General features: G+C 57.0%; 47 protein-coding genes, 1 tRNA gene and 1 pseudogene (2 of these 49 only partly in view). 11 read left to right on the forward strand and 38 right to left on the reverse strand.

Annotated features, from left to right (window positions below; translation table 11 throughout):
* The 5 genes in view from BBOH_RS03500 to mraZ are tightly spaced (at most 20 nt apart) and all read right to left on the reverse strand, a layout consistent with a single transcriptional unit that may run on beyond the window.
* Nucleotides 1-618: the 5' portion of a hypothetical protein gene (locus BBOH_RS03500; RefSeq protein ID WP_033521319.1), read on the reverse strand. The gene continues 270 nt to the left of window position 1, outside the view; 618 of the gene's 888 nt are visible here — the first part of the coding sequence; it begins with the start codon at nt 616-618; the stop codon falls past the left edge of the window.
* A gap of 20 nt (nt 619-638) precedes the next feature.
* Complete coding sequence (locus BBOH_RS03505) at nt 639-2432, reverse strand: peptidoglycan D,D-transpeptidase FtsI family protein (protein WP_033521320.1); 1794 nt, start codon at nt 2430-2432, stop codon at nt 639-641.
* A 1-nt stretch (nt 2433) separates the two neighbouring features.
* Complete coding sequence (gene ftsL / locus BBOH_RS03510; RefSeq protein ID WP_033521382.1) at nt 2434-2883, reverse strand: cell division protein FtsL; 450 nt, start codon at nt 2881-2883, stop codon at nt 2434-2436.
* Nucleotides 2883-4028 carry a 16S rRNA (cytosine(1402)-N(4))-methyltransferase RsmH gene (rsmH, locus tag BBOH_RS03515; protein WP_074428524.1) on the reverse strand — a complete coding sequence of 382 codons (1146 nt, stop codon included), beginning with the start codon at nt 4026-4028 and terminating at the stop codon, nt 2883-2885. Before rsmH ends, ftsL begins: the two co-directional genes overlap by 1 nt.
* A gap of 2 nt (nt 4029-4030) precedes the next feature.
* Nucleotides 4031-4663 (reverse strand): division/cell wall cluster transcriptional repressor MraZ, encoded by a 633-nt coding sequence (gene mraZ, locus BBOH_RS03520; protein ID WP_237743117.1) that lies wholly within the window; start codon nt 4661-4663, stop codon nt 4031-4033.
* A 411-nt stretch (nt 4664-5074) separates the two neighbouring features.
* On the opposite strand from mraZ, the gene BBOH_RS03525 reads away from it, so the two are divergent.
* Nucleotides 5075-7411: a HelD family protein gene (locus tag BBOH_RS03525; protein ID WP_033521321.1), complete on the forward strand. Its 2337-nt coding sequence runs from the start codon at nt 5075-5077 to the stop codon at nt 7409-7411.
* A 332-nt stretch (nt 7412-7743) separates the two neighbouring features.
* Here BBOH_RS03525 and nrdR read toward each other — a convergent pair whose 3' ends face one another.
* Both nrdR and BBOH_RS03535 read right to left on the reverse strand, forming a co-directional pair.
* Nucleotides 7744-8193, reverse strand: coding sequence for a transcriptional regulator NrdR (gene nrdR, locus BBOH_RS03530; RefSeq protein WP_033521322.1), 450 nt, complete (start codon nt 8191-8193; stop codon nt 7744-7746).
* Nucleotides 8194-8323: 130 nt separating this feature from the next.
* The gene (locus BBOH_RS03535) at nt 8324-8689 is read right to left on the reverse strand and encodes a LysM peptidoglycan-binding domain-containing protein (protein ID WP_074428523.1); all 366 of its coding nucleotides are present in this window, start codon (nt 8687-8689) and stop codon (nt 8324-8326) included.
* A gap of 161 nt (nt 8690-8850) precedes the next feature.
* On the opposite strand from BBOH_RS03535, the gene lexA reads away from it, so the two are divergent.
* Nucleotides 8851-9561, forward strand: a complete 711-nt coding sequence (gene lexA / locus BBOH_RS03540; protein ID WP_033521323.1) for a transcriptional repressor LexA — start codon at nt 8851-8853, stop codon at nt 9559-9561.
* Between the two features lie 96 nt (nt 9562-9657).
* Here lexA and BBOH_RS03545 read toward each other — a convergent pair whose 3' ends face one another.
* From BBOH_RS03545 to hflX, 8 genes are all read right to left on the reverse strand, one after another.
* A complete protein-coding gene (locus BBOH_RS03545) occupies nt 9658-11424 on the reverse strand; it encodes a HAMP domain-containing sensor histidine kinase (RefSeq protein WP_033521324.1) in 1767 nt (588 codons plus the stop codon).
* 81 nt (nt 11425-11505) lie between these two features.
* Complete coding sequence (locus BBOH_RS03550) at nt 11506-12243, reverse strand: response regulator transcription factor (protein ID WP_237743118.1); 738 nt, start codon at nt 12241-12243, stop codon at nt 11506-11508.
* Between the two features lie 145 nt (nt 12244-12388).
* Nucleotides 12389-13303, reverse strand: a complete 915-nt coding sequence (locus BBOH_RS03555; protein ID WP_052118167.1) for an ABC-2 family transporter permease — start codon at nt 13301-13303, stop codon at nt 12389-12391.
* On the reverse strand, nt 13303-14115 hold the full coding sequence (locus BBOH_RS03560; protein ID WP_033521326.1) for a lantibiotic immunity ABC transporter MutE/EpiE family permease subunit: 813 nt from the start codon (nt 14113-14115) through the stop codon (nt 13303-13305). The genes BBOH_RS03555 and BBOH_RS03560 overlap by 1 nt, the downstream gene beginning before the upstream one ends.
* Nucleotides 14112-14963: a lantibiotic protection ABC transporter ATP-binding protein gene (locus BBOH_RS03565; protein ID WP_272945334.1), complete on the reverse strand. Its 852-nt coding sequence runs from the start codon at nt 14961-14963 to the stop codon at nt 14112-14114. Before BBOH_RS03565 ends, BBOH_RS03560 begins: the two co-directional genes overlap by 4 nt.
* A gap of 247 nt (nt 14964-15210) precedes the next feature.
* Entirely contained in the window at nt 15211-16083 is an 873-nt protein-coding gene (locus BBOH_RS03570; protein ID WP_237743155.1) for a cation diffusion facilitator family transporter, read from the reverse strand.
* A 404-nt stretch (nt 16084-16487) separates the two neighbouring features.
* Nucleotides 16488-17450 carry an L-lactate dehydrogenase gene (locus BBOH_RS03575; protein WP_033521327.1) on the reverse strand — a complete coding sequence of 321 codons (963 nt, stop codon included), beginning with the start codon at nt 17448-17450 and terminating at the stop codon, nt 16488-16490.
* Nucleotides 17451-18021: 571 nt separating this feature from the next.
* Complete coding sequence (gene hflX, locus BBOH_RS03580; protein WP_033521328.1) at nt 18022-19512, reverse strand: GTPase HflX; 1491 nt, start codon at nt 19510-19512, stop codon at nt 18022-18024.
* A 454-nt stretch (nt 19513-19966) separates the two neighbouring features.
* Between hflX and BBOH_RS03585 the strand changes: the two genes are divergently transcribed.
* From BBOH_RS03585 to BBOH_RS03595, 3 genes are all read left to right on the forward strand, one after another.
* Nucleotides 19967-20608, forward strand: coding sequence for a class I SAM-dependent methyltransferase (locus BBOH_RS03585; protein WP_033521329.1), 642 nt, complete (start codon nt 19967-19969; stop codon nt 20606-20608).
* Between the two features lie 197 nt (nt 20609-20805).
* On the forward strand, nt 20806-24933 hold the full coding sequence (locus BBOH_RS03590; RefSeq protein WP_033521330.1) for a DUF3418 domain-containing protein: 4128 nt from the start codon (nt 20806-20808) through the stop codon (nt 24931-24933).
* Between the two features lie 156 nt (nt 24934-25089).
* Nucleotides 25090-26028: a hemagglutinin gene (locus BBOH_RS03595; protein WP_237743119.1), complete on the forward strand. Its 939-nt coding sequence runs from the start codon at nt 25090-25092 to the stop codon at nt 26026-26028.
* Nucleotides 26029-26344: 316 nt separating this feature from the next.
* On the opposite strand, the gene glnA is transcribed toward BBOH_RS03595, so the two are convergent.
* The 15 genes and pseudogenes from glnA to BBOH_RS03655 form a co-directional block, all read right to left on the reverse strand.
* Nucleotides 26345-27682 (reverse strand): type I glutamate--ammonia ligase, encoded by a 1338-nt coding sequence (gene glnA / locus BBOH_RS03600; RefSeq protein WP_033521331.1) that lies wholly within the window; start codon nt 27680-27682, stop codon nt 26345-26347.
* A 194-nt stretch (nt 27683-27876) separates the two neighbouring features.
* Nucleotides 27877-28008, reverse strand: coding sequence for an HAD family hydrolase (locus tag BBOH_RS09390; protein WP_272945335.1), 132 nt, complete (start codon nt 28006-28008; stop codon nt 27877-27879).
* Between the two features lie 3 nt (nt 28009-28011).
* Entirely contained in the window at nt 28012-28758 is a 747-nt protein-coding gene (locus BBOH_RS03605) for a hypothetical protein (protein ID WP_033521332.1), read from the reverse strand.
* 196 nt (nt 28759-28954) lie between these two features.
* A pseudogene (locus BBOH_RS09535) lies at nt 28955-29282 on the reverse strand (histidinol dehydrogenase); the annotation flags it as partial.
* A gap of 224 nt (nt 29283-29506) precedes the next feature.
* Nucleotides 29507-33070, reverse strand: a complete 3564-nt coding sequence (dnaE, locus tag BBOH_RS03610) for a DNA polymerase III subunit alpha (protein ID WP_033521390.1) — start codon at nt 33068-33070, stop codon at nt 29507-29509.
* A 119-nt stretch (nt 33071-33189) separates the two neighbouring features.
* Nucleotides 33190-33876, reverse strand: a complete 687-nt coding sequence (locus BBOH_RS03615; protein WP_033521333.1) for a YesL family protein — start codon at nt 33874-33876, stop codon at nt 33190-33192.
* A complete protein-coding gene (locus BBOH_RS03620) occupies nt 33873-34817 on the reverse strand; it encodes an RluA family pseudouridine synthase (protein WP_033521334.1) in 945 nt (314 codons plus the stop codon). Before BBOH_RS03620 ends, BBOH_RS03615 begins: the two co-directional genes overlap by 4 nt.
* 84 nt (nt 34818-34901) lie before the next feature.
* On the reverse strand, nt 34902-35462 hold the full coding sequence (locus BBOH_RS03625) for a signal peptidase II (protein ID WP_033521335.1): 561 nt from the start codon (nt 35460-35462) through the stop codon (nt 34902-34904).
* A 10-nt stretch (nt 35463-35472) separates the two neighbouring features.
* Nucleotides 35473-36714 (reverse strand): DivIVA domain-containing protein, encoded by a 1242-nt coding sequence (locus BBOH_RS03630; RefSeq protein ID WP_033521336.1) that lies wholly within the window; start codon nt 36712-36714, stop codon nt 35473-35475.
* Between the two features lie 113 nt (nt 36715-36827).
* Nucleotides 36828-37052 carry a hypothetical protein gene (locus BBOH_RS08755; RefSeq protein ID WP_143242397.1) on the reverse strand — a complete coding sequence of 75 codons (225 nt, stop codon included), beginning with the start codon at nt 37050-37052 and terminating at the stop codon, nt 36828-36830.
* Nucleotides 37053-37296: 244 nt separating this feature from the next.
* Complete coding sequence (locus BBOH_RS03635) at nt 37297-37593, reverse strand: YggT family protein (protein WP_033521337.1); 297 nt, start codon at nt 37591-37593, stop codon at nt 37297-37299.
* Nucleotides 37594-37604: 11 nt separating this feature from the next.
* Nucleotides 37605-38075, reverse strand: a complete 471-nt coding sequence (locus BBOH_RS03640; RefSeq protein ID WP_033521338.1) for a cell division protein SepF — start codon at nt 38073-38075, stop codon at nt 37605-37607.
* 36 nt (nt 38076-38111) lie between these two features.
* Nucleotides 38112-39299 (reverse strand): cell division protein FtsZ, encoded by a 1188-nt coding sequence (ftsZ, locus tag BBOH_RS03645; protein WP_033521391.1) that lies wholly within the window; start codon nt 39297-39299, stop codon nt 38112-38114.
* 266 nt (nt 39300-39565) lie between these two features.
* Complete coding sequence (dusB, locus tag BBOH_RS03650) at nt 39566-40939, reverse strand: tRNA dihydrouridine synthase DusB (RefSeq protein ID WP_237743120.1); 1374 nt, start codon at nt 40937-40939, stop codon at nt 39566-39568.
* A gap of 35 nt (nt 40940-40974) precedes the next feature.
* Nucleotides 40975-42495, reverse strand: a complete 1521-nt coding sequence (locus tag BBOH_RS03655) for a glycine--tRNA ligase (protein WP_033521339.1) — start codon at nt 42493-42495, stop codon at nt 40975-40977.
* A 484-nt stretch (nt 42496-42979) separates the two neighbouring features.
* Between BBOH_RS03655 and BBOH_RS03660 the strand changes: the two genes are divergently transcribed.
* Nucleotides 42980-44026, forward strand: a complete 1047-nt coding sequence (locus BBOH_RS03660; RefSeq protein WP_033521340.1) for a LacI family DNA-binding transcriptional regulator — start codon at nt 42980-42982, stop codon at nt 44024-44026.
* 242 nt (nt 44027-44268) lie between these two features.
* Here the strand turns inward: BBOH_RS03660 and BBOH_RS03665 are convergent, their stop codons facing one another.
* The 4 genes from BBOH_RS03665 to BBOH_RS03675 form a co-directional block, all read right to left on the reverse strand.
* Nucleotides 44269-45057: an isoprenyl transferase gene (locus tag BBOH_RS03665; RefSeq protein ID WP_033521341.1), complete on the reverse strand. Its 789-nt coding sequence runs from the start codon at nt 45055-45057 to the stop codon at nt 44269-44271.
* A 2-nt stretch (nt 45058-45059) separates the two neighbouring features.
* Entirely contained in the window at nt 45060-45782 is a 723-nt protein-coding gene (gene recO, locus BBOH_RS03670; RefSeq protein ID WP_033521342.1) for a DNA repair protein RecO, read from the reverse strand.
* Nucleotides 45783-45806: 24 nt separating this feature from the next.
* Nucleotides 45807-46157: a hypothetical protein gene (locus BBOH_RS08760; RefSeq protein WP_162177111.1), complete on the reverse strand. Its 351-nt coding sequence runs from the start codon at nt 46155-46157 to the stop codon at nt 45807-45809.
* A 68-nt stretch (nt 46158-46225) separates the two neighbouring features.
* Nucleotides 46226-46978 (reverse strand): DivIVA domain-containing protein, encoded by a 753-nt coding sequence (locus BBOH_RS03675; protein WP_052362748.1) that lies wholly within the window; start codon nt 46976-46978, stop codon nt 46226-46228.
* Nucleotides 46979-47704: 726 nt separating this feature from the next.
* On the opposite strand from BBOH_RS03675, the gene BBOH_RS03680 reads away from it, so the two are divergent.
* Both BBOH_RS03680 and BBOH_RS03685 read left to right on the forward strand, forming a co-directional pair.
* Nucleotides 47705-47778 (forward strand) — tRNA-Val (locus BBOH_RS03680).
* A gap of 238 nt (nt 47779-48016) precedes the next feature.
* Nucleotides 48017-49336 carry a serine hydroxymethyltransferase gene (locus BBOH_RS03685; RefSeq protein ID WP_044098117.1) on the forward strand — a complete coding sequence of 440 codons (1320 nt, stop codon included), beginning with the start codon at nt 48017-48019 and terminating at the stop codon, nt 49334-49336.
* A 437-nt stretch (nt 49337-49773) separates the two neighbouring features.
* On the opposite strand, the gene BBOH_RS03690 is transcribed toward BBOH_RS03685, so the two are convergent.
* Both BBOH_RS03690 and BBOH_RS03700 read right to left on the reverse strand, forming a co-directional pair.
* Complete coding sequence (locus tag BBOH_RS03690) at nt 49774-50199, reverse strand: DUF3052 domain-containing protein (protein ID WP_161786419.1); 426 nt, start codon at nt 50197-50199, stop codon at nt 49774-49776.
* Nucleotides 50200-50494: 295 nt separating this feature from the next.
* On the reverse strand, nt 50495-51259 hold the full coding sequence (locus BBOH_RS03700) for a S16 family serine protease (RefSeq protein ID WP_420304918.1): 765 nt from the start codon (nt 51257-51259) through the stop codon (nt 50495-50497).
* 391 nt (nt 51260-51650) lie between these two features.
* On the opposite strand from BBOH_RS03700, the gene BBOH_RS03705 reads away from it, so the two are divergent.
* The gene (locus BBOH_RS03705; protein ID WP_074428522.1) at nt 51651-53375 is read left to right on the forward strand and encodes a zinc-dependent metalloprotease; all 1725 of its coding nucleotides are present in this window, start codon (nt 51651-51653) and stop codon (nt 53373-53375) included.
* A 95-nt stretch (nt 53376-53470) separates the two neighbouring features.
* Here BBOH_RS03705 and BBOH_RS03710 read toward each other — a convergent pair whose 3' ends face one another.
* On the reverse strand, nt 53471-54979 hold the full coding sequence (locus BBOH_RS03710; protein WP_033521345.1) for an ATP-dependent helicase: 1509 nt from the start codon (nt 54977-54979) through the stop codon (nt 53471-53473).
* A gap of 98 nt (nt 54980-55077) precedes the next feature.
* On the opposite strand from BBOH_RS03710, the gene BBOH_RS03715 reads away from it, so the two are divergent.
* Both BBOH_RS03715 and BBOH_RS03720 read left to right on the forward strand, forming a co-directional pair.
* Entirely contained in the window at nt 55078-56874 is a 1797-nt protein-coding gene (locus tag BBOH_RS03715; protein ID WP_052118169.1) for a phosphotransferase, read from the forward strand.
* Nucleotides 56875-57055: 181 nt separating this feature from the next.
* Entirely contained in the window at nt 57056-57280 is a 225-nt protein-coding gene (locus BBOH_RS03720) for a DUF3107 domain-containing protein (protein WP_033521346.1), read from the forward strand.
* 14 nt (nt 57281-57294) lie between these two features.
* On the opposite strand, the gene BBOH_RS03725 is transcribed toward BBOH_RS03720, so the two are convergent.
* Nucleotides 57295-57671, reverse strand: the 3' end of a protein-coding gene (locus tag BBOH_RS03725) for a PHP domain-containing protein (RefSeq protein ID WP_033521347.1). It continues 508 nt past the right edge of the window; 377 of the gene's 885 nt are visible here — the last part of the coding sequence; its start codon lies beyond the right edge, outside the window — the gene reads right to left on this strand; the stop codon is at nt 57295-57297.

Raw genomic sequence — 57671 nt, forward strand, 5'->3', positions numbered from 1 at the left:
CGCATCCACCGACTGTAAGGCATCCGACCGTAACGTGAGCGATTCAGCGGAAACGACCATCGCAGCGGCCCCGTCCTCGGAACACACCGACAATGCATGTTGCACGTCAAGTATGCCCAAAGGATATTCGAGCTCCAGATCGCGTTCAAGCGACATCGACCCCGCTTTCGAAAGCAGGCCGACAGGATTGCCGAGCATATGGAGAAAGTCGGCCAGACGCACCGCACTAGCCTCGGTCCGGTCGTCATCATTGCCGCAGACCACGAACACGGCAAGGGCTCCACCGGGATTATCAGTGATATCCGCGGCCAAAGCGCCAAGCGCACGAGGCGATGGCGACCACACCAAGTGAGGAATGCCAGCGGCACGCGCGGCATCGGCCTGACCCGACGAAACTAGAGCCGCATAAGCGCCTCGACCGGCGGCCCGCGACACCGCCGTGCAATCCTCATCCTGTTGCGCCACGAAAAGCGCACCCGGTTCCACGGACTCCGGCCGATCCGCTATCGAAGTGACCGTAACGTCCTTGGCAAACTCCGGGTCGAGCTCGAACCCGTAGTGCGTTGCGATATAATCCAAGGTCACCCGCCGCGAAAATGACTCTCCCACAGCGCTCATGTTCCGACCTCCCGATCAGGTTACCAATCTACAGGAATAGCATTCGTGCGCGGACCCGATGTGGGCACCTCGTACTTCTGCATAAGGAATTCACCAATCTGGTTGAACAACGGCCCCGCAGTGATACCACCAAGGCTGCCTTCCGGGTTGCTCATCACCACAGTGATGACGAAACGTGGATTGTCCGCCGGAAGGAATCCGGACCAATCGCTCACGATTGAGTCGAGCCGGCCATCACCGTCGTTGACCTCGGCGGTTCCGCTCTTGCCGGCAGTCCGATATCCCGGAATGCCGGTGACGGCTTGATAATGGCCTTGGGCCGATTCCATGGCATCGGAGAGCTGCGCATTGACCGCCTGATCGATCACCCTGGTTCCATCCTGAGGACTCATAAGCGTGGCATGGCCTTCTGGATCGGTGATGGACTCGATAATGCCGGGTTTCTTGTAGACCCCGCCGTCGGCCACAACTCCTACAGCGTTGTTCAGTTGCATAAGGTTGACCGCATACCCCTGCCCGAACAGGATCGTGTCACGCGTACGGCCGTCCCACGCCTTCGGAGTGGTAAGCGTGCCGCTCGATTCTCCCGGCAGATCAAGCCCCGTGGGCTCACCGATGCCGAACTTGGTCAGGAAGTCGTAGCGTTGCTGATCACTATAGTTCTCAGCGGCCATAACGGTGCCGACGTTCGAGGAATTCTGCAACACCCCAGCCAGAGTCCAGTTGGACACCGGATGCCACACGGCGTCATGGAAAGACTGACCCTTCTTGACAAAATGATCGGGGACTTGGAACCTGTCCGTCATCTGATGAACACCGGACTGGACCATGCCCGCCACGGAAATGACCTTACCTACCGAACCGGGCTCGAAGGTCTGCCTGACCGCGCGTGAGACGTTGAGTTTCGCCGCGTCCGAACCGGCGGCGATGTCGTCGTTATCCTCAAGCGCTATAATCTGGTGGGTACGCGCATCTTGAACCACGGCTATCGCCCAGTCCGCCTTGAATCTCTGACATCCATCGATGAGCGTTTTCTTGACATACCAATCCACGTCGGAATCAATGGTCAGACGAACATCCGATCCGTTTTTTGCATCCTTTGACGCCGTAAGGGTGCCGGGTATCTCGACTCCCCCGTTACCCTGCTGATAAACCTTGTATCCGTCGGCACCCGAAAGCTCCTTGTCCATCTTGGCCTCGATGCCGCTGACACCATGCCCCTTGTCGTTGACGCCCCCGAGCAGTGCGCCAATCATGTTCCCGCCAGAGTAGACACGCTGCTCGCTGAGCTCACCGTAAATGATGCCGCCCAAATTGAGCTTGTCGAGTTTACGCTTAACCGAAGGCTCCACATCCTTTTTGATAACCGCGTACCGCCCAGGCACGGAAAGCTTGGCACCCACCTCCATCGCGTTCATCCCCAGCACAGGCGCGATAATCCTCGCCACGGCCGCAGCACCTTTGACTTCAAGCGGCTTGCCGCCAACCTCGTGACAACGGCCCACAGTCTGCTTGACACAATCCGTGGGCACAAACCCCTGCGCCATCTGAGGGTCAGCGACGATGGTGTAACGCTCCACGCTTTGGGCGAGCACGGCGCCGTTCGCGTCGAGGATCTTACCCCTGCGAGCCCCGACCGGCACCTTGAGGGTACGAGCCGCCGTCGCCGCCTCGGCCGTGACCTTGCCGTTCAGCAGCTGAATATTGGCCAGTTGCCCGAAGCACACGCCAAACAGAACAGCCATCACCACGCCGATCGCCGCGCAACGGAAAGCAAAACGACGGGTTTTGGCTAAGTTCACAAGGGAACGCATGTCACCGGTCCTTTTCCGTGGGTTTGTAACCGTTCAAATCAATGGAAACGGAACCCTTTTGAGGAACCATGCCCATCTCCTGAGCCTTGGACGGAAGACCCGCCTGAAGCTGGTCGAGGGTGGCCTGATCATCCTCGATGTCCTGGCTGAGTGTGCTGATATGAGACTGAACCCGTGCGCTTTCATACGAGTCCTGAACCATCTGGGTACGCAATGCCAAGGAGCCGAGCAAGGCCGCAAACAGGAAAACGACGGACACGGCAAAATACACCATGGACATCGTGCCGCCGGCTATCCACTTGCCCACGCGGGCCATCAGTCCGGCCACATCTTTTCTCGGCCCACGACCCGAGACAACCGTCAGTTGTGGTCGCGCCGACGGAGCGTACGACTCGTCTTCACGGCCCGCTGGCGCCGCGCTGGAGCGAACCGTTCTACCCCACTGTGTCATCATTGCCTACTTTCCCGCTGACGCCGCGCACTTGTGGCACGCATGTCGTCTCTTCGCATTGTGCCGGGATTGCCACCCACGTAATTCGCATGTTCCATCCGATTAAGACGTCCGAGCCGTTCTTTGCGAGCCACCGCACTATCGGAGGACGCTTTAAAGCGAGTTCTCCAACGCTCGGGCACCGGCCTGACCAACTCAACGGCGCGCAGGCGCACCGAAGCCGAACGAGGGTTATGGGTGATTTCGGCTTCATCGGCCTTAACCGCACCGTGGGTCAGGTCTTTCAGGAACGGTTCAGCGTCCTTTGGCACGACCGGCAAATCAGCGGGGGCATCTACCTTCAGCCCCTGAGCCATGAACGTCTTGACGGTCCTATCTTCAAGCGAATGGTACGACTCCACCACTAAACGGCCACCAGGCTTGAGACGATTGACTATCTGCGGCAGCGTGGCAGCCAATTTGTCCAACTCGCCATTGACCTCAATGCGCAACGCCTGAAAGATGCGTTTGGCCGGATTCCCCTTGCCTCGATGGGACTTTGGAACAACCTGATCGACCAGTCGGTCAAGCTGACCGGAAGTGGTGATGGGCTCGACAACACGACGACGGACGATGGCACGGGCGATCGGACGGGCGAAACGCTCCTGACCGTATTCGCGGAAGATGCGCACCAGATCGTCCTCCCCGTATTGCGACAGCACCATCGCCGCGTCCAGTTCCTGAGACACATCCATACGCATATCGAGCGGGGCGTCATGCGAGTACGAGAACCCCCGATCAACCTCGTCTATTTGCAGGCTTGACAGCCCCAGATCCATAAACGCGACGTCGATTTGTTCGATACCGTTACGTTCAAGCACTTCGTCGAATCCATCGAAAGCGGCATGCGCCGGGGTGAAACGTGACGACAAACCGGCTTGTTGAATACGTTCCGAAGCCATGGCAAGTGCCTCTGAATCTCGGTCTATGCCGATCAGATGCGCGTTAGGCGCAGCTTTAAGAAAAGCGGTGGCGTGACCGGCCAGACCAAGCGTGCAGTCAACCACTACCGAATTCGGAGCGTCCAAGGCCGGAGCCACCAATGCCACGCACTCATCGAGAAGCACCGGCTTGTGAATCGTTGTGAAATCGAAGGAATCAGCCATTTTCACCACTCCATCGCCGGCAATACATCGTCGGCTATGTCCGCATAGCCTTCTTCCTTTTCGGTCAGGTAGGCTTGCCAAGCCTCGCTGTTCCAAATCTCCGCGCGAGTGCCCACACCAATCACGGTGACAGACGAGCCCAGATTCGCATAATCGCGCAAATTCTGCGGTACCAACACACGTCCCTGCTTATCCGGCTCCTGATCTACGGCTCCGGAAAGAAAGACACGAAGGTAGTCACGGGCGGCCTTATTGCCCATCGAAGTACGTTGAATCCGTGCGGCAATACGACGAAACTCGTTCTGCGGCAAAAGGTAGACACAACGCTCCTGGCCTCGGGCCATCACCATTCCAGGCCCTAATTCGCTACGGAACTTCGCCGGCAAGGCCATCCGCCCTTTTACATCCATCTTCGGGGTGTACGTGCCCAACAGCAAAGGCATGGAAGCCTGCACGGAAGGGTTTGCACCCGGATTGAAGGACGCATATGGGGGCGTCGCCTGAGGGGGGACACCGAACTGATTGACGGTTGGAGCGGCCGACGCATTGGCATTTCGAGGGTCGAAGGTTGGCGAATCGGCATTTTGGGAATTACCGAAGGGCGGCATGGCAGCGTTTTCGTCGTATTGGACCATGAGCTTACCCCCCCCCCAATGTCAGACTTATCACAACTGATGCACCACTTTACCCCACATTCCTCCATTCTTCCCCACTCAACTTGAATAATAGCGTATTCTCAACACAAATCTCTGCAATATGGCGTTTCGTGGAATACGGCAAGACCCGTGAGGAGAGCATCAGACTTCCGCAGATCCTCGGCAACGCCGCCTCCAGCGCGTTGACGAATCATCCATCACCCACGGTCTTGTGCAATCGACATCGGTTCCATTGTTATACAAAACGAACATGTCATATCGAACAAATCATTCATCCCTGCAAATAAACGGTTCATGCCCTTATTCCGCCCGACGGTATAAAACCACACGAACGTAGGGGCTGCGCGGTACACTGGAGTGCCTTGATTTACACAGCTACAAAGGGATGGTATGTCGCGATACTCCTCACAGATCCACGAAGAACAGCAGGCTGTCACTCATGCATATACGCGCCTTGATGCGTTGCGCGAGACCACGCGCCAACGCCTCGACGCGGTGCGCGCGGCCGGCTCCCACGGCTCGCCCACGATGCGCACCGAACGCGACTCCTTCGCTACCATGTATGAAGACCGCCTGACCGGCTTGAGGGCGGTCGAGGATCGGCTCGTCTTCGGCAGACTCGACGATAATGCAGGACAAAAACGTTATATCGGGCGAATCGGGCTGTTGGACGATGACCACGAGTCAATTCTCACCGATTGGCGAGCCGAAGCCGCCAGACCCTTCTACGAGGCGACTCCATCCCATCACGGCAACATAGCCATGCGCAGGCATATCACACTGAAATTCCGCGAAGTGGTGGGCATCGAAGATGAAGTACTCGACGTGGACTCAACGCATGTGGGAGCGGCCGAGCAAGCCGGCACCCTTGCCGGCGAAGGTGCCCTGATCGCTTCGCTCAATTCCAAGCGCACCGGGAAGATGAGCGATATCGTCGAAACGATTCAAGCCGAGCAGGATCGCATCATTCGTGCGCCACTCGACCGCGCTACCATCGTGCAGGGCGGTCCGGGCACCGGCAAGACGGCCGTGGCGCTTCATCGCGCGGCTTATCTGCTCTACACCCACCGACGCCAACTGGAGCGTTCGGGTGTGCTGGTGGTAGGCCCCAGCCCGGCATTCCTGCACTATATCGATCAGGTACTCCCCTCCCTGGGAGAGACGGGCGTGGTGTCGCGAACCATCGGCGATCTGGTTCCGGGGCACCGTGCAACCTCCATCGACGACCCACTGGCCGCAAGGCTCAAAGGTCAGCGACGCATGGCCAACGCCATAGCCAACGCCGTAGCCGCGCGTGAACGCGTGCCGAAGAACCTGCCGACGATCAAGATCAACGGCATTCGCGTGCCCATGCTTAAAACAGACGTATTGCAGGCTTTGGAAGACGCCAAGCATACGCGGTCACCACACAACAAAGCCCGTGAGACGTTCATCAAAAGCGTGCTGAGCGCAATGCGCAATCGTTATATTGAGCAGCTCGACTACACTCCGGAACAGGCGGAAATCAGTGATGTCGCCAATCAGCTCAAGCTCAGCGACGATATCCGCAAAACACTCAATCTGGCATGGCTTCCCATGACCGGGCCGTGGCTGATCGATCAGATGTTCTCCAAACCAGCGCAGCTGCAACGTTTCGCACCATGGCTGACCGACGACGAAATCCAGCTCCTGACGCGTCCGAAGGGGTCCCCGCTCACGGTCAGCGATATACCCCTGCTCGACGAAGCAATGGAACTGCTCGGCCCCGACCCCAAAGTCACGGCGCGTCAGGCGGCCGAAAAAGCTCAACGAGCCGCCGAAGAGCAATTCGCCAAAGACACCCTCGCCCAGGCTGGCATCGGATCCGGCATCGTCACCTCTTCGATGCTGCTCGACAACATCAATGGTCTCGACTCCGAAATGGTCGCCCAACAAGCCGCCAATGATCGTGAATGGACGTACGGCCATATCGTAGTGGATGAGGCGCAGGAGCTGACCGCGATGGATTGGCGAATGCTCATGAGGCGCTGTCCGTCACGATCGTTCACCATCGTCGGAGACGTGGCACAGACCTCGGCCCTTGGAGGCACACGGCGCTGGGACAAGCGGATGGATGCCCTCTTCGGCGAAGCCGGCTGGGATTTGCATGAACTGACGATCAACTATCGCAACCCTGAGCAAGTGTCTGACCTTTCCTCGAAATTTGCGGAGAATGAAGGACTGTATATCTCAACCACCAAGGCCGTGCGCGATATGCCTGGTTCGGTGCAACGAGTCACCGTCGAGCAAAACAACGAAGAGCTCCGCTCCTTGACGGATTCCATTGGCAAGCAGGCCACCGTCCTGGTCGAGCGGTTCATCGACCAGGATGGAACAGGACGGCTGGCGATTATCACACCGCTGGCGTTGGCTGATATGACACGACGCAAGGTTTATGATGCATTCGTCAACGAATTCGGCCAAAACCGCGCGGCAATGTTAATGGGACTGCATGATGCGGACGGCGAGAAAACGGGTTCGAACATGGATTTGGAACAGGGCGACGACGCCCCGGTAACCGTATGCGACACGCAAATGGTCAAAGGACTCGAATACGACGCCGTCATCCTTGTTCAACCAGGCATGATCGGCCAGGAGGCACCTTCGCGACGTTCGGCCGCCTCCGACCTGTATGTGGCCATGACTCGCCCGACCCAGCAGCTGACTATCGTCCGCACCCCTACCGACACAACGCTTATCGAGCTATAATGACCCTTTTGCGGCTGCAAGGTTCGCAAACCCATGACAGCGCATTTACGAACCAGACATAGAGGTATCGGGAATGAACTCCTACAAGCGGAGCTTACCTCACTCCACCCGATACGAGCGCCTAGGTGCCGTTCTCAGTGACCACAATCAACTGATAACGATGCGCACAAAAGGGCAGCATGGCCATACTTAGGTACGCCGCAAGCCGCTCGGCACCAACCGTCGGCATCCTCGGCAACCCGGCCAATGCGCGAAGACCATTCGTCCATTCCCTCACAAGGACGCATACGAACCGTTAGAAACAACAGCTGTCGTTCGGCTCTACCGCCCGGCTAAGCATGATCACTTTTGAGCTCTTCAATGGCGTTTTCAAAGTCGGCCAAACCGTCGAAATTCTGATAAACGCTGGCGAAACGGAGATAAGCGACTTCATCAAGTTCACGTAACGGCGTAAGAATCGCCTTGCCGATATCTTCGGACTTGACCTGTGCCAGCCCCTGACTACGCAGGTCTTCCTCGACACGTTGTCCAAGCAGCTTGAGAGCATCCTCGTCAATGGGTCTGCCTTGGCAGGCCTTACGAACACCATTGATAACCTTTTCCCGATCGAAAGGTTCAATACTGCCGGATCGTTTAGTGACCAATAGCATGGTGGTTTCCACAGTGGTAAACCGTTTGCCGCATTTAGGGCATTCTCGACGGCGTCTTATGGCATGGCCGTCTTCGCTGATACGCGTATCGACGACTTTGGTATCGGGGTTCTGACAAAAAGGACAATGCATGTCTACTACAGTAACGGTTTGACGTCAAAAAATCTAATTCTGCGCCGTGTAGTCACTGCAGACGGATATTTCGATGGCTAATCCATACAGAAACGACACATCTACGAGCCGATTCGCCATGGCGCTCACATCAGTTGCACTGCGGAACCACGATACGTTGACCAGGTTTCAGTTCAGCCGACCTGAGGTTGTTCAGACTCATCAGATGGTCGACAGTATCCGCAACGCTCTTGTCGCTTGGCGTAACCTCTTTGGCATATGCCCATAGGGTATCGCCGGGGCGCACCGTGTAAGTGACGACCGGAGCCGCTTCTTGAGCGGCATTGGCCCTATCCGGTGACACCACCTGCCACCCACAGCACAGGACGGCCAACGCGAATAAAACCGCCAGCATACGACGGGATGCATAGACACGTCTTGGCACGCTTTCCGCACCGCCATCGCCATTCACCGCACTCTCGGACTTCATTGACCCCGTGCTTGTCGTATCCGACATCGTAACTCCTTTCATACACTTAAATATCGAACATGTGTTCTATCGAACGTATGTACTATAGTCGCACAGATGTTCGACTTTTGCAAATCCGAAATCGAACATCTGTTTGATTTTTTTGTGAATATAGACTATACTCGAAGGAGACGCGAAAGGAAAGACCAGTGACAGCACCCCCCAAGACCACAGACAGACCTAAACCGTCACAGGACAGACACTTGACGGATCGCCAGCACAAGGTGCTTGAGGCCATCCGAGCGCACGTCAAGCAGTACGGCTTCGCGCCATCATTCCGTGAAATCGGCGATGCGGCGGGACTCAAAAGCCCCTCTTCAGTAAAGCACCAGCTCGAATCCCTGGAAAACAAGGGATATATCCGCATGAACGCCAACAAAGGGCGCGCCCTCGAACTGGTAGATGACGGGTCACAAGCCACCACAGGTGCCGTCGATGTGATGCCCCAACCGCCGGTAGTCGCGCAGGAGGAATCAATCATCGAGTCGCGCAACGTGCCACTGGTCGGGCGCATCGCGGCCGGCGCCCCCATCACCGCCGACCAACAAGTCGAAGACGTAATGCGTTTACCGGAACGCCTCACCGGCACCGGCGGCAACCTCTTCATGCTGGAAGTACACGGGGATTCCATGGTCGATGCCGCCATCTGCGACGGGGACTTCGTAGTGGTACGGGAACAGTCAGATGCCGAAAACGGTGATATCGTGGCGGCTCTGCTGGACGACGAAGCGACGGTGAAGACCTACCGCAAAGATCACGGTCACCTCTGGCTGATGCCTCACAACCCCGCATACTCCCCTATCGACGGCACCCATGCCGTCATCATGGGTAAAGTTGTCACCGTGCTGCGTAAGGTGTAGACCGTCGCAGACCACACGTAGCCTTCCCGGCAAGACTCGCACACTCTTCGCAGGTCCATTCGGACCGTAGAACCGACTGACCGTCAGGAACACTTACTAGTCACCATCAGGCCCTATCACAAGGGGTATCGAGAAAGTGACCATTGCCCCGGATCCGTCCCCACGGTTCTCAATACGCAAGCTACCACCCACATGCTTGACGGCATCGCTTGCCATAGCCAATCCAATTCCCTGATGCTTCCATGCATCCGAAGCGTCCATCGGAACGGAACGGCTTTCGTCACCACGATACAGCCATTGCGTGGCGTGGAGTAACTCCTTGGACGAAAAACCTGACCCACCATCACACACCGAAACGACCAGTTCCGGAACTCTTTCATGCGACCCATCGGCATGCGACCTTCGGGCCAAGGCAGCCCGCGCATCTTCGTCGGTGTCAACAATATCCGCAACCCCACCACCGTTACGCCACCACACCCAATCAATCCGATGCCTCAATTCCACGGAGGCGTGAACCGGAGAATAATCAGCCGCATTCGACACCGCATTCATAACAGCACGAATAAGAGTATCAGCTTGCGGCACCTGCCAACAGCCAGTCGTTTCCGCTCCGACATCATCTCGATCGACTTCAAGGGTCAGACCTCGCGTCCTTAAATACCCCACTGCCTGCTTCCCGATCTCCTCCAGAAACAGGGGAACCGTGATAGCATCATCAGCAACGTCATTATCCGAGCATGCGGAGGTCACCCTAGCCATCGAATCCACGTAGTCGGTCATCTGCACAGCAGCGTTGGAAACGGCGTCGAGATATCCCCGCTGTTCATCGGTCAGATCGGTCTCCCCCAACAGATCCACGTTTCCGCGCACTATCGTGATCGGAGTCTTTACATCATGCCCTAATACGGCCAACTGACGGCGCTGATCCTCCTCCACCGACCACTGTCGTTCGAGGGATGCCTTCAGCGCCGCTTGCATCCGTTCAAACGCCCGCAAGGTGCAGTTGATCTCGATGATATTGGTCGAAGGAATCACAAAATCCAAGTCATTATTCCCGATGGCATTTGCTATATCAGAAAAAACCTGCAACTTTCGACTCAGCACTCTGCCGGACCGCAACCCAATCACAACAAGCAGCGCAACGAAAAGGATCGCATCCGTCAGCAGGACCAGGTTCTGCGGGTTAGGCAGTCGATCACGTCGAGATTTGGCGATCCATTGAGGCATTATGGAATACACAAGTACGCAATACTGATTCCCAGCCGTAGCAAACACCACATACGTATCACCGTTTTCCTGTCTGGAGGTGAGCATCGGCATGGCTTCGGCAATCCGTTGATCAGCAGGTGCACCAGCCGCATTCCCCTGTTTTTCATTCGATCTTTTGACGGACTGATGGGCCATGTCAGTGCCATACCGCACGAAATACCTCTTGACTGCCTCGACAGACCCGGCCTCCATCCCCGGAGTGATGTCCCCACCAATCCGAGTGCCGGTGTCCGAATAGAGCACGTAGCGGTACGCGGAGGGAATGGCGTCATCATCCACCGTCGTCATCGCGGCAATTGATTTGACGACCCTCGAAACGTTCCGCTCGGCGTAATTAGCGGGATAGGCAAGACTACCTTCAAACACGATCGGCACCCCGACGACATTTGCCAGCACCAAAAGGAGCGCACCTAGCAGAACATAGAGAAAATAGCGGATATTAAACAAAGCGATCGGCTGCTCGAAATGATGAACAGTCCGACGGCAACGCAACCATCGCCCTCCCGACACCGAATCGTCGCCCACACGGTCAGCGGCATTGCCCAGAGCATTGTTCGTTGCCGCGTTCGCTACACTTCTGTTCCTGTCATCCATATATCGTCGCCACCTTTCACGCACCGAACGCCGGTATATTCGCTTTTACCATCCTGTTTCCAGACAGGTGTCATCTCACCTTCACGCCACCCATCGATACCCAACGGACCATACCGTTTTAATCGGTTCCACCCCAAACACCGCAAATTTACGTCTGATATTGCTCATATGCGTGGTGACCACTGTCGCCCGTTCGGGCTCGGCCCGCATGTCGAGCGAATCGTCACCCGACAACAGACATCCATCCCATATCTGCTCACGCGAGAAATCGCGCCCCGGCTGTTCGGCAAGAAACTCACAAATACGGTATTCCGCGCCAGTAAGCGGAACCTCAAGTTCATCAACGTAAAAGACACCGGCCAACAAATCGGTCGTCACACGACCAAAACGCAGCACCGGGTGATGTGCTTGACGGACCCTCGAACGCAAATGAGCGTTGACCTTGGCCCGCAGTTCGGCGGCCCCGAAAGGCTTTCGAACATAATCATCCGCTCCCAGCCCATAGCCCAAAACCGCACTGTCTTCGTCCGTTTTGGCCGTCAGAAACAGAATCGGACAGGCAACGTCTTTCCGAATGCGGCGAACAAGCTCGAAGCCATCAAGTTTCGGCATCATCACATCGCACAGGATGAGGTCGAAACGCCCCAAATCGAGATGCAGGACCTTACGAGGGTCATTGACGACCGTGATCTCATGCCCGTCCTTGGCCAGGATCGCCGTAAGCATCGTCGTGATTCTCGTGTCATCATCGACGACAAGAATCCTACCGTGCGCTCCCATATGCGATTCTCCCGCACTCGACCCGCTACGATTGTTCAAGATCCACCTTCTTCCGCATATAACCATGCCGCAAAACAAAACTCAGACGACCGCCGAAAAGCCGGTTCACCACCATGCGCAAAGGATGGAACGAACGCGCACAAAACGCGCTGACGACCGCAATCAAAACCATCTCAACTCGACCCTACGACGAAACCGTACGTCTGTTTTCAAAAAGATTCACCGTCGAAAACAGCAAGCATCCCAGCAAAAAGGTCAACACACCGCACGGCGCAACGGTGCTCCACACACTTTGCTTCAAATCAGAGAGCATCACCGTGGCATCAGGTGACCAACGAATGATGGATTGCTCAATGCCAAGCGCACCCATCCGCACCTGCCAGGTAAATGGAACCCAGGCCCAAACACCATCCGAAGCGGCCAGCCCACTCAGCGTCCCGGTATTCAGCCCATTCAAGACTCCACCCATCGCAAGCGAAGCGAGCAGCGTGCCTACCGCCCCCAAACCAACAACGACATTGCGACCAAGCCCGACCGCCATAGGCACAAAGATCATATACAGCGGCAACGAACCGAACGTGATGCCGAACACAGCCAGGATATATGCGCTGAACGAAAGACCATTGACTCCCCTTGCCGTCAGGACATCGGCAAAAACAACCCCCGCCAATGCGAGCGCGCCAAAGCCCAGCAGCCACAAGACCACAATCTTACCGGCGAAGGCCGAACGTCTGGAGGGAACGCCAAATAGGTTGACATAACCGCCAGCCTCCCGTTCTTTGTCGGCGCTGACGCCGCACACAATGGCCGCCATCAGGGGCATCGCCTCTCCCAGCAATTGGAAGAAGGCATCCGCAGCCAAGCGAGGGTCGAAGACCGAGACAGCGAAGTAAGCACCGCACACCAGCCCCGCAAGCAAGCCACATACCATGTGAAGACTGATCAAACCGGTACGGAATATACGCAGCCATTCAGAAAGCATCGAACGCCATAACGCAGCATGGGGGGACAACGGGCTTTTATCTCCTACCGGCATCCTGGTACGTAAAGCATCATCGGTAGTCCTCGCCTTATCGTCATCATCGATCACACGCATCATCACCGCTGCTCCTTGCCGGAGAACCACACGGCCGTAAGTGCCGAAAGCAGGAGAAATACGAGCAACGAGACCGCGAGGGCAGTCACATGCTGCGAGCCGAACGTGGCTAGCGCGGTTTTCAAAGGCGAATCCGGCTCCATTGGCACCGGCACACCGCTAGGCATCACTTTCAACATCGGCACGACCACATCGAGCATGGCACCGGGCGGACAATACATCCACAATGTAGCATTACTCCACATGACAATCGAGAGCACTTCATCAAGCAGGAACGTCACCAGAACGCCAACCAGCGTCCCGAACCCATCAGCCAGCGCCAATGCGGCCGGAATCATCCAAGCGCTCGTCACCAGCAGCGAAAGTCCGGCCGCCGCCGCTTCACCCGAACCGATCGATCCGCCGCCGATCGTCACGATCAAAAGCACCAACGCAATCTCAGTCGCAGACAGTGCGACGCAATATGTTATCTTGGCAATCCATACGCTGCCGCCGTCCACCGGAAGGCACGAAGTCGCGCGCCAGTGATGTTTGGCATCCAGGTTGACCACGGAAACGCACGTCAGCACCACGAACGCAGGAAGCAACAAGGCATACCAGTAGTTCAGGAGGGTGGTTACGTTGAAACCAGCCGCCCAGCCGACCAACACTCCCAGCACCACAGCCAAGCAAAAACCGATGAGCATCTTGACGGGCGCGGCTCGTTTCCCCTTGAGAAACTCGGCCTTCAAGACGTGACCGAATGAAATGTGAATGCGTCCCGATTCAATCGCCGTCGTACCCCGTGGCCCGAACCAACTTTCAACCCGGCTCATCGCACCCCCTCTTTCCTGAGCACGTCCATGAACAACTGTTCCAAATCGGTTTTGCGGTCAAGCCGGTTTTCGTATGCCAACCGACCAGCCGCAATAATGCCCACATAATCAGCCATCTGTGCAACTTCCGAGAGGATGTGACTCGAGACGATGACAGTCATGCCCTGTGCAGGAAATCCCTTGATCATGCCGCGCAGCTCTTCGATCCCCAGCGGATCGAGGCCGTTGGTCGGTTCATCCAAGATGAGCAGTTTCGGACGATTAAGCAATGCCAGCGCTATGCCGAGACGCTGTTTCATGCCCATTGAGAACTGCCCGGCCCGCTTGTTGCCGACATTTGTCAAACCGACCGTGCTTAGCACCTCTTCGATACGGGTTTCCGGAAGTCCGAGCAAAGTGGTGCGCACTCTGAGATTCTCCGGAGCAGTGAGGTTGGGATACACCGGCGGCTCTTCGATCAAGGAACCGATGTCATAAAGATCTCGGCGTTGCCAGGTGTGGCCGAAAACCTGAATATGCCCGCCGGTCGGACGAGACATACCCGTCAAACACTTGAGAATGGTCGATTTGCCCGCGCCATTAGGACCGAGCAGACCGTAGACGCTGCCCTGAGGCACATGCAAAGAGACCTTTGAGACCGCGATCTGACGTCCATAGGCTTTGGTCAGTCCCTCGGTACTCAGTATCAGGCCAGATGCAGAAGCGCCACCGTAATCAGTGTCATAACTACCGGGAACAACCGCGATTCCATCCGTTCGTTGCGAACTACCGGCAGACGGCCCGCCCATAGCTACGCCCATCGAAGATCTCACACTGTCGGCAGATTTGATATCATCCGTTGAATCCATACCGTTTCCATTCTCCTATTTGCGGCATTCAAGCACGATTGAGCCTGTAAACCGCGGACCACCGTCCATATTCGCCCAGATGTTTGCATCCGAACGAAACGCAGCCAGTGATCACCCTTCAGGGAAAACGATACGAGTGAAATATCAAGAAACATGAAGCCACCGCAATATGACGCATTTCCGGTTCACCGAATGCATCCGACAACACGCGGACCCCCGGACTCTCATACCCGGCACTGGACACCTGTTATTGGTGCGCCGGTTCGCCCTGCTCAATCTCAAAGCCTTGCGGCTCAAGTTGGAACGTGGTGTGAGGCACCGAAACATCGAAGTGTCTGACGAGGCATTCGTGCAGCTGCGTCAAGATCTGAGCCGCCTGAGCCATGGACAGATTCCGTTCGACAACGACATGCGCGGTCAGGATGGGCATGCCCGTGGAAACCGTGGAGGCATGAATGTCATGTACTCCGACAACGTGCTCGACACCCAGCATATGCTCGCGTACCCGGTCGAGATCAAGTCCCTCCGGGGTTTGCTCGAGCAGCACCCGCACAGCGTTACGAATCAGCACACATGCGCGCGGAATAATCATAAGGGCGATGACACCGCCGGCAACCGCATCAAAGCCACGCCAACCGGTGGCCAACATGATGATCGCGGACGACACCACAGCCACTGAGCCCAACGCATCGTTCACTACTTCGAGAAAAGCGGCTTTCATATTCATGTTGTCGTTGTGCCGACCGGAAAGCACGAATGCCGAGGCGATATTGCAAGCCAATCCAAGAACGCCGAAACCGAGCAGCAGCCCGAAATCGGTGACATCCTCGGGCACGGCACCGGTCAGGCGCATCGCGGCCTCAACGAGGGCATAGACACCGACACCCAACAGCACCAGCGCGCCCAGGCCTGCCGTAATCGGCTCCAACCGAAGCCAACCCCATGTTCGTTTCTTACTGGGCCTACGACGCATGAGAATCGCCGTGACCGTGGAGGTCGCCAACACGGCGACGTCAGTGAGCATGTGTCCGCAATCCACGAGCAGCGCCAGCGAACCGGTCATCAAGGCGCCGACCACTTCCGCCACGAAGATCGTCAGCGTCATGCACAGCGAGATCATCAGCCGCTTCTGATGTTCAAGGGAGGCCTCCGTCTGATCACGCAAGGAGGAGGCAATGCTGATATCGTCACTTACTACAGCGCCGGCATCCCGACTGTCCGGATTCGCCGAGTTCACGTCTGACATGCGTCTCTCCATTGTCCACGATGGCCTTCCAGTAATCAGAAGGGCTACTATACCCCACATAAACCCAATAAGCACAACGTTTTGACTCTGTAGGCTGAAGGTCACACACAACGCACATCATCGTGCCGTTCATGGTGTTTTGACAGTGAATACGACAATCGTTTTCACATAAAACGGCAGAACGCAACCCTAGGTTGCGCTCCACCTTCAAACCCGCAATCCGACAAAACCGTCAAGTGGACAATCCGTCAAACCGTCGAACGGCCAAACCACCGAAATCAGAATCCGAACTTGGAGACCATGTCCTTGATCGTCACCGCAGAGCGTTGCAACAATTCAAGCTCGTGATCGGTGAGAGGCGTGTTGATCTGCGAGTTGACGCCCGACCGGTTCAACAAGGTCGGCACCGACATGCACACATCGCTGATGCCGTGGAAATCGTTGAGCCACGACGACACCGGCAGAATGCGGTTGGTGTCGTTCAAAATCGCCTCGACGATATCGATGCCCGACATGGCAATGGCATAGTTCGTCGCCCCCTTGCCGTTGATGATGCGATACGCGGCGTTCTTGACTTCCTCGTGGATCTTCTCGCGCGCAGCATCATCCAGCGCAGGACGCCCTGGCAACGCCTGCCAGTCGCACATGCTCACGCCTCCGATGGTGGCCTCGGCCCACAGCGGCACCTCGGAATCGCCGTGTTCGCCGGCGATGTAGGCATGCACGTTCTTAACATTCACGCCGGTATGCTGGGCGATCAAATAACGCAGCCGCGCGGAGTCGAGATTCGTTCCGGAGCCGAACATCTGATTGGCCGGCATGCCGGACAGCTTGAGCGAAACCTGAGTGACCACATCCACGGGGTTGGTGATGAGCATGTAAATGGCGTTCGGCGCGACCTTGGTGGCCGCGGGAATGATGGACTTCATGATGTTGATGGTGGCACCCGCCAGATCAAGCCGAGTCTGCCCCGGTTTCTGACGCGCCCCTGCGGTGATGACCACAACATCCGCGTCACGGCAAATCTCCATGTCATCCGAGCCGTCGATGGAAACGGCGGGATAGAAGCTCGACCCGTGCTGCATGTCGAGCACCTCGGCCTCGACACGTTCCCTGTTGATGTCCTCAAGCACGATCTCGCGCGCCGCCCCATGCTGAGCCGCGACAAAAGCCAATGTGGAGCCGACCGCACCGGCGCCAATCACTGCGAGTTTCGTGGGCTTATTCTGTATATCGACCATGTCTTTCATTTCCCTTTCATCCAATGCAGTGTCCGAACATGAACATACCGTATTCGTCGACGGCGATCTTATCCGATGCCGTGCGACGTAAATACGACAACTCATGACCAAACGTCACGCAGCAAAACCGCCATTTTCGTGGATTGATGACCACAAGACAGCCGCACACTACGAACTGCGCAGTCACACCTTTGCTTAATTATACCAGCCAATGCCCATCAACGATTGCACTGCCACACCGTCCGCGCCCAAACAGAATGTCAATCATGCCACATTCGTTTCGTGTGACGTTGGCCGTTTCCTTCCCCCCAAGCGGATTGATGCCAAATATTTGCTTCGTTTTGTATATCTGAGCGATTGCGCACAGCATGGGTATGGTTATTGAAACCCTTACGGACCTTATCAAGGTGTTGGTGCCGGCCCGGCAAAACCTGTCGCAATAATTCCAAGTGTCCACGTAAACGCACAAGGAAGGTTCGTATCGTGCACAAACGCCGCCACATCCCCCACCAAGGCATGAAACTCAATCAAACGAAACACTCTCAAACCGGCAATAAAACCGCACTTCGCGTCACCCGACGGCGGAATCCAGGACGCGGGCTGCAAGCCGCGAATCCACATCGGCCTCGAGCGCGACGCCTTCGGTCCGGTACTCCACTTTCTGCACCTTGCCATACTCTCGGACTTCGGAAAGCAACCCACCGGCGCTATATGGCAGCAACGCACTCACGTGTATTTCAGGCGCGGGCAGCAAGGACTCGACCGCGTCGCGCAACCGATCGAGCCCCTCACCAGAGGCCGCCGATACAAAAAGCGCCTCAGGACGCATGTTGGCAAGACGTCCCACCGTGGATGCATCCACCTGATCGACCTTGTTGAACACCAGCACACGCGGTATGCCCTCCACGCCGTCAATGTCCGCCAATACGCGGTTGACGGCCTCGATCTGGGCGAACGGGTCGGCCGTGGAAGCGTCAACGACATGCACAATCACGTCCGCGCCCGCGACTTCTTCAAGCGTGGATTTGAACGCTTCGACAAGCTGGGTGGGCAGGCTGCGCACGAAACCGACAGTATCGACGTATGCGTAGAAGCGCCCGTCATGCGCCTTGGCCCGGCGAACCGCCGTGTCGAGAGTGGCAAACAGAGCGTTCTCCACCAGCTCGCCTGAACCGGTCAGCCGATTGACCAGTGACGACTTGCCGGCGTTCGTGTAACCGACCACCGCAACCGTCGGCAGCCCGAGACGCCGCCGCGACCCACGCTTGACGTCACGGGCGGGGGCCATCGCTCGGATCTGCTTCTTCAAGCGTGCAATACGCGTACGAATGACGCGTCGGTCCATCTCAATCTGTGTCTCGCCCGGACCTCGCGAACCGATGCCTCCATTGACGCCCGCGGCCTGACCACCGGCCTGGCGCGACAAGGACCCGCCCCAGCCGCGAAGACGTGGAAGCATGTATTCAAGCTGCGCCAGCTCCACCTGTGCCTTACCTTCTCGGCTAGTGGCGTGCTGGGCGAAGATATCCAGGATGACGGCGGTGCGATCGACCACTTTCACTTTGGTGGCGTCCTCAAGCGCGCGACGCTGGCTGGGGGCAAGATCGCCGTCCACGATAATCGTGTCCGCCTCATGTCGAGCCACGATGCCCTCGATCTCCTTGGTCTTACCGCGCCCCACGTACGTCGCCGCGTCAGGCTTCAGCCGATGCTGCAGGACGCCATCGCACACCTGGGCCCCGGCGGTGTTGGCGAGCGCCGCAAGCTCACGCAACGATTCCTCGGCCTTTTCGAGCGTGGTTTCGTTGCGAGACCACACCCCGACGAGCACGACGCGCTCAAGACGGACTTTGCGGTATTCGACATCGCCTTCGTCCTGCATTTCACCAAGACCGACGACGCGCCGCAGCTGGTTGCGCGATTCACGCTCGCTCCACTGCTCGGCCCCCGCCGAAAACCCGTCCATATCCGCGGGCGACCGTGCACCCTGATCCTGCAAGATGTCGGACCGGCGCCCCAGCACCTCATCGTTGCCGGCCTCAAGCCGATCATCGTTTGTCAATACGTCAACCTTTCCACGCGCCCTACCACCATGAATTGTAGCGGTCGGCAGACACAAAACCAAGCACTTCCATATCGACTGACCAGCCGAACGCGCCAAGCCTCACATAAAATCGGGGGAATACCCTAAAGCGGCACCGGTGCCGCATTGGCACGGTACGAGCACTCGCTTTCATCTCGCAAAAATCGTTTTGTTTTTAATCACGCCACTTCATCGAACGGCAAGCCCAAACACTAGCTGTCCCCCGTCCCCACTATTCCATGCGTTCCGACATCACCTTTCGGCATTGATTTCGTAATTGTCACTGGACCAACCGACCGCGATCGATACGGAAATCCCTGGCTTCGGTTTTCCCAAGCCCTATTTGCAATGTCTGTTCCGATCTGGAACTAGTATTGATACCCTGACATCGACGCAAAATCTCGAGTGCGGCGGAAGGATTGAACGGGATCATATGAGCGATAAAAAAACCGCGAACACGCAGGTAAAGCAGGTCGAACAGTATTTCTCGGCGAAGCCCTCGTCGCAGGACGTGCGGCGCACGCTGCGGGTCAATCTGCGCGGACACGAAGTCGAGGTGGAGGCATCAAACGGAGTGTTTTCCGGGCATCGCTTGGATTTGGGCACTTCGGTATTACTGCGTCAGGCACCTCAACCCCCAGCAGGCGGTGTGATGCTCGACCTGGGATGCGGATGGGGGCCGATTGCGCTGGCTCTGGGTCTCGAATCACCGCAGGCTGATATCTGGGCCGTAGATGTCAACGAGCGTGCGTTGGAACTGACGCAGGCAAACGCCGCCAGACTCAACATCGCCGGCCGCATCCACGCGGTTAAAACCGATCAGGTGCCGCAGGACCTGCGTTTCGACCTGATCTGGTCCAATCCTCCGATTCGCGTCGGTAAGAGTGAACTGCACAGCTTATTGATGACGTGGCTGCCGCGCCTGAACATCGGCGGGCGTGCCTACTTGGTGGTGCAGAAAAATCTTGGGGGCGATTCGCTGATTGCTTGGCTGGCGCAAGAGCTTGGCGACGAATACGAGGTCAGAAAATACGCCAGTTCGAAGGGATATCGTGTTATCGAAGTGAGCCGCTGACACAATCCGCACGGACTGATTCTCTGTCCGTAGGCAGATCGCCCGACGCATACGGCTTTAAGTACCACAAGAAATGGCGATGCAATCTCAACAATCGTAAAAACAAGCTGGACGGTATAAACAGGTCAAAATGTTCTACGCAACGAAAACAGACTGAGGTTCCACCGTTCGGACGTACGTGTAGCATAGAAATGCCTATGAAATTCAACTATCCCAGCGAACTGCCGATCAGCGCAGCGCATGACGCCATCACAAGGGCCGTCGAGTCCTCTCAAGTCGTCATCATCTCCGGGCAGACCGGAAGCGGCAAGACCACGCAAATTCCGAAGATGCTGCTCGAAATGGGCCGGGGCACCCACGGCCATCAGATCGTGCACACCCAGCCACGACGGCTGGCGGCGCGCACCGTGGCCGAACGAATCTGCGAGGAGATGGGGGTTACGCTTGGCGACGAAATCGGCTATCAGGTGCGATTCACGGACGAGAGTTCACCCACCACGCGTCTACGCATTGTGACCGACGGTATTTTGCTGGCGCAGATTCAGCGCGACCCGAACCTGAGCAAATATGACACCATCGTCATTGACGAGGCGCACGAACGTAGCCTCAATATTGACTTTTTGCTGGGGTATCTCACCGCACTGCTACCCAGACGGCGTGATCTGAAGCTGATCATCACCTCGGCCACCATCGATTCGATGAAGTTCCAGGAGCATTTTGAACATGCACTGCACACCAAGGTCCCGGTAATCGAGGTCTCCGGGCGCACCTACCCCGTGCAGGTGCTGTATGAGCCGATTGGCGGCATGCCGGCGCTTATGCGGCATGTGCCCGGTTTTGCGGATGGATCACTGCCGGACGAAAACGGCGGGATTCCCGGACTCAACGGCAGTTCCCACGGCGGCAACGGGTCGCTGGCGGACTCACAGGACATGGCTCGGGCCGTGGCCCGCGCCTGTGCGGAACTGGCCATCCACTCCTCACACGACCGCGGACCCCGCGATATCCTTGTCTTTGCCGCCGGCGAGCGTGACATTCATGAGTACGAGGACGCGATACGCCATCACTTTGGCCAGCGCGCTTCCGACATGCGCCGTCCCGACGCCGTCGAAATCGTGCCACTGTACGCCCGCCTGTCGGCCAAGGAACAGCACCGTGTGTTCGAAAACCACCCACACCAGCGTATCGTCATCGCCACGAACGTGGCCGAAACGTCACTGACGGTGCCCGGCATCCGCTATGTCGTGGACCCCGGAGAGGCGCGAATCTCCAGGTACTCCAAGTCTGCCAAGGTGCAGCGTCTGCCCATCGAGGCGATCAGCCAGGCCAGTGCCGACCAGCGCTCCGGCCGTTGCGGCCGCATTACGGACGGTATCGCCATCCGCCTGTATTCGCACGATGACTATGAATCCCGGCCGCGATTCACCGAGCCGGAGATTCTGCGAACCTCGTTGGGCGCCGTAGTGCTGCATATGCTTTCCGTGGGGGTGGCCAGGACGGCCGACGACGTGACGCATTTCGGTTTTATCGACCCGCCCGACACCCGAGCGGTCTCCGATGGCTTCAACGAACTGACGGAACTCAAGGCCATCAGCCGAAAGAGCGGAGAGGTTCGTCTGACTCACCTGGGCCGACAGCTCGCCCGCATCCCCATCGACGTGCGTCTGGGCCGGATGATCATCGAAGCCGCCAGCAAAGGCACCCCGAACACCCTGGCAGCCGTCATCGTGATAGTCGCGTTCCTGAGTTTGCAGGACCCACGCGAACGCCCCGAGGAGGCGCGCGATGACGCCGACCGCATTCACAACCGTTATGCCGATGAAACCAGCGACTTTCTGACGGCGCTGAATATCTGGGATGCTGTTTTCGGTGATTTCGATGACGGCGATCGAGGCCCGAGCAATGCCCAGTTGCGCCGTATATGCAAGACGGAATATTTCAGTTTTCTTCGCCTGCGGCAGTGGAAGGACCTGGTCAATCAGCTGGGTCAGATGTGCCGCCAGATGCACTTCAAAGTCGGCTCTCCTGTTCCCATCTCGCGCCCGGACGCCAGGGTCCGCGCACTGCCCATCAATCAGCAGGCAGCTCATAGCCTTGTCTGCTCATGGGATTCCCAAGGCATTCACACCGCCATGCTCGCCGGACTGCTTTCGATGATGGGCATGCAGGTCGTACGCGAACCAAAAGTCTCCGATTTCGCGGGTCTTAAGGGAGCGGCAAAGGTCCGCGCGATGAAGCAGGCAGCCAAACGTTCCAAGAACGAGTACCAAGGCGCTCGAGGAACGAGGTTCGCGCTTTTTCCCGCCTCAAGCGTGGCCAAATCGACCCCCTCTTGGGTCATGTCGACGGATTTGACGGAAACCTCGCGACTATGGGCCCGGTACTCAGCGGCCATCGATCCGGCTTGGGCGGAACCCTTGGCAGGCAACCTCACACGAGTAACCTACGCCGAGCCGCATTGGTCCGGATCTCGCGGCAGCGCCGTGGCCTCGAGCACCACGTTGCTTTACGGCCTGCCGATCGTGCAAGGCAGGCAAGTGCAGTGGGGCCGCATCAATCCCTCGCAAGCCAGAGACTTTCTGCTTCGTCAAGGTCTGGTGGAAGGCGATATTCAACAGCGTTTCCCTCACGATGGATTCATCGAAAAGAACCGCTCGGTCCTGCTCGAGGCCGCGGACGATGTCAGCAGGACGCGACAGGTCGCCCAGACGGCCAGCGACGAGGATCTGTTCGACTTCTATAATGAGGTAATCCCTCAGGATGTCACGAATGTCGCGGATCTTGCCAAATGGATCAAGGAAACGCATGGCAGCAACCCACACGTACTCGAGTTCGACCCCACACAGGTAGAACGGCTCTCGCAGCACGAATCAGTAAGCCTTGACGACTACCCCGACCACTGGCACACCCTTGGCACCGACGGAACTCCCATCGATCTTAGACTCAGCTATGTCTACGACCCTCAAAACCCCGCCGACGGCGTTACCGTGCATATACCCATCAGGACACTTACACGCCTGACGCCCGAGGAATTCACATGGAACGTGCCGGGACTTTTGGACGAGTTAATTCTTAGCTATATCAAGTCATTGCCCAAGGCGCTTCGCGTGCAATTCGTGCCCGCACCGGACGCTGCGGCCAAGATCCGCGCCGCACTTGACGAGCACTATCCTGATTTACCCGGATCGGGAAGCGAACAGTCACCGTGCATGCCACCAGCGGATGAGGCGACAGGCACAGCGGTATGGCCCGATTTTACACATGCTTTCACGGCCGCCGCCATTTGCTCACTGGGGGCGACCATCCACCCTCAGGTCTTCGGCCCGGAACAACTGGCGAAACTGCCATCGTACCTGACAGTCACTTTCAGCATCGAAGAGCCGGTCGCGCAGCAAGGAGGCAGGAACGCCCGTGGACGCAACAATCGCACGCGTCCCAAACCCCGTGTGCTCGGAACCGGCAAATCGCTCAAAGATCTCCAACGCAGATTCGCGAAGGAAGCCGAGGCAGGCGCACGCAAAGTCGTGAAGGTCGCGGCCGACAAGGCCGGCCGTCAGGGCAAGGTCGTCAAACGCGCGAATCTGCTGAATCAGGCCGGCGCCACCACCACCTCCCGAGCCGAAATGCTGTGGAACGCGGCTTTAGGAAAACTGCGCATGCCGTCAGAACGCATCTCCTCAAGATGGCTCGGCACTGAGTCACTGATGCTCGCATCAGCTCCCTACGACTCAACCAAAGCACTCACGGACGACCTGCAATACGCCGCCATCAAACGCCTGTTGCCGAACGTCGAACAGCTCCCGGACGACGCAGCCTTGGTGGAAGCAGTCAACGCGGCAAAGAACACCTTCGAGGACACGGTCTACGCCGTGGCCCGTGACGTCATCGCCATTCTCAAGCGCTACGCCGAAGTCGAGACGGTCGTAGGAGGCAAGGCCGACCTGCCGATGCTGGCTGTGCTCCAGTCCGTGCGTGCACACGTCGCTACGCTCGTCCACCCCGGTTTCATCGGTGAGGCATCACCTCAATTCCTGCCGAACATCGATCGGTATCTCAATGCTGATCTGATGCGTCTTGCCAAAGCCAAGGTGGACAAGAACCGCGACGCACGCTGGGCCTGGCAGGCCGATGAGGCCAAAGGATTGGTGGACTCCGCGCGCGACCAACTCAGGACGGAACCGGCCGGACCCCGCCGTGAGACTCTTGAAAAAAAGCTCATCGAAGCTCGTTTGATGCTTGAGGAGTTCTACGTCTCCCTGTGGGCGCAGGAACTTGGAACCAAGTTCCCCACCAGTCTCAAACGCATTCGTAAGTCGCTTCAATAATCGTTGCGGATGCACCAACCGTTCAAGTCCGTATGAGCGGAACCCTGGACCCGTGACAACAACGATTATCCGTCGGCCGCCCAATGGCGTGTGATTGAATTCAGCGATCGGTTGTACCGACGATGGCGTATCCGCTCATCGAGGATTGACATTAGTATGGCCTACGTGCATACCTCCAGAAAGCAGCAAGTCCGCAAACGCCGCAACAGCCAAGGCCGCAAGGGGCCAATCGCCGTCATATCACGGCGGTGGCGGAACGGCGGAGCGGCCGCCCATGCGACGATGATCTGCATCGGCATCGTCGCGGTAATCTGCGCCATGGCACTGGTGATGGGGCTGACCCGACTGATTCAATGGCATGTCGAGGTCACCGAAGCGCAACGCCGTCAGGAACAACTCACCCGGCAGTATGATTTCAATCCGGGGCAGATTATCTCCGACGCCCAATTCTTTAACGCCGATGCCATGAATGCAGCCGAAGTACAGGCGTTCCTTGACAAGCAGAACCCAAGCTGCACCGCAGCGAACTGCCTGAAAAACAAGACCTTTGACACCACCACCATGCCCGTCAGCAACCTTTGCCCCGGCGAATACAAAGGAGCCAAAGCCGAACGCGCCGGCGACATCATTACCAAGTCCGCCAGAGCGTGTGGCATCAGCGAAAAAGTACTCCTCACCATTTTGCAAAAGGAGCAGCATCTGGTCAGCGCGACCAATCCCAGCGATTTCCAGTACAAGTCCGCAATGGGCTTAAGCTGCCCCGACGACGCCGACTGCGACCCGCAATACGCCGGATTCTTCCGTCAGGTCTATGGTTCGGCAAGGCGTTTCAAATACTATCAAGCCCATGAAGGCCAATACGGCTACCACGCCGGCACACTCAACTATGTGCAATACCATCCGAACAAAGGTTGCGGAGGCAGTCAGGTCTACATCGTCAACCAAGCAACCGCAATGCTCTACATCTACACGCCTTACCAGCCGAACACCGCCGCACTCAAGGCAGGGGGCGGCGAAGGAGACGCATGCTCGAGTTACGGCAACCGCAACTTTGCACTGATTTACAACGGCTGGTTCGGGGACCCACGGAGGTAGGAACGCGCAATTGCAGTCGTTGGATTCCGCATCGTAATTTACGCGAAGGCCTCGGTGCTCCGTCACGATTGTCGCATGACGTCCTGCTTGCTCCTACTTGGCCGGCGTCGCACCGCGCATCGTCACGCTTCGGCAGCAGTTCGAAAGCTACGCGAACCTACCACAAACCACTCCTGCCCGACAACCACGTTGCATACAGACTCCGTCGTCGCACTCGGTCACTTTTCACAACAGCGAGCTTTCCGCATATCGGTTTTCGTCGCACGCTGTATTCATCGGCTCAGCGAACGCGCCGCGAGCGCACGACGAAGACATATCACAGATTAGGCAGGAACCTCTCCAATTCGAACTGGGTGACGTGATGACGGTATTCCTCCCACTCCTGATGCTTGTTGCGCAGGAAGTACTCGAACACGTGCTCACCGAGTACATCCGCCACGAAATCGGACTTCTCCATCACCTTAAGGGCCTCGTCAAGCGACTCCGGCAACGGCTGGATGCCCATCGCCTGACGCTCGGTGTCAGTAAGCTCCCACACCGCGTCGCTGGTCGGCTCGCCAAGGGTCATCTTCTGCTCGATGCCGTCCAGCCCCGCCGCAAGCAGCACAGCGAAGGCCAGATATGGATTGGTCACCGGATCGAGCGCACGGAACTCCATACGAGCCGAGTTGCCTTTACCTGGCTTATATTGCGGGATGCGTAACAAGGCCGAGCGGTTGTTGTGGCCCCAGCACACATAGCTTGGAGCCTCGTTGCCACCCCACAGCCGCTTGTACGAGTTGACGTATTGGTCCGTGATGGCGCAGATTTCCGAAGCGTGATAGAGGATGCCAGCCGCGAACTGCCGCGCCGTAAGCGACATGTTGAACTCCTGGCCTGCCTCATAGAAGGCGTTGGAGTCCCCCTCGAACAAGCTTAAATGAGTGTGCATGCCATTGCCGGGCTCGTCAGTCAGTGGTTTGGGCATGAAACTGGCATGGATGCCGCGTTCAAGCGAAATCTCCTTGACCACGGTACGGAATGTCATGATGTTGTCCGCCGTGGCCATCGCGTCGGCATAGCGCAGGTCGATTTCGTTCTGCCCTGGACCGGCCTCATGGTGGGAGTATTCCACCGAAATGCCCATCTGTTCAAGCATGTTCACGGCCGCTCGACGGAAGTCCATCGCAGGACTGCGGGGCACATGGTCGAAGTAGGTGCCATGATCAATCGGCACGGGCGGCGTACTGAAATCATCCTGCTGCTTGAACAGATAGAACTCGATTTCCGGATGCACGTAGAAGGTGAATCCCTTCTCCTTGGCTTTTTCCAGCTCGCGCTTGAGCACGCGGCGCGGGTCACCCAACGACGGGTCCCCGTCAGGAGTGAGGATGTCGCAGAACATCCTTGCGGTGCCTTGTGACTCACCTCGCCACGGCAACAACTGGAAGGTCGATGGATCGGGCTTGACGATCATGTCATCTTCCGAAACGCGAGTCATGCCCTCAATCGCGGAACCGTCGAAGCCAAGCCCCTCGTCGAAGGCGTCCTCCAACTCGGCGGGCGCTATGGCCACGGATTTCAACGTACCGAGTACGTCGGTGAACCAGAGACGAATGAACCTTACATCGCGCTCTTCAACGGTGCGCAGCGCGAATTCCTGTTGCTTATCCATTCTCATATTTTCTCATAACGCTATTACATTCCGGTTAAACGTCTGACATTAACCAAAAAAGATGACGGCATGAGCCATTGCCGGACCAAACCAACAACGTACAGGGACCAAAGGCCCGTCAGCCACTGTGCGAACCATCGGATCTACCCCGAAAATCGCACGTTCAGCCAACGGGCACTCAAGATACGGAACAGTCAGCGACGCTCCCAAGCACTTTCGATGTCCTCATAGCGCAGTTGATCCGTGCTGGGCACCACAAGCCTCGCATGGCCAAGCTCGTCGGGGCTGCCAACACCCACCGAAAAAGCCCCGACCGAGTTAATCACCGCCTATTCAATAGTCGATCCCCCACGGCCAAATTTCGTATGATCTGAAATCACCTGCATCGCTTTATCATGGTCAAAATCGGCCGTGTCAATCAGGTGTTCACCCTGATCCCTGAGATCATCGATGGTCGACACGCCCAACATCAAATCCTCTACTGCGGCCGGAGTCGAGCTAAGCACAAGAGGCGGAGCAAATTCCCGTCCAGGTTCGCCTGCCATGTAGAGCGTAGCCGTCAGCTTGGCGGCACGGTTGACGCACAGCACCACAGGCATGCCGGTAATCATCTGGGTGAGGTCACGCGCGGCATTTTCCGGAGCGTCTCCATCCAGATTATGCAATATCGCAACCGCGCCACGCTCGTCGGCCAAGCAATGCGCCGAAATGTCAGCCATCTGGCAGAATGCAGCCAAAAGATCCGCCGCGGCCAGGCCCGTGGAAATGATGGCGGCCTTGGCGCGATTGCCGATCAAACCTTCAAGTTCATCATCAAAGCTGAGGGCGCGTTCTGCCCCCTTCGCCACCGAATCGCCATCATCGGCGGCGGCGTTACCAGAAGAGGCGATATCGTCACCGTCCGCCGCGAATGCATCGGAATCCGCCTCCGCCTTCGAGGTAGCCTTGGCAACTGCATCGGAATCGTCATTGAACTCCCGCTCAAACTGAGCCAAAGCCGATTCAAGCTCCTCGTCACTGAAATGGGCATCATCAGGCAGATCAGGAACCCGTCCGTTCTTGTCGTCATCACTCATCGTCAACCACCGTTCCTCTCGACTAAACGCGTTAACATCCATTATCGTCCCGCCTGCCAACACCTAGACCCGCCACGGGCGACGCCGGCAACCGGCATGAACGATTCGCTTAACTAGACACCTTAGTCCACCGTTGACGTTCGCGCTCGATGTCATTCTATAGACGACTATAAAACGCTTGGGAAACGCCCTCCGAGAACGCCTTCGGCACCTGCGACTCGCACACCTTGCCGATACGCCGGGACGACTCCCCCAATAGCCGCCCGCACCTCAGTGTCGAGCCTATCGAACGCCTGCCGCATAGCCGCTACCGGCGCACATAGATCATGGGGCGAATGCGGTAGAATTTCTCTTCGAAGTCCCTCAATGCCGCGGCATCACGTGCCCTGACGTCATCGAGGATCAGGCGTACGGCGTCGCAGGCCTCGCCCGTACCCATTCGGCTCGAGGCATGGCTTCAGCATCTGTGCGCGACTGAGGCGTTTCCCACGCCGGTCAACTATTCGCATTGTGTTGTCATTCATGCACACAGCATATCAAACGTGTGGTCTGCCGACCACATCGAAAGCTGCATTGAACCATATCATAAGGCGTTTTCCATTGTTATCACTCACATATGACGGTATAGGGCAGCACTTTGCAAACAGAGTCGGCCTTGACCGCCACACATTACGATGGCACAGCCGCCGGACCGCCGACCAATACGGCACGCGCAATGCCGTTAGACAGGGCGCACCGCATATAAGGCCTACGCGGCGGGCAGGCAACTCGGTCCGAAAAGGATCTTCAGCTCAGCGAACAGCGAAGGATCTCGTTTGACACGGAAACGATCGCCGAAGGTAAGCACCTGTGTCTTTGCCTCGGGGTTGATGATTGCCAGACGAACCTCGCATACCCCCGGATGATTGGTCAGAATCCGGCCCAGATCCATCACACGGTTGCGGTCGAGCGCAATCTGTGGCAGTGCAATGGTCAGCGGCCGTTCGTCGCCGTTTTCCAAGTTCGGGACGACCATTTCATTGGCCCGCAAGCTGACGGTCTCGTCGCGTAACTCCACCTGCCCGCGAATTTGCACCACCTCGTCAAGGGCCATCAAATCAGCCGCGTTGGTATACGCCTTGCCGAAAAACATGCACTGAATTGAGCTCTCCATGTCCTCGATCGTCACAATCGCCCACGGATTACCCTTCTTCGACACTCGTCTATCGACCGACGTTATCAATCCGGCCAACGTCACCTGCTGGCGATCGTCCATCGTGGAGGCGCTGGTAAGCAGGTGCGCAATCGACATGTCGCGCAGACCCGAAAGCACAGCACTCATACCGGAAAGCGGGTGGTCCGAGACGTATAGGCCCAGCATCTCGCGCTCGAAGTTGAGCTTGGTCTTCTTGTCCCACTCTTCGATGTCGGGCACGCTGATCTGGGCATCGCCCATGACGTCGGTCTCGGATGAGCCCGCGTCGCCATCCATATCGGAGAACAGGTCGAACTGCCCTTCTGCCTGCTTACGTTTAAGACTGATGACGGAGTCAATGGCCGACTCGTGGATTTGGAACAGCGCACGACGGTTCGAATCGATGGAATCGAACGCCCCGGCCTTGATCAATGACTCAACCATACGCTTGTTCAGCGCAGTTATCGGCACACGACGGATGAAGTCCATGAAATTGACGAACTTGCCACGGCCGCTTTCACGTTCCTTGACGATGTCGGCAACCGGCTTGTCGCCCACGTTTCGTATGGCGCCAAGACCGAAACGGATGATGTCGCCGGCGGGAGCATACTCATACCGCGACTCATTGACGTCGGGCTGCAACACCTGAATGCCCATACGTCGAGCCTCGCCGAGATAAAGCGCCGTCTTGTCCTTGTTGGTGCGCTCGTTCTGCAACAGAGCGGCCATGAACTCGACCGGGTAGTGGGTCTTGAGATATGCGGTCCAGTAGGAGATCAGGCCGTACGCCGCCGAGTGCGCCTTGTTGAATGCGTATCCGGAGAACGGCACCAGGATGTCCCATACGGCCTGTGCCGCCTCGGTGGAATACCCATGTTCCTTCATACCTTCGAAGAACGGCACTTGTTCCTTAGCCAGCACCTCAGGCTTCTTCTTGCCCATCGCTCGACGCAGCACGTCTGCCTTGCCGAGGGAATAACCGGCCAGAATTCGCGCGGCCGACTGCACCTGCTCCTGATAGACAATCAGACCGTAGGTCTCGTCAAGCACCTCTTTGAGGGGTTCGGCCACCTCCGGATGAATCGGGGTGATTTCCTGCAGGCCGTTCTTGCGCTTGGCGTAGTTGTTGTGCGAGTCCATATCCATAGGGCCCGGTCGATACAATGCGATCAGAGCGGAAATATCGTTGAAGTTATCGGGCTTGAGACTCTTGAGCAGAGCCCGCATGCCGTCACCATCGAGCTGGAAGACGCCAAGGGTGTCCCCGCGCGAAAGCAGGTCGAATGTGGGCTTGTCGTCAAGTGGAATCTTCGTGTAGTCGATGGGGTCCTTGCCGTTGAGTTCGATGTTCTTGAGCGTATCGCGAATCACCGTAAGGTTGGAAAGGCCCAGGAAGTCGTTCTTGACCAAACCGAGCGTCTCGCAGGTATGGTATTCGAAGGTCGTCGTCACCGTGCCGTCGGTACGTTCCAGAAGCGGCGAGGTGTCGGTGATCGGCGTCGAGGACATGATCGTGGCGCAGGCGTGCACGCCGGTCTGGCGGATCAACCCCTCGATGCCCTTGGCCTCATCGGTGATGCGCTTGGCGTCCGGGTTGGAATCGTACAGTTCCCGAAACTCGCGGGCTTCGGCGTACCGTTTGGAATTCGGGTCGAACATGTCCTTGAGGCTTGCGTCCTTGCCGTTCTTACTCGGCGGCAGCGCTTTGGTGATATTCTCACCCACGGAATACTCATACCCCATGATACGTGCGGAGTCCTTCAAGGCCTGTTTGGTCTTGATGGTGCCGTAGGTGACGCACTGCGCCACTTTGTCGTGGCCGTATTTGTCCGCCACGTAGTCAAGCACGCGCTGGCGGCCCTCAGGGTCGAAGTCCACGTCGATATCAGGCAGGGAGACGCGCTCTGGGTTGAGGAAACGTTCGAAAATCAGACCATGCTTCAACGGGTCGAGCTCTGTAATACCCATCGCGTACGCCACCATCGACCCTGCCGCCGAACCTCGGCCGGGACCGACCATCACACCATTGTTTTTGGCCCATTGAATGTAGTCGGCCACCACCAGGAAGTATCCGCAGAACTGCATCTGGGAGATAACGCCACATTCATAATCGGCCTGACGCCGCACGTTATCCGGCACGTTACCGTTATATCGCCGTTCGAGACCCTGCTGTACGTCATGCAGGAAGAGTGACGTCTCGTCCCAACCCTGAGGGCAATCGAACTTGGGCATGAACGCGCCGTCCTCGTGATCGTCGAAGATTACGTTGCAGCGTTCCGCCACCTCAAGTGTGGCGTCGCACGCTTCGGGTAGCTCGGCGAACAGCCGCCGCATCTGGTCGGCCGACTTGATGTAATAGCCGGAGCCGTCGAATTTGAAGCGATCCGGGTCGTCCAAGTGAGAACCGGAGTTGATGCACAGCATGGCGTCCTGGGAACCGCGGTCCTCTTCATGGACATAATGCGAATCGTTCGTCGCGATGATGGGCGCGCCGATCTCCTTGGCAATTTTGAGCAGGTCTTTGACCACGCGTTTCTCAATCTCGAGGTTGTGATCCATCAGCTCGATATAGAAATTGTCTTTGCCGAAAATATCCTGCAGGCGGTGAGCGGCTCGTAGCGCCTCCTTGTACTGCCCTAAGCGAAGGCGGGTCTGGATAATCCCGGATGGGCAACCGGAGGTGGCGATCACACCTTTGTGACACGTCTCAAGAACGTCATAATCCATACGGGGCCACTTGCCCACTCGCCCCTCAAGGTTGGCAACGGAAGATGCCTTGATCAGATTTCTCAGACCTTCGTCGTTTTCGGCCCACATCGTCATATGGGTGATGAAACCGCCGCCGGAGACGTCGTCACTGCGCTGGGCCTCGGTGCCCCAATGCACTCTTGACTTGTCGGTTCGAGCGGTTTCAGGAGTGACGTAGGCTTCAATGCCGATAACCGGTTTGACACCGGCGCTAACGGCTGTACTCCACATTTCATAGGCCCCGTGCATGTTGCCGTGGTCTGTGATGGCGACGGCCGGCATGCCCAGTTCCTTGGTGCGTTTGACCAGATCGGGAATCTTGGAGGCACCGTCAAGCAGTGAATAGTGCGTATGATTATGCAGTTGCACGAAGTTTCCGGATTGAGTCATGACCTCCACGATACCGACCCAAGCCGACCTCACGCCACACCTTGTCCCGCTTGTGTTCGCGGCATCTCGCTCACCGTTTGAACGAGACCGACGCGGCATGTCGCTGAACGACTTCGCCGCTACCGCTTCAGGTCATCGTTTCGCCTATGCTGATCCTTTTCGCTCGGTTCCAGTTCGTGTACATCCATCCCGGGCACACGACCCCACGAATACACGGCCATCATAGTGGCGAAGGCAGGCACAGCCATGCCGAAGACGACCGCAAGCCCCGGCCAGGTGTAATAAGCCCACACAGTGATGATGAACAGCAAAAGAACCATCAGCGAGCACAGCGGCCGGGCGATCACCATGGACAGCGACGTTTTGACCGTCCACCACAAGCCGCCGTCGAAATTAACATGTATCGCCCAGCTCAACGAGACGAACAGGCCGTAAATGAGGTTCAGCACCAGCAGGACCCCTGAAATGCCGATGCCGACAACCCCCATGTCATTATGCATCGTGATCCAGTATTCCCAGGCCAGCAACATCATCACCAGAAATTGGGGCCAACCAAGGATATTTGCCGATTTGAGTTCGGAGCGCCATGACGCATGGAACGTAAGCCATGTGTGTTTGACGCTCCACGACCGGTCATCCACATCCTGCAGCCATCTGCGATAGGTGCCGTAGCAGGCCGCAATTGACGGGAAAAGACCACCGACGACCAAGCCTAGCAAGGTATGGACGATGAATGCCATGTGTACGACGAAAACCATCAGAATGATACGGCACACAAATTCATAACCTACCGCGAAACGCTTCATTGACGGATCTCATTTCTTGCATATGGCATGGATTGCTCACGCATGAGCTCCAAAGCTTGCGCGAGGTCGGCGGGGTAAGTGGAACGCACGGTCGTCCAAACATGAGTGCGAGGGTGGCGAAACTCAAGCTGCATGGCGTGCAACCACTGACGGTTAAGGCCCAAACGCTCAGCCAACTTGGGGTTACCGCCGTACATGGGGTCACCGGCCAACGGATGTCCGATCGACGAGAAATGCACACGTATCTGGTGGGTTCGCCCGGTTTCAAGATTGACGGAAACGAGAGTGGCCCGCCCGAATCGTTCAAGAACATCCCAGTGGGTCACAGCGGGCTTGCCGGCGGCCGTGACGGTAAACCGAAAATCCGAGACTTTGGCGCGCCCGATAGGCGCCTCGATGGTTGCCCGATCCTCTTTTAAATCACCTTGTACCAATGCATGATAGGTCTTGAGGACCTCATGTTCGGAGAACTGACGACGCATCTGCGTGTAGGCGAGATCGGATTTGCATACCAGCATAAGGCCACTGGTACCCACATCCAGCCTGCTGACAATGCCCTGACGTCCCGGCGCGCCCAATGAAGTGATATGCACACCCCGCCTAATCAGACTGCCGAGCACCGTTGGCCCCGTCCAGCCGACGGAAGCATGTGCCGCCACGCCAACGGGCTTATCGACCACTACGATGTCGTCGTCTTCATAGGCGATGCCCATTTCCTGCGCGACCGGCTCCTCGCTCGCCTGCTCCTCACGGAGCTCGAAATCAACGATGTCTCCTTCCGACAAGACCGCTGCTTTGTCCATCGAACGTCCAAGCACACCTGCCTGACCGTCTTCGATCAGTTCAGCGGCCTTGGAACGCGAAACTCCCAGCATCTTTGCCACAGCCACGTCAAAACGTCTGCCAATCAGAGCATCCGGCGCCGGAGTGATGCGATTCAATGGTCCTCTCCCCCAATTCCGAATATCGCCGATGCCAGCTTGCCAAGGCCCGATAGACAAGCTGATGTCGTAGGCCGTCTCATCTCACCGCGCATGGCCATCATGGCTGGTCGACGAACGATTACCATCGCTCCCTTCCTCGGGTCGTAAGCCTTCGGAACCGAACGGTACGTTGCGGCAGATGAGCACGACAATGTAGACTGCGGACACGAAAAGAATGATGTCGGCCACATTCCCCACTGACCATCCGTAGTTGAGAAAATCGATGACCTTGCCGTTCAAAAAACCATCGGCATATATCACCCGGTCGATCAGGTTGCCCAAAGCCCCTGCGAAAGCGAGGCTCAAGGCCACCGTCCAGTTCAAATGAGTCGACTTGAACCCCAGATATGCCAACAGCACACACGCCGCCAAAGCCACACAGGAGATGAGCCACGTCATTGACGAGCCCATTCCGAGCGAGGCTCCGGGGTTATGCACCAGTGTCAGCGAGAGTAACCCCGGCACGATGCGGATAGTACGCTGCCCGCCCAGAGCGGAAAGCGCCCACAGTTTGGTTGCCCGATCAACCACAAGCGCCACCGCGGCCACAATAACGAAAACGGCCGCGCGAAGGCGCAGTCGCTTAGGTTGAACACTCTTCATATTCGTGGACTCAGTCCTTGTTGTCTTCCAACTTGTTGAAGGTATTCGCATCGGAGACCTGGGCAACCAACTGGTTAAGGAAGTCGGTCAGGCGGCTACGGTACTCATTCTCGAACTTCTTGAGGCTCTCGATGTTTGACTGCTCAATCTTCGCCTTGGTCTCAAGTTCCTCGCGCACATGCTTGGCATAGGCCTCAGCCTCGGAACGAGTCTTATGGTCGTAGTCCGCCGCACGATGCTGAACATCGGCCTCGTAGGAATCAGCTTCGCTCTTCTTGTTCTTGGCGTAGGAGTCGGCATCCGAACGGGTCTGCTTGGAATATTGGTCAGCCTCGCTGCGAGTCCGCCTGCCGTAATCGTCGGACTCGGTGCGAATGCGATCCGAGTATTCGTTGGCCTTGGTGACAAGCTCCTGGGACTTGGCTTGGCTGGCATCGGTGATTTCCTTGGCCTGAGCCTTGCCTTTGTCGACATACTGGTCATGCAGTTGCATGGCAAGAGTGAGCATGGCAGTGGCACGCTCAGGTTCGCTGGAAGCCCCGCTAGCGGCGCCGGCGATCTTCTGCAAACTGCCGGTCTCGGTGCTGGGCTCAACCTTGGACATCTGGGCACGGAGCTGGTTTTCGCGCTGACGAGACTCCTCAAGCTGACGGGACACGTCCTGCAACTGGCGAGACTGCTGCTCGGCCTGGGACAGCTTCTGCTGCGCCTGAGACAGCTCGCGGGAAATTTTCTGGTTGTTTGCGCGGAACTCATCGCGTTCATGCTGCACCGCAGTCAGCTGCTCGGTCAGGTCAGGCCTGTTCTGGGCCTTCGCCGCCTGCGCAGTCAGCTGATCGATCTGGGCGTTGAGGCGATCGACCTGATCCTTGAGCTGCTTATTCTGCTCGGAAAGACCACGGTTGCTCTCCTCCGCCTCAGCCAACTTTGCGGCCACAACCTGAGAAGACTGCGCACCCTGTGTTTCAGAAACGCCGTTTCCCTTGGCTGCGGCATCTTTAAGGGTTTTGTTCTCATTGGTCAAAGTCTGAACCTGACCGCTGAGCTCAGAAATCTTGGCATTGAGATTGCTGACATCCGGGCCGAGCGCCTGCGTGGACTGGCCGGACTGCATGGCCTGCTTGCCCAGCGCCTCTACGGTCTCGGTCACTTGGTCGAGGAAGTCATCAACCTCGTCCATATCGTACCCCTCCTTGAACCGTACGGTCTGGAAGGCATGCTCTCTGATGTCCTTCGGCGTTAACAGTGCCATATCCTTACCACCTCACTTTGGGGCCTTGACTGCCTCTTACAATGTTCTCTGTTGTGAGAATACACTACACAGTGTACTCTGCACCGATTAGTCGATTCCAAAGAATCGTTAGGTCAGTAATTCCAAGGCACCTGTGCCGAGGAATCATCATTGATGCCGGAATGCCCGACCTGATAGTCCGAAGACGCATAGGTCTGCGATATATCGGCAATCGCAAGCATGTGCGGTTCGCTCTTTTTCACGTCGACCGGCAACATCGCAACATCACCGGACGCTGACGCTACGCCCCCTTGGAACGCCGGAGCAACAACGCTTGCTGATTGGTGTACTACAGACACGCCAGTTGCGGTCGACTGCTTTCGCGGAGACGCCACTTGCCGGTCCGGTTCATCAATACCTGCACAGACTGTATCCAGGAACCTATAGAACCCATCGACATTGTGGCGCTCTTGAAACAGAACAGTGCTGAACGACCGATTCCGCGTGCTCCTCGTCTTCGACATATCGTTTACCCCAAGTTCCCATGATGGTAACGTCGCAATCCGCGACAATCGCGAGTTCTCCGTGCAACAATGAACCGCCTCAGTAAACCAGCAGCGCCGCTATGACGTCTAAGATGAACCATAACACAATCGGTGTAAAATCCAATCCGACACTGCCCAACCTCAGCGGCGGGATATATCGACCTAGCCATCGCAGCGGCGGCTGTGTTAGGGAATAGAGCACATTATAGATGGACATAATCACGTTGCCAGGGCGCCAGTTACGTGCCAAAGCGAACACCCAGTCCATGATGATCCGGAGTAGCAGTATCGTCGAATAAATCCTAATAGCCCAAGACAGGATTAATTTGATAAAGAAAATGAACGCAAGTGACATAGCGACCTTTCTCAGTACAAATCTGCAGCACCATCCGCAGACTCAGAGGCGTTGATGTTGACCTGTGCAGGGCTGAGGAGAAAGACGGTGGGAGTGACTCGCTCGATTGATCCAGAGACACCGAAGTCCACACCAGCCGCGAAATCAAGGATACGACGCGCCACGGGACCAGGCACACCCGTGAGATTCAGCACGACAGGCACACCGTCACGCAAAGCCCGTCCGACCTTGTCGGCATCCTTGTACTCCTTGGGGTGGAAGGTCACGATGCGATCAACTCCCCTGCTTGGGAAGGGGTGGGAATTCGACCCTGTGCCGCTCGCAGGCCCCTCGCCCTCGCCAGACGCAATAGGCATGACGGCATCGTCAGAATCAAAGCCGGTCAAATCATCAGTGGATGAGTCGTCAATCAATTCGTCATCATCATCGACGACATCAGCCATACCAAGATATGACATCGCCTTTTTCATGTATCCAGCCATCATCTATCCTTTCGATGCAAGTCGTTCCTGCTGATCTCAGCGCAGAAAGTCGGGTATGTCAAGGTCTCCGGGGTCATCCAGAGGGGCGATTGGCGGTACGTCCTGGTCTGCGGCACCGGTGTAGGAAGTGTCGGCTGACGCGGACGACGGCTCAGAGGGCACGTTGTCCGGAGCGGACGTGACCAACGGAGCGGCGGCCGGTTCATCGCTCTGATCCGAACCGGCCGGCACATCGTCGTTCAGTTGCAACGGCGTCTTGTCGGGCTCGGAATCGAAGCCGGCCGCAATAACCGTGACACGTACTTCGTCGCCGTAGGAGTCGTCCAGAGCGAGCCCCCAGATAATCTGGGCCTCCGGATGAATGGCCTTTCGAACGAGCTGCACGGCCGCGCTGGACTCCTGAATACCTAGATCGCTCGGACCGGCCACGTTGATGAGTACGCCGTGCGCGCCCTCGATGCTCTCCTCCAACAGCGGCGAGCTGATGGCGATTTCGGCCGCCTGAGTGGCTCGATCTTCGCCGCGAGCCGAACCGATGCCGAACAGAGCCGTGCCCGCGCCGCGCAAAATCGCGGTGACGTCGGAAAAGTCGACGTGGATGTAGGAGTTCATGGTAATCAGGTCAGTGATGCCCTGTACGCCAGCCAGCAACGCCGTATCAGCGGTCTTGAATGCCTCCATGATGCTGATGGTCTTGTCGGACAGCTCGAGGAGACGGTCGTTTGGAATGACGATCAAAGCATCCACCTCCTTGCGGAGGTTGTCAATACCGAGCTTGGCGGAAGCGGCACGCTGGGGCCCCTCAAAGTCGAACGGGCGGGTGACCACAGCGATGGTGAGCGCACCTTGCTGCTTGGCCGCGCGAGCCACGATGGGGCTTGCGCCCGTGCCGGTACCACCGCCTTCGCCGCACGTGACGAAGACCATATCCGCGCCCTTCAAAGCCTCTTCGATGTCGGACTGATGATCCTGCGCCGCTTTGGCGCCTTTCTCCGGGTCCGCTCCGGCGCCAAGACCTCGACTGTTCTGATCGCTGAGGGAAATCTTCACATCGGCATCGCTGCGGAGCAGATCCTTCGCGTCGGTGTTAATCGCAACGAACTCGACATTCTGCAATCCCTCGGCAATCATGCGGTTGACGGCATTGCCGCCTGCTCCGCCGACACCGACCACCTTGATGCTCGTCTTATCGTTGAAATTGTCAGTCTGGGCAATCTCGCTCACCATGGTCTCCTGTCACTTACGGTTATGCTTACTACTCTATCGCAGAACACGCCTAGGTTAAGGATATTTCGCGGTATGTACCACGGTTTATCACTGACGTCCGCTCAGTATCTGATTACGGTAGGAGGATTGTTCATGTCGATATGGCCAGTATATACGTAAGAATAGCCGAATTTCGGCATAATTGACGGCGTGTTGAATGTTGCGGGACAGCAGACGGCCATTGATTCGAAAATGGCCTGCAAAAAAAGCAGGCCAAAGATTGATCAATAGCTGGCATCCATCGGATCGTCTCCGAAAAGTTGTTCTCGTTCCGAGTGCGTTGTAGTGCGTGAATCGAGCCATCCGTATGGCAAATGAACCTTTTTCGCATAACGCACCCGACCCCGGGGCTTGTTCTCGACACGTGCGGGATACGTCACGGATGGATCGAGCCGCGAGAGCACGGACTCGACATCCGAAAGCGACTCGGACTCCATGAACGCCTTTCGAGTCGAGCCTCCGACCGGGAAACCCTTCAGATACCAGGCGATGTGTTTACGCAAATCGTGCACGGCCATGCGTTCGTCGCCGTCGTAAAAATCGGTCAGCAAGCGCCCGTGAGCCAGAATGATATGGCCGACCTGACCTAAAGTGGGGTCGAAACGGCACGAATCACCTGCGAAAGCATGCTTGATATCGGAGAAAATCCACGGCCGCCCCTGACAGCCACGGCCGACGGCCACCCCGGCGCAACCGGTCTGACGGACCATTTCCAACGCATCGTCGGCACCCCAGATGTCACCGTTGCCGAAAACCGGGATGTCGAGCGCCTCGACCAATTGCCTGATTTTCGACCAGTCCGAGTGCCCGCCATAGTATTCAGCAGTAGTCCGCGCATGTAAGGTCACGGCAGCGCAACCCTCGTCTTCAGCGATGCGTCCAGCCTCCAAAAAAGTCTCATGCTCATGGTCGATGCCCACGCGGATCTTGGCCGTCACCGGTATGCCAGCCGGTTGGCATACCTCGACCACACGATGAATGAGTTCGCGGAATAGATCGGATTTCCACGGCAGAGCCGAGCCCCCACCACGCCGGGTGACTTTGGGAACAGGACAACCAAAGTTGAGGTCGACATGGTCAGCCAAATCGCCTTCGACCACCATGCGAGCGGCCTGCGCAGTAATCTCAGGGTTCACTCCATACAGTTGCAATGAACGCGGGCGTTCGCTTGGAGCGAAACGACACAGACGAAACGCCTTGGGATTCCGGGCCACCAGCGCGCGCGAGGTGACCATTTCCGCCACGTACAAACCCTCAGCCCCATATGCTTCGCAAATGGTTCGGAACGGCCAGTTGGTCACTCCCGCCATGGGCGAAAGCACGACCGGGGTCTGAACATGGATGGAACCAAGATCCACGGGAGCAATCGCAGACCGCTTGCCGTCATCAGCAGTTAACGGTTCAAGTGCGCCAGCGGCCTTCGACGTCTTTTCGACATCTTCCGCCAGACATTCCGCCGCATCCGGCTTTTGAGCATCCGAGCGGTCAAGCCCCGGAAGCGCCTTCAGCGTCTGCTTCCAGCCATCGCTAAACTCCTGGCGCGCCTGCGAATAATCGACTTTGGCGAACCAGGCATCCATATCTTTCGTACTACTCACGTATCCCCTATTTACCGCTTATCAACCAACATGACTCAATACAGACCGCCGGCCTCTGCCACCTTCACCGGTGCGGATTCGTCAATGCCGGACTCCTTGGCGAAGTCAACCGCACCATCAGCGGCGATATTGCCCACGATTGAAACAGGACCTTCGGGATAACGCACGCGCTTCTCACCCACACGATCCATAACGTATCGGGTCACGTTGTCGAGAGCAACACGCTCCTGCTGCATGGTGTCGCGCTCGCGAATGGTGACGGCGTGATCGTCGACGGTGTCGAAATCGACGGTGATGCACAGCGGGGTGCCGATTTCATCCTGACGACGGTACCGACGCCCGATGGCACCGGCCTCGTCGTAGTCAATCATCAGCTCATGCTGACGCAGCTCGGCGGCAAGGTCATGCGCCACGCCTTGCAGTTCCGGCTTCTTGCTCAGAGGGAATACGGCGGCCTTTACCGGAGCGAGTCTTGGGTCGAGGCGCAGCACGGTGCGGCGGTCCACCCCGCCTTTGGTGTTCGGAGCCTCGTCAACCGCATAGGCATCCACGAGGAAGGCCATCAGCGAACGGGTCAGACCCGCAGCCGGCTCAATAACGTAGGGAATGTACTTCTTGCCACTGGCTTGGTCGAAGTAGGTCAGATCCTCGCCGGAATGCTCCTGATGGGCTTTCAGATCGAAGTCGGTACGGTTGGCCACACCTTCAAGCTCGCCCCAGTCCGAACCTTTGAAACCGAATTTGTATTCGATGTCGACGGTACGCTTGGAGTAGTGCGCCAGCTTTTCCTTCGGATGCTCATAGTGGCGTAGATTTTCCGGGTTGATGCCAAGGTCGGTATACCAGCGGGTGCGGGTGTCGATCCAATACTGATGCCATTCTTCGTCGGTGCCGGGCTCTACGAAGAACTCCATCTCCATCTGCTCGAATTCGCGCGTACGGAAAATGAAATTGCCGGGCGTGATCTCATTACGGAACGACTTGCCGATATTTGCGATGCCGAACGGCGGCTTCGAACGGGAGGAGGTCATCACGTTCTTGAAATCCACGAAGATGCCCTGTGCGGTCTCAGGACGCAGGTAGTGCAAAGACGTCTCGTCCTCCACCGGCCCCAGATGGGTACGCAACATCATGTTGAAGTCGCGAGGCTCGGTCCACTGTCCACGTGTGCCGCAATCGGGACAAACAATGTCTTTCAGACCGTTTTCAGGCATCTTGTCGCCATGCTTCTCGGCATACGACTCCTCGAGTTTGTCCGCACGCTGGCGCTTGTGGCAGTTGAGGCATTCAATCAGCGGGTCGTTGAATACGGAGACATGACCCGAGGCCTCCCACACGGCAGACGGCAGGATGACGGAGGTATCCACGCCCACGACATCGCCGCGCGTGACCACCATGGAGCGCCACCATTCGCGCTTGATGTTGTCCTTGAGCGCCACGCCCAGCGGACCGTAATCCCATGCGGAACGCGTGCCGCCGTAAATCTCACCTGCGGGGAACACAAAACCACGACGCTTAGCCAGCGACACGACTTCATCAAGTTTGGATTGAGCCACGACACACCTTCCGCTTCAATCGGCTGAAATCTGCCGATTCATGACAATTATACTGTGTGCACACTCTACCGACACAGCGTGACAGTAAACCTTTGGGTTCAGATTCGAACACGCGAGCCTGCGCTATGCACCTTCCGACCCATTCATTCAGCGTTATTTCGAAAGTCATCATAGATTCCATAGCCGCTTTTCAGAAAACCACAGGATTGATGAATGAGGGACATTGAAATCCCGGAGATTTTCCGTATCGGGCAATTGAAGTCGCAACGTGCCCAGAGAATGCGACCGCACCGATGCCGATCGGTTACCCATTGTTCACAGCAACGTAGCGGCATTCTATCAAATTCAATCAAAGAACCGACATCGTTTTGACATAGACGCGAAGTCAAACGAAATACGTTATAAAATACGGCAAAGTACGGGCTTACCGTTAAATCTAACTGTTTGATTTGCTTAGTCTGTCAATGGGTATAAATTGGTTTTTATGATGACAATGAAAGACGTGGCAGAGAAAGCCGGGGTCTCCATTTCCACCGTGTCTCTGGTACTCAACAATCACGATGCGGGACGAGTCAAACCACAAATAGCGGCCAAAGTCCGTCAGATGGCCGAAGAACTGGGCTATAAGCCGAATCCGATGGCACGGTCGTTACGAACCAGCAGGACGGGAATCCTCGGTTTCGTCTCCGAGCAGATTCAAGGCATCCCCTATACGTCAAAAGCATTACAGGGCGCCCAGGATGCCACAAGCCGGTACGGGTACATCATCCTTCTGGTGGACACGGACGGTTCGGCCCGTCAGGTCGAGCAGACTTCCACGCTGCAGCGCTACGGCGTTGATGGTTTCCTGTATTCCAAACCATCAAGTCAGGTCACCGAGGTGCCCGAAGAACTCGTGCATTCACCGCTGGTCCTCATCTCCACCAACACGGTTGACAACCGATTCCCGATTGTGGAGCCAAACGAGTTTGCCATCGGCTACGACGCCACAAAACGCCTGATCGACTCGGGTGCCAAGAAAATCGCATACATCGGCAACGCCAAGCCGACCATCACCCAGGCCACGCGTTTGGAAGGCTATCGTCGGGCGTTCAAAGAGGCAGGCCGCACTTTCGATGACCGTCTTGTGGTCAATGTGGGCAACAACGATCCGGCGCTTGAAATGGTCTCAAGACTCTTTGATGAGCAACACCCCGACGCCTTCTTCTGCTACGACGACTCCCGCACGTGGTACGTCTATGAATGCGCGGCACGACGCGGTCTGACGATCGGCAAAGACCTGTCCGTGATCGGTGTGGGCAATCTCGATTTCATCGTCGATACGTTCACGCCAAAGCTCACCACCATCGCCATACCCGAATATGAGATGGGGTATTGGGCCGCATGCAAGCTGATCTCACTGATCGAAAAACGTTCGCTCGGTCCCCACCCCTTCCCGGACGAGCTAAGCAACCTGCCGGCCATTGACGCAGCAAGCCCAGCCAAGGTTCATTGTCGACTCATTGAAAACGAGTCAGTGATTTCAAAGTAATTTTCATGCATCTTAGTCATGCGGAATCGGATTCCGCCATTTCATCAGCGGGTTTGCGAAATCCCGATCCCATTGGGCCTAACCGACACGTTTAAGACACACTTTTTTCTGATGCCTCGATACAATATCCTGGCACGCACAAGTCGGCAGGGGGGGGGGTCAGCGCTGGCAACGACTCGCACACGACAAACCCACCCAAGATTTCCGGAACGATTCATTTCATGCTATGGCTCTCACACCCATTACTTGATCGCCCCAAATCGACGGTCACGGCCAGTATAATGATCAATGGAACGCCATAACGGCACACGACCGTAGTCAGGGAAAAGCTCGGGGGCGAAATCAAGCTCGGCGTAAGCAGCCTGCCACGGCAGAAAGTTCGAGGTTCGTCGTTCACCGGAAGTGCGGATGAGCAAATCACAATCAGGGATATCGGGGTTGTACAGGTGCTGCGCCACCATTTTTTTAGTCACACGGTCACCGCTGATCTGCCCGTCACGAACCTCGCGCGCGATACCGGCCATCGCGTCAGCGAGTTCGGTGCGACCACCGTAGTTGATGCAAAAAACCACGTCGATGGTGGTGTTGTGCTTCGTGCGCTCCATCGCCGTTTCAAGCTCATCCATCACCGACTTCCACAGGCGTGGTCGTCGACCGGCCCAACGTACGCGTACGCCCCATTGATCCATTTGCGCCACACGACGATGGATAATATCGCGGGAAAACCCCATAAGGAAACGCACTTCCTGCGGGCTGCGCTTCCAGTTCTCCGTGGAAAAAGTATAGAGACTCAAATAACGCACACCGGCTTCAATGGCACCCGCGATGACGTCGAAAACGACCGGCTCAGCCGCCTGATGCCCTTCAGTACGAATCAGACCGCGTTGTTGGGCCCAACGCCCGTTGCCATCCATGATGACCCCGACATGGCGGGGCACTTTCCCCTTCGGAAATGACGGAATGATGGACGGGTCAGAAAACGGAGCCGCAGGAACGCTCAGCGACGTGTAATCCACATGTTCGAAAGCCATATTCATGAATCTAGCAGACGCAGTGCATGAATGGGGCGCTCAAGGTAGTATTCACCCCATTTCTCGACAAGTGAACGCACATCACCTTGTAAAACCGTGGCATCCAGCGTCGTCCAATCGCCTTCGACCAGAGCCTCAAGCTGCTCTCGCTCCGTCAGATCGATCCTTACGGCAGCCGGCGTGTGATCGATTGAACACATCACACCGCCAGCACTAATTGAGCAGAAATCCAGATTGTCGCGTCTACCACAGACCACACATGAATCCAAGCGCGGCGTCCAGCCGGCCAGACTCAGCGCACGCATAAGATAGGAGTCCCCTATCGCATCGGCAGGATGCAGTGCATTCGCCAAGGCGTTCAGTGCGCCGATCAATAATACATATTGGGATTCTGTGGACTCATACTCCGCAGTGATGAGTTTGTCGGCGGTCTCCACCATGGCACTAGCAGCTGTATATGCAGCATAATCCACACAAATCCGCGAAGCATACTGCGATATTGAAACCGCTTGGGAAACGACATCCAAAGACCGGCCCTGGGCGATCAGCAAATCGCAACGCATGAAAGGTTCTAACCGAGCGCCGAACCGTGACTTGGTACGTCGCACACCCTTAGCCACGGCACGGATTTTGCCGTGATGACGCGTCAGAATGGTAATGATACGATCCGCTTCACCGAGCTTGACGGTTTTGAGAACCACACCTTCGTCACTGTATACCGGCATTAATAACCCGATGTCTACTAAGTCCTAGTTGCCGGCCAGAGGGAACGAAAGCGGCGGTATTCCCATGTCATGCTCGTCTGAAGAAACCCCATTCTGACCGTTGTCGGAGTCATTGGTCGGGTGCACTGGGCTGGTGCCGGGCATCGAATACTCCGGAGACTCAAACGAAGTCGCCTGCGAAGCGCTCGACGAGACATCAACAGTCGCAGAAGTCGTGTTGGCCAATGAAGCCAAGGAGGGGCTACCCAGGTCCTCAGGCCTGGAGGTGTCACTCTGTGGCTGTGCAACGGCTTGGGTATCCGTTGTGCTGAGAACCGTTTGTTCGGTCTGCCGAACCGTTTCGTAAGAAGACGCTGAAGGTACGGCTGGTACCACAACGGGCTGCTCTGCACCCGCCACTGGCGGTTGAGGATCCGCGGAAAGGTCGACAGGGAACAACGGCTTTACCGTGGAACCGAATGCTGGCTGTCCGGCGTCCGCTCCGGCTGAGGCGACGGGAGCAGCGGCCTGGGCAGATGCGGATGTCTGTTCCATGCCAGTTGGCACTGAGCCATAGTCTGCAAGGCGCGCATATATGCCTCGACGCGGCTGAGCAACTGCGAGCATACAGCCAAATAGTAATCAACCTCACGCTCATCGTATCCGTGAACACCCTTTCGCTGGGTGAAAATGACGTTGGCTATGGTGTTGGAATCGAAATCTCGCAGGGATTTGGATTCACTCGGCCTCATCTTCTTCACGCCCAACTCGTCCGCCGCAACGACAAGAACCTGATCGACAATACGATCGACCTGTTTAACGTCATATGAAGACTGCCTGTGTTTGCCCTTATTAAAACGGTTTCCGGCCGGACGCTCACCGCGGCCGGCAATCAACTGATAGAGCCTATCCGTTTCAGCCCTCCACGCCACGCGACCATCACTGGCGATCTGACGAGCAGTATCGCGGTCGACAATGGCGTGTTCAAGACGTGCTAGGGCGGCATCCACCTCGGCGATGACATAGCCTCCCCTAGTGAAAGTAAAGGCCGTGCTCTGCACGAGCTCCTGAGTCAAGTCTCCGTTGTTCAGGTCATACTGCTCATGTGCCTTTTCGAGAAAATCATCCACTTGATCGGGGTCATAGCCCCATTTATGCTTGCGGACACAGTCAAACCTAGAAGCGTTTTGTTGCCCCTGTAACGAATTCTCTGACATCCAATCTGCCTCCTCAAGTGAACGCTCTATGCTGTTTTATAATACAGGTATGCTACGACGCTAAATAAAACCATGCTCACGACGTACTTAAAACGTTAATTATTAAATCGTTAAAGTCATAGAGAACCATATGACACTTGCGGCCTGAAACGATTACTTTTGCACCCTTATGAACAGCAGCACCGAGCCCATCCGACGATTTACACCATGCACGCAGGTCACGGCACATTCATCGCTGAACTTGCGGCATTATCCTTTTGCCGGCTTGGATGCCTATCTCTTCATTGGTCCGACTCGGCAGCAGAATATCGACAAACCAGACGCCCTTGTCGATGTCTTTGTCCGCATGCTGCGAAGTTTTTCTGTGACCCGTTACCACTGGATATCACGGCTCATATGCGGATTCAGGTCGAGGTCTGAGACAACCATACAATAGGAGCCGTTACAGGCAACATCACTACAGCCCAAAATCCCCGATATCGCGCCACGACAATCAGCGACACATCGACACTAAACGATGCACACAACAGCGAACAAGAAAAACAGATTGGCAACCACCGCAGAAACGAACCCCAAACCATTGACAGCAGCGGCATATTTGAACCCGCACGAAACACCGGACTCCAACCATCGACCGCCAAACGCTGCACGGGGCAACCCGAATCCATTCAGGACTGGGGCAACACTCCGGTGGCCGGCGGTTGAGGTAAACTAGTGGCTTGTATCGGGCGATTAGCTCAGCTGGTTAGAGCGCCACCTTTACACGGTGGATGTCGGGGGTTCGAATCCCTCATCGCCCACAGATACGAACCCTTGGAATCCCAACGATTCCAAGGGTTTTCTAGATACCGGCACACGTTTATGGCACCATTCAAGCACAGATTTCCAATGCCCAGTTCCGATCCCCGTCAGCCCCAGATTGCACACACGCCAGCCATCCATTGCATTCCACAATGCGGTGTATGGAGACCGGTTTTATGGAGGCATGTACATAATTGCTTATACCCAAGAAGTCAACTATCAGAAAAGGGGTCCATCATGACTGAACTTTCGAATGCCTTACCACACTACCCAGCGGTGCCGCAAAGTTCGTCGGACGTTTTTAACGCTCCCATCGCACAGGCGGACCCCGAGATCTCGTCGTTGATCGACCAGGAACTGTCCCGTCAGCAGAACGGGCTTGAGATGATCGCCTCCGAGAACTTCGTGCCGCGGGCCGTGCTCGACGCACAAGGGTCGATTCTGACCAACAAGTATGCAGAAGGGTACCCGGGGCGTCGTTACTACGGTGGGTGCGAATTCGTCGATGGCATCGAAACGCTGGCTCGTAATCGTGCCAAGGAACTGTTCGGAGCCGAATTCGCCAACGTGCAGCCACACTCCGGCGCACAGGGAAATGCCGCCGTCTACCAGGCACTTATCAAGCCGGGCGACACCGTGCTCGGACTGGCCCTCGACCATGGTGGACACTTGACGCACGGCACCAAAATGAATTTCTCCGGTAAGTTCTACAACGCCGAGGCCTACGGGGTCAACCCCGACACCTTCCTGATCGACCCGGAAATCGTGCGTCGGCGTGCTTTGGAAGTACATCCGCAGCTCATCATCGGCGGCTGGAGCGCCTACCCCCGTATCGAAGATTTCAAAGCGCTCAAAGAGATTGCCGATGAAGTCGGAGCCAAGCTGTGGGTGGATATGGCGCACTTTGCAGGCATGGTTGCAGCAGGTTTGCACCCAAGCCCGGTGCCATACGCGGATGTGGTTTCTTCCACCGCGCACAAGACTCTCGGCGGCCCCCGCTCGGGCTTCATTCTCGCCAAGCAGGAGTATGCCAAGAAGCTCAATTCCGCCGTCTTCCCCGGGCAACAGGGCGGTCCGCTGATGCACGTAATCGCCGCAAAAGCCGTGGCCTTCAAGGTCGCCGGCACCCCTGCGTTCAAAGAACGCATGACCCGTACACTTGAAGGCGCGAAAATCCTTGCGGAACGTCTTAACGCGCCGGATGTGGCCGCTCAAGGAATCACCGTTTTGACGGGCGGAACCGACGTTCATCTGGTGATGGTAGATCTGCGCAACAGTGAGATGGACGGCTTGACGGGCGAAAACCTACTCAGGGAATGCGGCATCACCGTCAACCGCAACACGGTCCCCTTCGACCCTCGCCCCGCCTCCATTGCCTCCGGCCTGCGAATCGGGACTTCGGCTTTGGCCACGCGTGGTTTCGCGGCACCACAGTATGAGGAAGTGGCCGACATTATCGGCACCGCATTGGCCAATGGAAAAAATGCCGACATTCACGCGCTGAAGGCACGGGTGACCAAGCTCACCGAAGATTTCCCGCTCTATCCCGGCATGTAAAAACCAAACCGTGGCCAAAGCGCCGGACCGGTGTGTGCAACGACCGCAAGCGACTGTCCATGGCGGTTGCACACGCCGGTTTCATGCCTATCAGATTAGATGTACCGGGGAAAGGCTGACGCACAATCAAAACCGGCATCCTCGCCACAACCCGCGGTAGCCCGCCATGTGCAGACGCTTTTTCGTCGTATGAAAGCGCCCCCGGCACCGATACGACAGTGGACCGAATGGATCCGTGGCATACAGGCATCAAAACATGTACGACAAACACCTTGCCATGTGGCATGGTGCCGATATGGCATATCAAGACGGTTTCACCAAGTATTTCAACATAATGGTGCAGAAAAGCTCTCAGGTACTGAGCCCTATGCACCAAGGCGATTCCGAGACTATCTCAAATCAGATGCCAGCTCCCCAACAACCGTCTGACAAAACCGTTAGCGGCCCTTGCCATAGGGCGTCAAGTGAATGCCATTCCAATCGTCGGAAACCGTCAACGGGGTGGCAGCATTCATTCCAGCCGTTGTGGCCGCAGATTGCACAGTGATGGAGCTAGCTGCTCCAGGACGACCAGGTTTGGGCGTCAACACCCACAATGGTCCATCACCACCAAGCACGGCGTAGGCGTCCACGATGGTATCCGCAAGCGCATCTTCATCGTCGCCGTCACGCCACCAGATGATGACGCCATTAACCGCAGCGCCATAATCCTCATCGACCAAATCCTCACCGGTCAGAGTCATGATCCTATCGCGAATGGAATCACTCACATCGTCATCCCACAACCACTCCTGGATGACGTCTCCTTCGTGAAACCCGAACTCTTCAGCGTTTTTCGATGCCGTTTCATTCACGGTTCCAATATAGCAAACGGGCGCGAACTGTCTCAATGAGATACAACAACGTTTTCGACCAACGACCAAACGGACAGACAAACAGACAAAGCGACGCGCCGCACTTTGCTTCCCACTGCCGTCGAGTAAGAAAGAAGCGCCAGGAAACGCCGCCCTTCTATGCTTGCCGGGATATGTTCCGGTGCCGGGACAATGATCTTCGGCGTACGTGTTCAAGGATCGGTCTCGGCGCAAAGGAAAAGCGCAACCATCGAATCCACTCGGACGGGTCGAAAGCGAGACAACCGCCTTCATCAGGTTTCAATTACTGAGCACGAGCTTCAGACACCACGCAATGCGGAAGATTCGCCCCCTGCCCCTTGCCGATGAGCACAAGGGCTTTGTACGCCTCCTCCAGAGTGGAAACCTGTACGTCACGTAGCCCTTGCGGCACATGACCTGCAACCTCGTCGCAGTTCGAAGCCGGTGCCAGAAACCAACTCGCGCCATCCCGCTTGGCGGCAATCATCTTAAGTTTGATACCGCCGATTCTGCCGACCTTGCCTTGCTTATCGATCGTGCCGGTCCCCGCGATCGTCCTGCCGCCGGTCTCATCCTGCACAGTGAGCTTGTTAAGCGTTCCGAGCGCATACATCATGCCGGCCGAGGGGCCGCCGATATCGTCCACATGCATCGCGATTCTCACATTGTGCGTCCTCAACCCCAGACGATTGGCATAGGCAATCGCCGCGGCGGAGGCGGAATCCTGGGAGCCCTTCATCTGCTTAATGGTTCCACGACCGTACTCTTCACTGGTCTGCCCAGGAGGGAACACCGCCTCAGTGGGCAACAGATCCTGTTGTGGATCGAAAACCGCAAAGACGGTCTCGGCTCCGATGGCGGGATAGCCGGGCACGCCTCTGGCATTGACGGTTGTCAGCAGCAATTTGCCCTTTGTCGCATATGTTTTGGTGCCTGTTATGGAGATGACGGATTTGCCGCTCGCCTTGGCCAAAACATCCTGTGTGGGACCGGGCGATTCGATGACATAGGGGGTGGGCAGCACCAGCACCGCCGCACACAGTGCCATGCAAATCAAACCCACGAAATACCGAAGGCCATGACCGCGCCAGTAACACATGGATCGACTTGACCACAACCGACGCACTGCCGTCGTTTTCACAAAAGAAGAGCCATCTTCAGCGGCAATCCCAAAGCCACCGTCTTCACTGACCTGCCCCGCCACCATGTCACCGCCCCCCACCGATCCTTCAGCCGCTGGTTGGCCAGCCCTGAATTGACCGGATTCGAAATCTTGCTGCACAGGTTTCATAATCCCCAAGTATGCTTGCCGCGCCGGACTCACCGAACACCCAGAGCGAAAACGCCACAGAAGACCATACAGACCAATATCATGGAGACAGCGGGCGTCAAGGCCGTTCATAATTTTTCGCAGCACGAGCAAAGGACGAAACCGGAACATGGACGAGAATGCGATTCATCAATGGCTGGTCGAATGCTTCGGCCCGATACAAGGCAACATGGCATTCCAGCAGCTGAACTCGCTGCCTGACGGAGTCAAAGATCAAATCATGAGTCAGGATCCGGAACAGCTGCCCAAACCCTCAGAAGTCCACGCACTGATGCAGGCGTTTACCGCCAGCGGCCTGAATACGGTGAACGACATGGAGCGGACCACCGAGGAAGGGCCCATCAATGTAAGGCTCGCCTCCTCCATCGCCTTGGCGCAGGCGAACGATGAGTCCAGTGAACAAACAGTGAGCGCGGCGCAGGGACAGGCCGTCCGACAGGCAATGAGCGAGGCGAACCTATGGTTGGACACCACCTGCTCCCTCGACCCGGCACCGGGCGAACCACAGGTCTTCACCAGAGCAGACTGGGTCAATGCGACACTCGATTCGTGGGCGAAGTTCGCAAGCCCTGTGGAGCAATCCGTCAGCGACGCACTTTCCAGCGTGATTACCGACAGGTTCGGAGACAGCTTCGGAGAAGGCGGCATGGCGAAGATCTTCGCTGGCCCGATACCGATCGACATTCCCGAAAGCATGAACAGTCCAGCAGCCATCATTCGGCTGATGGGCAATATGGCGTATTCGATGCAACTGGGGCATGCCGCGGGTGAACTGTCCCACAAGGTGCGCGGAAGCTTCGATCAGGGAATCGCTTTGCAGAGCAATCCGGCCGGGGCGCTGATTGCACAGAACGCGACGGAATACGCCAAGAGCCTGCAAATCGACGAGTCCGAGGTGTTGAGCTTCCTGGCGCTCGGCGAAGCCGCCCACGCACGGTTGTTCGCGCAGGTGCCGTGGCTCATGCCCCGCTTTGAAGCGCTTATCGGCAAGTATTCACGCGGCGTCGATATCGATTTGGATGCGGTTGAGGAACAGTTGCGCGATGCAGCCTCAATGGATCCGGAGTCGATTTCAGGAGCTGTGGACCTTTCGAAAGTCGGCATTCCCGACACACCCGAACAACAGGAAGCCGTCGCCAGTCTTGAAACGCTGCTTGCTCTTGTAGAAGGCTGGGTGGACTGCGTCACATGGCGGGCAGGCATGGCGCACCTCCCCCACATCGATCAGCTACGCGAGATGATGCGTCGCGACCGTGCCGTGGGCGGACCGGCCGAACAGACCTTCGAAAATCTGTTAGGCATACATCTTCAGCCCAAGCGGATGCGCGAAGCAGCGGCCGAGTGGGAACGAATCGGAACCACCGAAGGCGATAAGGCACGCGATGCCAAGTGGTCACATCCAGACCTTCTGCCTACCCTACCCGCCGAAGAGGCCGATTCTGGAGACATGACCGTCCCTGCGGCGCCGACGAGCGGAGACGACACGGCCGCTGCCGTTTCCGAAACGACATCCGCTTCCGCGCAAGACAGCACCGATGCAATCGACTGGGACGCCGAACTGAGCAAGCTGCTTGACGAAGACGACGATGAAAAGCGTTCCAGCAAGCGCGATTTCCTGAACCGCAAAGACGGCAAGCCGAACGATGTCGACGGCACTGACCGCTTCGATAGCGAAGGTAACGCCCATAACGTTTCCACCGACCCGTCCGACACCTCCCATGCCTCCGACGGTTTGCCCCACAACACCAATGAGGCAAATCGCGCCGACGACGCGGACAATGACGGAGGCGAGAATACCGGCGACGGAACAGAGGGCTTCACCGACCGTCAATAGTCAGCAAGCATGTCTTGCACGATCCATCAGTGGATTCATGACGCATTCCCAGCGTCCGCTCGAACCGTGGGTGAATTGGTTCCGTTCTTCTGCCGTCACCGGTACAGGAATCGGCTGGGAGCCCTGGTAAACGAAGAAACTCCATCCTTGGTTTTCGCGTATGAAAGGTGCAGTGTATCCTCGGCACGAGTGACACCCACGTAGAACAGTCGGCGCTCCTCCTCCAACGCCTCGCTCGGAGAGGGTGAACCATATGGCAGAAGGCCTTCGGAGCAGCCGACGATGAACACGTGTTTGAACTCCAGACCTTTTGAGGCATGAATCGTGGAAATGGTGACTTCACCCTGTTCCGCCCCCCGGATAGCCACGGCTTCAAGCGCATCTCGCAGACCCTCATCTTCAGGTTCAAGCACAGATGAGCTCCAACCGGCGTCCCGGCGTACCCGAGAGCGCAGTCCCATTCGTTTCAGCTCGCGAGCAATGACCTGTTGTTGGGCATTCAAACGCGTAAGAACGGCACAGTCCTGCGGCTTAGATCCTTGGTCAATGAATTTCGCTATGCGTTGGGCAACCCCGATGGCCTCCTGGGCGTCATCGTCGTAAACGTTGCGCATCACACGCATGCCTTTGGCTCGTGGCGATTGTAACCTCAAGTAATTCTCGCGGTCGGGTGCGGCCGAAAGCACACGATTCGCATAGCTGACCACCTGCGGGGTGGAACGATAATCGATATTGAGATCAACATCGGCGCTTAAGGGACCAAATTCCCGATCGAAGCCAAGAAGACTGTAGCTGCTGGCACCTGCGAAGGAATAGATGGTCTGGGCAGGGTCGCCCACCACGCATACCTCACGGCTATCGTTCAGCCACAGGGTCATCAGGCGGTGCTGCAGCGGCGAAACGTCCTGATACTCATCGACGGTCAGGTGCCCGACGGAACGACGAATGGCAGCTGCCTGTTCATCAAAATGCTCAAGTACGTGGCACGTCAACAACAGAATGTCGTTAAAATCCATCTGACCTCGGCCGGACTTTTCCTCCTCGTAAGCCAGGTAGAACGCGGCGAAATCCTCAGGATCAAGGCCGGCCGGTGGTTGATGATGCAGCGCCGAGCATACGCGCGCATAATCGTCAGGCGCGATCAGGCCAACCTTGGCCCAACTGACTTCGGCCAATACATCGCGTACCGCAAAAGTGTCGAACCCGATGCCATCGGCACCAACGGAACGCTTAAGCGCCTGGGCTGCCAGCATTTGCGGATCGTCACACACATGCGGCAACGGAGCATCGCTGACCTGCGGCCAGACGGAACACAGCTGGTGCAGTGCGGCCGAATGGAACGTGGCGGCTTTGACTCCCTCGACACCGAGTGCGCCAAGACGGTTCTTCATCTCGTTCGCCGCCTTCACCGAAAACGTCACGGCAAGCACCTCAGAAGGCCGCCATTGACGGCTGGCACAGGCGTAGGCAATCCTGCGGGTGACGGTACGCGTCTTACCCGCCCCAGCCCCCGCAATGATACGCACCGGCCCCTCAAGGGTCGTCGCGGCCTCAAGTTGAGCCTCGTCCAACCCTTCAAGCAGTGTGCGTGCATCGGCGATCATAGTGACTCATTGTGCCAGCGGGAGTGGTCTTGAACACATGCGGCATGGCGGGATATACGCTGTATTAATCTAGAATTGTGACTTCAGGAAGCAAACTTATGTTAGCGGCGCTGGCATCAGCCGCCATGCCCGGACTAGCCGTATCCGGTGTGTATGAAAGCAAGCAGAGTAACTATTGCGACGATCAAGCCGGAATTGACCATGCCATCGTGCAAGACAACGCAGGTCGCCACTATGACATTTTCGCTACTTCAACCCGAGAGGGCCGCACACGGCTGAGCAACCGGGCCAAGGCGGCGCGCGCGCTCGAACGATCGCGAGAGCTTTCGGCTTTGGGCTTCCAGATAGACCACGTCGCCGGTTTCAGCGACACCGGAAAGCACAGCCCCACCGGGAATTACTGCGTACTGGTGACCACCGCGGTGGAAGGCGAGGTAAGGCCTCTCAAACTGTTGACCCTCGACGATTGCGCAAGCGTGGGCACGGCTTTGGCGGCCATCCATCGGCAGAACCCTGAGCTGGGCGGCAAAGGCCGTTCGTATTCAACCGGACAGATACGATCACAGCTGACCTCATGGATTCAGCGTCTGCGCCGCGCCGGGCACGTTCCCACGGCCATCACTTCAAGCTGGTCGAAAATCATCGAAACCGACGGCCTGTGGTCATTTTCTACCTGCTTCGTGCACGGAGGCCTTTCCGACGGGGATCTCCTGTTCACGGGCTCCACAATCACCGCCATCACCAACTGGCAGAACATGCAGATCAACGACCCCGCACGCGACCTGGCCTGGATTTTCGCCAAGCTCAATGAGGCGCACAGGGACGCGCTCATGAGCGCCTACGGAAGGATGATGGGAGCACGTCTTGATCCTCTAATTCTGCTCAGAGCGAACTTGTGGCTACAGATGGAACAGGTGGGTGACTTCATTGAAGCCTTATGCCATGCGGACACCCCCAAAATCATGAATTTCAAGGCTCAAGTCGAACGCTTGGCACACCAGCTGACGGTTGTGGCCAACCGCGAAACCGCCGAACAAAGCGCCGCCATAGCAGCCACAGAGGCGGCGAACGCCAACAAAGATCCGGTCAAGCAGGTCGAGCAAGCCGCGTTGCCCTCCACAAAGAATAATTCCGTTGACTCCGAGGATAAAACGGGCTCGGCCGAAATCACTAAACGCAGCCCGGCCCGCCGAAACGACACCGCAGACGATACCATCAGTCGTCAGATCAAACCAAGCAAACAGGCAGCAAACGTTGACGCCATGCAGGCCGACGACTCCACTGGCGACAGCGTCATCGGAGGACACATCTATCCAGACATGCCCAAAGGGTCTTCACTGGAAACGATGGTGCTTTCCAGGTCCGAAGGCGACAGAGCGGACGGAACGGCCGCAGACACCGGCAATCAAGACAGCATTCCCGACTCGCACGCCCCCGGACTTCCGGTAGACGTGGTGAATTCCGACTCAGGGGAAAGTCGAGCGGACGACGACGGTATGAGCGGCCACGGATACGCGACTTCCAACCCCTACGATGGTTCGTCGTCGCAGGGCGGGGAGCGGCGCCCCTCAACCGCGACGTTGTTCATCCCGATTCTGGAGGAGCAGGAACGCGCATTGAGGGATGCGCAGGAAGGTCTGGAGGAATACGAGGAGTATGGGGCCGATCAGTCAAAGGAAATCAAGACAGCTTCCAACGGTTCCGAGGACCAATCGAATTCCAATAGGGTCAGCGACCCCAACGACTCCAATGAATCAGATGGCTCCGACGGTACCCATGATTCAAGTCGGATCGATGCCCCCGATCATCCAAACCCCGAAGACAGAACGGCAACGATCGACGACACCGGTGACGCACCAGGAGCAATCTCGAACGACACGCCGGAAACAGCCTAGGACGTTAACCCGCAGTCGGTCGCAACGAACATAGACTGCACGCGCGGCCGACCTCATCAACCCGGCGACATAAACGAGTCTTGCGGCCAATGGCGAAAAACTATCCCGAATCACGCTACAATCAATAGCGGCAACAATACGGTCAACACGACTGACCTAAATCAAAGAAATGAGGAAATTCATGGACGTCGAATTCGGTATCCGCGACATTGAACGGCCCGTTCAGTTCAGCACCGACCAAAGCGTGGACGAAGTCAGCCAGGCAGTAACCAACGCGATAACCGCGGGCCAGCCGGTAACACTGACCGACAGCAAGGGCCGCCGTATCATCGTCCCGGCAAATGCACTGGGATACGCGGTAATTGGGTCCGAAACCAAGCATGCAGTGGGATTCGGCGCTCTGTAAACCGCATAACGAACTCAAGGCAACATATCAATCGCGCCACGTCGCACGATTTCAGCAACGACGTCGCCATCCGTGACATTCTCTCCCAGGCGGTTCGGTTTGCCGGCTCCATGCCAGTCCGAACCGCCCGTGACCAACAGTCCGAGTTCTTCAGCGAGCGCCTCCAGACGCACACGATCGGCCTGCAGGTTGCCGCGATGACGTATTTCCAATCCATCCAAGCCAAGTCGTGCAAGTTGTCGAATATGCTCGTCATCGAGCAAAACGGCGTTACGGCTACGATCTGCCGGATGCGCCACAATACTGACCCCTCCTGCGTTGCGCACAACACGTACCACTTCCGCGGCGCTGGGAGATGGCGTAGGAATGTAATATTTACCGGAAGCCGACA

Source organism: Bifidobacterium bohemicum DSM 22767 (genome assembly GCF_000741525.1).
Lineage (GTDB): Bacteria > Actinomycetota > Actinomycetes > Actinomycetales > Bifidobacteriaceae > Bifidobacterium > Bifidobacterium bohemicum.

Bases quoted from the DNA above. Each gene is read 5' to 3' on its own strand.
- BBOH_RS03505 (WP_033521320.1), bottom strand. From the start codon at position 2,432: ATGCGTTCCCTTGTGAACTTAGCCAAAACCCGTCGTTTTGCTTTCCGT.
- ftsL (WP_033521382.1), bottom strand. From the start codon at position 2,883: ATGACACAGTGGGGTAGAACGGTTCGCTCCAGCGCGGCGCCAGCGGGC.
- rsmH (WP_074428524.1), bottom strand. From the start codon at position 4,028: ATGGCTGATTCCTTCGATTTCACAACGATTCACAAGCCGGTGCTTCTC.
- mraZ (WP_237743117.1), bottom strand. From the start codon at position 4,663: ATGGTCCAATACGACGAAAACGCTGCCATGCCGCCCTTCGGTAATTCC.
- BBOH_RS03525 (WP_033521321.1), top strand. From the start codon at position 5,075: ATGTCGCGATACTCCTCACAGATCCACGAAGAACAGCAGGCTGTCACT.
- nrdR (WP_033521322.1), bottom strand. From the start codon at position 8,193: ATGCATTGTCCTTTTTGTCAGAACCCCGATACCAAAGTCGTCGATACG.
- BBOH_RS03535 (WP_074428523.1), bottom strand. From the start codon at position 8,689: ATGTCGGATACGACAAGCACGGGGTCAATGAAGTCCGAGAGTGCGGTG.
- BBOH_RS03545 (WP_033521324.1), bottom strand. From the start codon at position 11,424: ATGGATGACAGGAACAGAAGTGTAGCGAACGCGGCAACGAACAATGCT.
- BBOH_RS03555 (WP_052118167.1), bottom strand. From the start codon at position 13,303: ATGATGCGTGTGATCGATGATGACGATAAGGCGAGGACTACCGATGAT.
- BBOH_RS03560 (WP_033521326.1), bottom strand. From the start codon at position 14,115: ATGAGCCGGGTTGAAAGTTGGTTCGGGCCACGGGGTACGACGGCGATT.
- BBOH_RS03565 (WP_272945334.1), bottom strand. From the start codon at position 14,963: ATGGATTCAACGGATGATATCAAATCTGCCGACAGTGTGAGATCTTCG.
- BBOH_RS03570 (WP_237743155.1), bottom strand. From the start codon at position 16,083: ATGATCTCGCTGTGCATGACGCTGACGATCTTCGTGGCGGAAGTGGTC.
- BBOH_RS03575 (WP_033521327.1), bottom strand. From the start codon at position 17,450: ATGGTCGATATACAGAATAAGCCCACGAAACTCGCAGTGATTGGCGCC.
- BBOH_RS03585 (WP_033521329.1), top strand. From the start codon at position 19,967: ATGAGCGATAAAAAAACCGCGAACACGCAGGTAAAGCAGGTCGAACAG.
- BBOH_RS03590 (WP_033521330.1), top strand. From the start codon at position 20,806: ATGAAATTCAACTATCCCAGCGAACTGCCGATCAGCGCAGCGCATGAC.
- BBOH_RS03595 (WP_237743119.1), top strand. From the start codon at position 25,090: ATGGCCTACGTGCATACCTCCAGAAAGCAGCAAGTCCGCAAACGCCGC.
- glnA (WP_033521331.1), bottom strand. From the start codon at position 27,682: ATGGATAAGCAACAGGAATTCGCGCTGCGCACCGTTGAAGAGCGCGAT.
- BBOH_RS03605 (WP_033521332.1), bottom strand. From the start codon at position 28,758: ATGAGTGATGACGACAAGAACGGACGGGTTCCTGATCTGCCTGATGAT.
- dnaE (WP_033521390.1), bottom strand. From the start codon at position 33,070: ATGACTCAATCCGGAAACTTCGTGCAACTGCATAATCATACGCACTAT.
- BBOH_RS03615 (WP_033521333.1), bottom strand. From the start codon at position 33,876: ATGAAGCGTTTCGCGGTAGGTTATGAATTTGTGTGCCGTATCATTCTG.
- BBOH_RS03625 (WP_033521335.1), bottom strand. From the start codon at position 35,462: ATGAAGAGTGTTCAACCTAAGCGACTGCGCCTTCGCGCGGCCGTTTTC.
- BBOH_RS03630 (WP_033521336.1), bottom strand. From the start codon at position 36,714: ATGGCACTGTTAACGCCGAAGGACATCAGAGAGCATGCCTTCCAGACC.
- BBOH_RS03635 (WP_033521337.1), bottom strand. From the start codon at position 37,593: ATGTCACTTGCGTTCATTTTCTTTATCAAATTAATCCTGTCTTGGGCT.
- BBOH_RS03640 (WP_033521338.1), bottom strand. From the start codon at position 38,075: ATGGCTGGATACATGAAAAAGGCGATGTCATATCTTGGTATGGCTGAT.
- BBOH_RS03660 (WP_033521340.1), top strand. From the start codon at position 42,980: ATGATGACAATGAAAGACGTGGCAGAGAAAGCCGGGGTCTCCATTTCC.
- BBOH_RS03665 (WP_033521341.1), bottom strand. From the start codon at position 45,057: ATGGCTTTCGAACATGTGGATTACACGTCGCTGAGCGTTCCTGCGGCT.
- recO (WP_033521342.1), bottom strand. From the start codon at position 45,782: ATGCCGGTATACAGTGACGAAGGTGTGGTTCTCAAAACCGTCAAGCTC.
- BBOH_RS03675 (WP_052362748.1), bottom strand. From the start codon at position 46,978: ATGTCAGAGAATTCGTTACAGGGGCAACAAAACGCTTCTAGGTTTGAC.
- BBOH_RS03685 (WP_044098117.1), top strand. From the start codon at position 48,017: ATGACTGAACTTTCGAATGCCTTACCACACTACCCAGCGGTGCCGCAA.
- BBOH_RS03700 (WP_420304918.1), bottom strand. From the start codon at position 51,259: ATGGCACTGTGTGCGGCGGTGCTGGTGCTGCCCACCCCCTATGTCATC.
- BBOH_RS03705 (WP_074428522.1), top strand. From the start codon at position 51,651: ATGGACGAGAATGCGATTCATCAATGGCTGGTCGAATGCTTCGGCCCG.
- BBOH_RS03710 (WP_033521345.1), bottom strand. From the start codon at position 54,979: ATGATCGCCGATGCACGCACACTGCTTGAAGGGTTGGACGAGGCTCAA.
- BBOH_RS03715 (WP_052118169.1), top strand. From the start codon at position 55,078: ATGTTAGCGGCGCTGGCATCAGCCGCCATGCCCGGACTAGCCGTATCC.
- BBOH_RS03720 (WP_033521346.1), top strand. From the start codon at position 57,056: ATGGACGTCGAATTCGGTATCCGCGACATTGAACGGCCCGTTCAGTTC.